We start from the raw sequence: 57,671 nt of genomic DNA on the forward strand, positions 1-57,671 counted from the left end.
CGGGGTTGAACAGTGAAACCCCCGCGCGTGCCGGGGGGGGGGGGCCACCCGGGAGGCCCCCGGGGGGGGGGCCCCCCCCCCCCCCCCGCCGCGCCGATCCATCGCGCGATTGAAGCGGGCGACGCCGAAACCGGCATCACGCTCATGCAGATGGACGCCGGCCTCGACACCGGCGCGATGATCCGCGAGGCGCGCACGCCCATCGCTTCCGACGACACCACCGCCACGCTGCACGACCGTCTCGCGGCAATGGGCGCGGAGTTGATCGTCGGCGCATTGCGCGATCTCGAACGCGACGGTTCGCTCCCGTCGACACCGCAGCCCGAGGAAGGCACGACCTACGCCGAGAAGATTGCCAAGCACGAAGCGGCGCTCGACTGGCGGCGGCCGGCGGAGGAACTCGCGCGGCAAGTGCGGGCGTTCGATCCGTTCCCCGGCGCTGTCGGAACCGTCGATGACGCGGCGATCAAGATCTGGGCGGCGCAGCCCGCGAGTGGCGTCGCGGGGGAACCTGGCGTGATCGCGGACGTGTCGGCGGACGGCATCGTGGTGACGTGCGGCAGCGGCGCGCTCAAGCTCACGCAACTGCAAAAGCCCGGCGGCAAGCGTCTGCCGGTGCGCGAATTCCTCGCGGGCGCGTCGTTGTCGAAAGGTCAGCGCTTCGCCGTTCAGGGTGACGAGCGCGGCCTAGAATAAAAAGCATCGCCCATAAAGCCGTCTGGAGGCTTCACATGCTCGGCATCACCGGATTCGCGTTCTTCCTCGTCGCCGTCTTTCTGCTCAACGTCACGCCGGGGCCGGATACCGCGTACATCGTCGGGCGCAGCGTCGCGCAGGGGCGGGGCGCGGGCATCGTCTCGGCGCTCGGCATTTCGGCGGGCTGCGTGGTGCATACGCTCGCGTGCGCGTTCGGCCTGACCGCGATTCTCGCGGCATCCGCCACGGCGTTCACCGTGGTCAAGATCGCGGGCGCGATTTATCTGATCTATCTCGGCGTGCGGCTCATCTTCACGAAAGACGCGCCGCCGAGCGACGCCCAGGCCAGCGCCAGATCTGCGCCGAAGTCGCTTCGGCAGCTTTTCACGCAGGGTTTCGTCACGAACGTGCTGAACCCGAAAGTGGTGCTGTTCTTTGTCTCGTTCTTCCCGCAATTCGTCGCAGCCGACAGCCAGCACAAAATACTCGCGTTTCTCACGCTCGGCCTCGTTTTCATCGCGATGAGCACGGTCTGGAACAGCTTCGTCGCGTGGATCGCGGGCAGCGTCACCGAGCGCTTTTCCGGCAAACCGGGCGTCAAGCGGTGGCTGGATCGCGGTGTCGGCGGCGCGTTCGTCGGGCTCGGCATCAAACTGGCGACTTCGCACGGATAGTTGAATTATTCGCGGATGCCCTTATCTAACATTCTGCTTACAATGGCCGTCCTGACCACGTAGGGCAGGATTACCGCGCAGGTTGCGCAACGTATTAGGGAGAGGAGCTCCGCATATGTTCAACTGGGTCAAAACCGCGATGCTGATGGCAGCGATCACGGCCCTCTTCGTCGTGATCGGCGGCATGATCGGCGGGTCGAAGGGCATGATGCTCGCGCTGATCGTCGCGCTCGGCATGAATTTCTTCTCGTACTGGTTCTCGGACAAGATGGTTCTGCGCATGTACAACGCGCAGGAAGTCGACGAAACCACCGCGCCGCAGTTCTATCGCATGGTGCGCGAACTCGCCACGCGCGCTCAATTGCCGATGCCGCGCGTCTATCTCATCAACGAAGACGCGCCGAACGCGTTCGCCACGGGCCGCAATCCGGAGCACGCGGCGGTCGCGGCGACCACGGGCATTCTGCGCGTGCTGTCCGAGCGCGAAATGCGCGGCGTGATGGCGCACGAACTGGCGCACGTGAAGCATCGCGACATTCTCATTTCGACCATTTCCGCGACGATGGCCGGCGCGATCTCCGCGCTCGCGAACTTTGCGATGTTCTTCGGCGGACGCGATGAAGAAGGCCGCCCGGCGAATCCGATCGCGAGCATCGCGGTGGCGATTCTCGCGCCGATCGCGGGCGCGATGATCCAGATGGCGATCTCCCGCGCGCGCGAATTCGAAGCCGATCGCGGCGGCGCGCAGATTTCGGGCGACCCGCAAGCGCTCGCGAGCGCGCTGGAGAAGATCCACGCGTACGCATCGGGCGTGCCGTTCCCGGCGGCGGAAGCGCATCCGGCGACCGCGCAGATGATGATCATGAATCCGCTGTCGGGCGGGAGCATCGCGAACTGGTTCTCGACGCACCCGGCGACGGAAGAGCGCGTCGCGCGTTTGATGGAGATGGCGCGCACCGGGCGGATGTAAGCGCTCCGCGTTCCGCGAGAAGCCGCCCCGAGCAATCGGGGCGGCTTTTTTCGTTTGCACCCGATGAAGTCGCGGCGCGCGCCGCCTCAAGGCAGGCGCCGTTTCGTCGCACGTTACAATCCTCGTTTGTGCAAGCCAAACGCTTGCCGCCGACCGATCCCATCCAAATGAACGACAAGCCTTCACGCCGGCACGCGGCCGCGCATCAGCCGTCGCGCGCGCCGTCCCGCATGAGCGCGCTCCATCTCGCGCCGGATTCGCTCGCGTTCGCGCTCGATGGCGCCGCGCAAGCCGTCGGCGGCGTGCGCGCGGGCTCGGCGTTGCCCGCCGCGATCCAGACGGTCGTGGCCTCGGGCAAGCACGCGTTGGCGCGCGGCGCGATTCAGGACATCGCGTATCGCGCGATGCGCCGGCTCGGCATCGCCGATGCGCTCTTGCACAAGCTCGTGCGAAAGGCGCCGCCGCCGCACGTGGCGAACGTGCTCGCGTGCGCGTTCGCGCTCCTCACCGACGACGAAGCGCACGCCGCCTATGCGCCGTTCACCGTCGTCGATCAGGCCGTGAACGCGATCGCCGCGAGGCGCGAATTCGGCTTCGCGAAGGGACTCGTGAACGCGGTGCTGCGCAATTTCCTGCGCGAACGCGACGCGCTCGTCGCGGAAGCCGCGGCAAGTCCCGTCGCGCGATGGAACTATCCGCAATGGTGGATCGACGCGGTCCAGCGCGCGCAGCCGCAAGCCTGGGAGCGCATTCTGGACGCGGGCAACGCGCAAGGCCCGCTCACGCTGCGTGTGAACGCGCGCCATACGAACGTCGCGGCTTACGTGAATCGCCTGAAGGCCGAACATATCGAAGCCGATGCCGCCGGCCTGCACGCAGTGCGTCTCAAAACGCCGATGCCCGTCGACCGCATTCCCGGCTTCGCGGAAGGCGAAGTCTCGGTGCAGGACGCGGGCGCGCAACTCGCGGCGCAATGGCTCGACGCGCGCGACGGCATGCGCGTGCTCGACGCGTGCGCCGCGCCCGGCGGCAAGACGGGGCACATTCTCGAACTCGCGGACGTGCATCTCGTCGCGCTCGAAAGCGATGCCGACCGCGCGGGCCGCATCGGGCAGAATCTGGAGCGCCTGAAACTTGCAGCGGACGTGCGCGTCGGCGATGCCGGCGATCCGTCGCTCTGGTTCGACGGCGCGCCCTTCGACCGCATTCTCGCGGACGTGCCGTGCTCGGCGTCGGGCATCGTGCGGCGTCATCCGGACATTCGCTGGCTGCGCCGGTCATCGGATATCGCGGCGCTCGTCGTCGAACAAAGACGCATTCTCGCGGCGCTGTGGCCGCTCGTCGCGAAGGGCGGCGAATTGCTCTACGTGACGTGCTCGATCTTTCCGGAGGAGGGCGAAGAGCAGGCCCGCTGGTTTGGAGCGGCGCATGAAGATGCGGTACGATTGGACGCGCCGGGGCAACTGCTGCCGACGGCGCCGCGCGCGAGCGCGGGTGCGGTGCAAGAGTCACCGGACGGTACAAATATCGAAGGCCACGGTCCGGGCAGTGCTGAGGGGGCGAGCCCGGCATCGAACCGGAACGCGGACTACATCGCGGACCACGACGGATTCTTCTACGCGCGCTTTCAGAAACGGTGACGATAAAACGCATTCTTCCGCTTCGGCTCGCGGCCGTCATCTGGACTGCGCTGGCGCTCTGGCTGAGTTTCGCCGCAGCACAACCCGCGCTCGCCGAGACGATCTCCGTGCAGCGCGCGTCGTTGCAGGCGGACAATAACGGCTGGAGTCTCGATGCGCACTTCGACTTCGATCTGAACAGCAGTCTCGAAGAAGCCGTGAACCGCAGCGTGCCGCTCTACTTCACCATCGACTTTGCGCTGTCGCGGCCGCGCTGGTATTGGTTCGACGAAGAGCCGGTCAACGTGTCGCAAAGCATCCGCCTTTCGTATCAGCCGCTCACGAACGAATACCGCGTATCGACGGGCGGCTTGCAGTTGCGCTTTGCATCGCTGAACGAAGCACTTTCCGTCATCAAGCACGTGGCATCGTGGCATGTCATCGACCGGAATCAGGTGCATGGCGGAGAAACGTACAACGCATCGGTGCGCATGCAGCTCGATATCGCGCTGATGCCCAAGCCGTTCCAGATCGACGCGGTCAACAACCGCGACTGGAACCTTTCATCGGACTGGAAGCGGTTCACTTTTACGGCGGCGGAACGTGCGAAATAGATTTCGACGCGGCCGCACGGACATGAAGAGTTTTGTCGTTCGGCTGCTGGTTACGACGGTTGCCATCACGGCGGCGGTGCTGCTCGTGATGCTCGCGCTCGCGAGCGCGAATACCGAGTTCTTCGACCGCTACTACGGCTGGCTGTATGCCGCGAACGTGGCGGTGGCGATCGTCTTCATGCTGATCGTGATCAGCCTCACGCTCATCATCGTGTCGCGCGTGAGGCAGGGGCGCTTCGGCACGCGGCTATTGGCCAAGCTCGCGCTCATCTTCGCGCTCGTCGGCGTGCTGCCGGGCGCGATCATCTACGTGGTGTCGTATCAGTTCGTGTCGCGCAGCATCGAATCCTGGTTCGATGTGAACGTCGAGACCGCGCTCACGTCGGGCCTGACGCTCGGGCGCGGCATGCTCGAAACGTCGCTGGCCGACTTCAAGAATCGCGGCCGTCAAATGAGCGACCAGCTCGCGAGCGCCGATCCGTCGAGCCTCACGTTGACGCTCCTGCGTCTGCGGGATCAATACGGCGTGCAGGATGCCGTCGTGTTCGAGCGTCCGCGCGATCAGTACAACCGCGAGGACCTGAACGCGGGCGGCGGCTCGCTGCGCGTGCCGGGCTTGCGGACCGTCGCGCAGGCATCGGGCAACATCTACGCGCTGCTGCCCACCAACGAGCCTTCGAGCGCGATGCTGAAGGCTGCGCAGGATCGTCCGTTCGGCGCGATAGAAGGCGAGATAGACGGCGATCCGGCATCGAAAGGGCCGAAGGGCGCGCTGCGGCTTCGCGTCATCACGAAAATTCCCGACCCGACCACGACCACCGAATTCCAGCACGTCGACCGCTTCTTGCAGATCGAACAGCCCGTGAGCCAGGAACTCGCGCGCAACGCGGACGCCGTGCAGCGCGCGTATCGCGAGTACCAGGAAAAGCGGCTCGGGCGCACGGGCTTGCGCAAGATGTACATCGGCACGCTGACGCTCGCGCTCTTTCTCGCGACGTTCATCGCGATGATGCTCGCGCTCGCGCTCGGCAATCAGCTTGCGCGGCCGCTCTTTCTGCTCGCGCAGGGCACGAAGGAAGTGGCCGAAGGCGACTACACGCCCAAGCGCGAGATCAATTCGCGCGACGAACTCGGCTTTCTCACGCAGTCTTTCAACGCGATGACGCGCCAGCTATCGGAGGCGCGCGCGGCGGTGGAGAACAACCGCATCGCGCTGGAGCATTCGAAGGCGTATCTCGAAAGCATCCTCGCGAATCTGACGGCGGGCGTGTTCGTGTTCGATCGCCAATTCCGGCTGACGACGGCGAATCGCGGCGCGGCGCGCATCTTCCGCCAGCCGTTCGACGCGCTCGTCAATCAGCCGCTGGACAGCATCGACGTGCTCGCGGAGTTCGGCGCGATGGTCAAGAAAGCGTTCGCCGAGCGTGACGCGGCGGCGGTCGGCAGCGGCCATCCGGCGGGCGATCGCGGGCACTGGCAGCAACAGGTCGCGGTCACGGTGCCGGGCGAAAACGACCCGCTGACCTTGCTCGTGCGCGGCACGCAATTGCTGACCGGCGTCGAAAGCGATACTGAAGACACCGAAACGACCGGCTATGTCGTCGTGTTCGACGATATCTCCGACGTGATCTCCGCGCAGCGTTCGGTCGCGTGGGGCGAGGTGGCGCGGCGTCTCGCGCACGAGATCAAGAATCCGCTCACGCCCATTCAGCTTTCCGCCGAGCGCCTGCAAATGAAGCTCGCGGACAAGCTCGCGCCGCAGGACGCCGACGTGCTCAAGCGCGCATCGACGACCATCGTGAATCAGGTGCAGGCAATGAAGCGCATGGTCGACGATTTCCGCGAATACGCGCGCACGCCGCCCGCGGTGCTCGCGAATCTTCAGTTGAACGATCTCGTCGGCGAAGTGCTGACGCTGTACGGCATCGAAGAGGGCAAAAGTCCGATCAAGGTGGATCTCGCGAAGCTGCCCGTCATTCGCGGCGACGCGACGCAGATCCGCCAAGTCATCCACAACCTGCTGCAAAACGCGCAGGATGCCGTCGCCGAAGTGGCCGAGCCGCGCGTCCTGCTCGAAACGAGGACAGTAGAATATGGCGAGCCGGATGCGTCGGGGCACGCGCGCGTCGCGGTGCGGCTCACGGTTTCCGATAACGGCGCGGGCTTTCCGGCGCGCATTCTGTCGCGCGCCTTCGAGCCTTACGTGACCACGAAGGCGAAAGGCACGGGTCTGGGACTTGCAACGGTGAAGAAGATCGTCGACGAGCACGGTGCGCGCATCGACATTCGCAACCGTTCCAGAACGGCGGACGTCGTGGAAGGCGCGCAAATCTCGATTCTGTTTCTTCAACTCGCGGAAGACGCCGCCGATGGCGCGACGCCGTCAGCCGCGCCGGCCGCGAAACACGGAACGACAAAAGCAACAGTGCAGACAAGGGCAGCTTAAATGGCAACCATCCTGGTGGTAGACGATGAAATGGGGATCCGGGAACTGCTCTCCGAGATCCTGAGCGACGAGGGACACGTGGTGGACGTGGCGGAGAACGCGCAGCACGCGCGCGATTACCGCTTGCAGCAGACGCCCGATCTCGTCCTGCTCGACATCTGGATGCCGGACACCGATGGCGTCACGCTTCTGAAGGAGTGGGCCGCGCAGGGCAAGCTCACGATGCCGGTGATCATGATGTCGGGTCACGCGACCATCGACACGGCGGTCGAGGCGACGAAGATCGGCGCACTCAACTTCCTCGAAAAGCCGATCGCGCTGCAGAAGCTGCTGAAGGCGGTCGAGCAGGGGCTCGCGCACGGCACGGCGGCGCCCGCTGTCGTCGCGGCGACGAAGCCTTCGGGGAACGCGGGCGCATCGGGCGTGCCGGTCGCGGCTGCGCTGCCGACGGCTTCCGCGCTCAACGCATCGTCCGGCGATGCGGGCGCGGGCGGCGCGGCGGCGGGCCAGGCGGCGCAGACGGCATCGATTTCGTTCGACATTCCGCTGCGCGATGCCCGCGATGCGTTCGAGCGCGCGTACTTCGAATATCACCTCGCGCGCGAGAACGGCAGCATGACGCGCGTCGCGGAGAAGACGGGGCTGGAGCGCACGCATTTGTATCGCAAGCTCAAGCAGCTGGGCGTCGATCTCGGAAAGAACAAGAACGAGGTTTGAGCCGCGACCGCAGTGCATCGGCGACGAAAGCGATAAAAATCCGCAAAAAGGCTTGAGCGCCGCACATGGCTCTGCTATAGTTTCACCTCTTCGTTGGCCCGGTAGCTCAGTTGGTAGAGCAGCGGATTGAAAATCCGCGTGTCGATGGTTCGATTCCGTCCCAGGCCACCAGAATGCAGAAAGCCCGAGAGTTCATCGCTCTCGGGCTTTTTCATTTCGGGCGCTGCAAATGCGTTGCGCCGGGAGCGTGGCGTACACCGTCTGCTGACCGGGCATTCAACGCCCGCCGGCAGCTCGGCGAACAACGCCCCGACATGCTAAAATTCGCGCCGAATTAAGGACTTGCCTCGTCCTCGGACCGCAAGTCCTTTTCTTTTCGATGCTCCGAATCGCGCCCGAACGTCGCTCGAACCGATCGGCGAACGGTCCGCCGGTCCGCTATCGGAGACATACGGGGCGCGCGCGTCCGAGGAAAGTCCGCCGGCCTATACTGGATCGCACATCGCCGCGCCGGTCGTTCCGACCGTTCGCGCGGCGCGCGACCCTCTCATATACGGAGTTTTCACGGTGACTCGGATAGACGCGAAGGACAGCGCCCTCGTGCTGTTTTCCGGCGGCCAGGACTCGGCCACGTGCCTCGCATGGGCGCTCGAACGCTACAAGACGGTCGAGACGCTGGGCTTCGACTACGGCCAGCGACATCGCGTCGAACTGGAATGCCGCAGCGGTTTCCGCTCGGAAGTCGCGAGCAAGTTTCCGCAGTGGGCAGGCCGCCTCGGCGACGATCACATGATCGACCTGTCCGTGCTCGGCGCGATCAGCGATACCGCGATGACCCGCGAGATCGAAATCGAGGCGACGGCGAACGGCTTGCCGAACACGTTCGTGCCGGGCCGCAATCTGCTGTTCATGACGATCGCGGCGGCGGTCGCATATCGGCGCGGGCTGAAGGTGCTCGTCGGCGGCATGTGCGAAACGGATTTCTCCGGGTATCCCGATTGCCGCGACGACACCATGAAGGCGCTGCAAGTCGCGCTGAATCTCGGCATGGAAACGCGCTATGCGCTCGAAACGCCGCTCATGTGGCTCGACAAGGCCGACACGTGGCGTCTCGCGGAAACGCTGGGCGGCGAGACGCTCGTCGAACTGATTCGCGTCGAAACGCATACGTGCTATGTCGGCGAGCGTTCCGAACTGCACGAATGGGGCTACGGCTGCGGCCAGTGCCCGGCATGCAAACTGCGCAAGCGTGGATACGAGGCGTATCGCGCGGGCGAGCAAGTCACCACCGAACCGGTCTGAACCGGCATCAACACAAAGTCACAGAGCAGTCATGACGTACGCGGTAAAGGAAATCTTCTACACGTTGCAGGGCGAGGGCGCGAACGCCGGGCGCCCGGCCGTGTTCTGCCGCTTCGCCGGCTGCAACCTCTGGTCGGGACGCGAGGAAGACCGCGCGGACGCGGTGTGCCGCTTCTGCGACACGGATTTCGTCGGCACTGACGGCGAGAACGGCGGCAAGTACAGAACGCCTGCGGAACTCGTTGCGAAGATCGCATCGCTGTGGCCGGAAGGCGCGGCGCACAAGTTCGTCGTCTGCACGGGCGGCGAGCCGATGCTCCAGATCGATCAGCCTTTCGTCGACGCGCTGCATGAAGCGGGCTTCGAAATGGCGATCGAAACGAACGGTTCGATGCCGGTGCTCGATAGCATCGACTGGATCTGCGTGAGCCCGAAGGCGGACGCGCCGCTCGTGGTCACGAAGGGCAACGAACTGAAAGTGGTCGTGCCGCAGGACAACCAGCGCCTCGCCGAGTACGAAAAGCTCGACTTCGAGTATTTTCTCGTGCAGCCGATGGACGGCCCGTCGCGCGACATCAACACGAAGCTCGCGATCGACTGGTGCAAGCGGCATCCGAAGTGGCGCCTGTCGATGCAGACGCACAAATATCTGAATATCCCCTGAAAGACGATCGAGCCGACGTGCAGACGATTACCCGAAAACTCGAATTCGATGCGGGCCACCGCATCCCCGATCACCGCAGCCAGTGCCGTAACCTGCATGGGCATCGTTACGTGCTCGAGATCACGCTGCAAGGCGACCTCGTCGATACCGAAGGCGCGCCGGATCGCGGCATGGTCATGGACTTCGCCGACGTGAAGTCGCTGGCGATGGAGCATCTCGTCAATAAGTGGGATCACGCGTTCATCGTCTATGAAGGCGATGCCAAAGTGCGCGAATTCCTCGCGTCGCTCGCGGATCACAAGACCGTGGTCTTCGACCGCATTCCGACCGTCGAAAACATGGCGGCGGTCGCGTTCCGCATTCTCGCCGACGTCTACGACGCGCATTACGGCGTGAATCTCAAGCTCAAGCGCCTGCGTCTCTACGAAACGCCGAACTGCTGGGCCGACGTCGAGCGCGAGTAAGCACGCGAACACGGTATGATCGCCCGGTGAGTCGCCGATCCGGGCGGCCGCATCCTCTTGCATGAGACCAACTTCGGTCGACAAGAAACGGAGCGCGAGCATGCCGTCATCCTTCCCGTCGTTCCTCGCATCGCGCGCACGCTCTTTTCGGGGAGCCGCGCGATGAGCACCTTCACCAATACCCTCAAGCAGCGCTTTCGCGAACCCGGTCCGCTCTTCGGACTGTGGCTTTCGCTATGCAGCGCCGATGCCGCCGAAGCGCTCGCGCACGCGGGCTTCGACTGGCTGTGCATCGACATGGAGCACTCGCCGAACGATAGCCGCGATGTCGTCGAGCAGCTTCGCGCGATCGCGGCGGCGCATCTGCCGACCGAGCCGATCGTGCGCGTGCCGTTCGCCGAAGGCTGGCTCGTCAAGCGCGCGCTCGATGCAGGCGCGCGCACGCTGATGTTTCCGAACGTGCAATCGGCGGAAGACGCCGCGCGCGTCGTGCGGCTCACGCAGTATCCGACCGAGGCGCAACTCGACGGCCTGCGCGGCGTCGCGGGCGCGGTGCGCGCGGCGGCATACGGCATGCGGCGCGACTACGTGTCGGGCGCGAATGCGCAAGTCGCGACGATCGTGCAGATCGAATCGGTCGCCGCGCTCGAAGCCGTCGATGAAATCGCCGCGACGCCCGGCGTCGATTGCCTGTTCATCGGCCCGGCGGACTTGGCCGCGAGTCTCGGCCATCTCGGCGACGCGAAGCATCCCGACGTCAACGCGGCCATACAGAAAATCGCGGATGCGGCCGAACGCGCGGGCATCGCGAGCGGCATTTTCGCGCTCGATGTCGCCGGCGCGCGGCAATACGCGCAGGCGGGCATCAAGCTCGTGTCGATCGCGGCAGATGTGATGTGGCTGCTGAAGTCGACGCGGCAGGCGTTGCAGGAGGCGAGAGCATGAAAAGCGCATGGCGTGGCGGCGCGGTGGCGGTATCGGCCGCGCTGTGTTTCCTGGGCGGCGGCGCGCACGCAGAGGGCGCGCTCAAGGCCACGGATCTGGCGACGCAAAACGCCGTCGCCGATTACAACGCGGGCAACTTCGTCGCGGCGCGCTCGGAGTTTCGTCGCGCGGCGGAAAAGGGCAGCCGGCTCGCCGAGTTCAATTACGCGATGATGCTGCTCAACGGCGAAGGCGGCGCCTCGGACGTCGACGAAGGCAAGAAGTGGCTGCGCCGCGCCGCCGACGCGAACATGACGCACGCGCAGTACGTCTACGGCAAGATGTACGACGACGGCCAGTTCGTGGAGAAAGATCCGGCGGAAGCGCATCGCTGGTTCCTGCGCGCGGCCAGTCAAGGGCACGTGCAGGCGGAACTGGCGCTCGCGAATCAGTTTCTCGATGGCCGAGGCACCGCGCGCGACAACACGCAGGCGTTCGCCTGGTACAAGAAAGCCGCGCAGGGCGGCGACATGACCGCGCAATACGTCGCGGGATCGTTTTACGAGCGCGGCGGCGATGGCGTCGAACGCAATCTCAACGTGGCGCGCGCGTATTACGCAGCCGCCGCCGCTCAGGGCGATCCGGCCGCGAAGCTGAAATACCAGCAATTGAGCGCGGAACTGGAGCGGCAAAAGCCTCAGTAAGCGGCATCGAAATAAAAAAACCGCGGTCGAGGCCGCGGTTCTTTCTTGGTGGCTGCGAGAAACGTCAACTCTGCATCAGACGCTTCTGCCGCGCGACGCTCATGATGAGGCCGACCGCGACGCCGAGCGTCGTGAGCGCGGTTCCGCCATAGCTCATGAACGGTAGCGGCACGCCGACGACCGGCAAAATCCCGCTCACCATGCCGATGTTCACGAACGCGTAGGTGAAGAACGCGAGCGTGAGCGATCCGGCCAGCAATCGCCCGAAGAAGGTTGCGCCGTTCGCCGCGATATACAGCCCGCGCGCGATCAGCGCCATGTAGAGGAAGAGCAGCACGAGCCCGCCCGCGAGCCCGAATTCCTCGGAGAACACGGCGAAGATGAAGTCCGTGTGCTTCTCCGGGATGAATTCGAGGTGCGCCTGGGTGCCCTTGAGCCAGCCCTTCCCGAGCGTGCCGCCGGAGCCGATCGCGATCACCGCCTGAATGGTGTGGAAGCCTTTGCCGAGGGGATCGGACGTCGGGTCGAGCAGCGTGCAGATGCGATGCTTTTGATAATCGTGCATCAGCGGCCAGTTCACTTCCGGCTGGCAGATGCGGTCCTGGAACACGGCGACGCTCGCCACCACGATCACCGCCGCCGCGAGCACCGGCACGATCAGCTTGAAACTCAGGCCCGCGAAATAAATGACGAACACGCCCGCCGCGAACACGAGCACCGCCGTGCCCAAGTCCGGCTGCTTCGCGATCAAGGCGACGGGCAGCATCAGAATCACAAAGCCGACGACGTAATCCCACCAGCGAATGTTGCCCTCGCGCCGCTGGTAGTACCACGCGAGCATCAGCGGCATGGCGATCTTCATGATCTCCGAAGGCTGAATCACCACGCCGACGTTCAGCCAGCGTTTCGCGCCCTTGCGCGTCAGCCCGAACGCGGCGACCGCCACGAGCAGCGCGACGCCCACGGTGTAGAGCGGCACGGCGAAGCGCATCAGCGTCTGCGGCGGAATGTTCGCGAGCACCCACATCAGGCCGAACGTCAGCATGATGTTGCGCAACTGGTCCTCCACGCGGCCCGGCATGTCGAGACTCGCGCTATACAGCGTGACGATACCCACGCACAGCAGCAGAAAAACGATCAGCGCGAGCGGGCGATCGAAGCCCGCGAACATGCGCTTCGCGCGCTCGATCCAGGCGTGCTTGTCGAATTGCATATGCAGTTGCATGCCGATTTCCTTATTCGTCGATGCCGCCGGTCGGCACGAAAGTGCGCACGCCGTCGTTGCCGGGGCCGCGCGCCATCGTGGGCGAAGGCTCGGCCGGCGCGTTCTTCTGTCCGCGCTTGCGGGCGGGCGCGGGCGTCGCCGACGAAGCAGGCAGCGCAGCCGACGGCGCCGACGCCGCTTTCGCCTTCGCTCCCGCCGATCCCGCCGATCCCGCCGCCGATGCCGGAACGGGCGGCGCGGAAGCCGCCTTCGCGACCGCCGGATTCGACGCCGCCGAAGGCGAGAACGCCGCCGACTGATTCGCAACCGATGCCGGCAGCGCTGCCGCCGCCGGCGATTGCGTGCCGCCGATCACGGGCAGCCCGGCATCTTCGGTGGCGGACGCGGCGGCGGCGACGGCGGCCGCTTCGGCGCCCGGCTTCATGCGATCCACGAGGTAGTAATCGAGCACTTTGCGCGCGATCGGACCGGCCGATTCCGCGCCCCAGCCGCCGTTTTCGACGATCAGCGCAAGCGCGATCTTCGGCTGCTCGGCCGGCGCGAACGCGATGAACAGCGCATGGTCGCGCAGATGCTCGGCGGTCGCGTGACCGCGATAATTCGCGCCCTGCAGCGAATAAACCTGCGCCGTCCCGGTCTTGCCCGCCGCCTGATATTGCGCGCCGGCAAACACCTTGGCCGCCGTGCCGTTGGTGATCACGCCTTCCATCGCGCGCTTGATGAAATCGACGTCCTGCTGGCGCACGGGAATCTTGTCGCTCGGATCGCGCACCACGGTGCGTTCGGCCTTGGTGATCGGATTTTCGATATCGCGCACGAGGTGCGGCTTCATCACGACGCCGTTATTCGCGAGCGTCGCCGTGGCGTGCGCGAGTTGCAGAATGGTGAACGAGTTGTAGCCCTGACCGATGCCCAGACTGATGGTTTCGCCTTCGTACCAGCGCTGTTGTTCAGGCTTGCGATACGCCTTGCGCTTCCATTCCGTCGACGGAAGAATGCCGCGCGCCTCGCCCGCGATATCGATGCCCGTGATCTGCCCGAAGCCCCACGGCTTCATGAAGCCGGCCATCGCGTTGACGCCGAGATCGTGCGCGAGCATGTAGAAATACGTGTCGTTCGACACGACGATCGCGCGATTCATGTCCACCCAGCCCTGACCGGAACGCACGTCGTTGCGGAACGTGTGGCCGCCGAACGTGTACGAACCGGGATCCTGAAAACCCCAGCCCGGCGTGCGCTTGTGCAGCGTGAGCGCGGCGAGCGCCATGAACGGCTTGTAGGTCGAGCCCGGCGGATACGTGCCGTGCAACGGACGATTCAAGAGCGGATGATCCGGCGAATTGTTGAGCGCGTCCCACGTCTGCTGGTCGATGCCGTCGACGAAGGAATTCGGATCGAAGCTCGGCGCGGACACGAACGCGAGGACATCGCCCGTGGAAGGTTCGATGGCGACGAGCGCGCCGCGCTTGCCCGCGAACGCCTGCTCGGCCACCTGCTGCAAACCGATATCCAGCGAGAGCACGAGATTGTTGCCGGGCGTCGCCTGCGTGCGCGACATCGTGCGAACGGGCCGCCCGCCCGCCGTGACTTCGACTTCCTCGAAACCGGTCAGACCGTGCAGCTCCGTCTCATAACTCTGCTCGACGCCGATCTTGCCGACGTAATCCGTGCCCTTGTAGTTGTTTGCGTCGAGACGCGGATCGTAGTGATCGGAATTCGCGTCGTTGGCGTCGCTTGCATCGTCGATGCGTTCCTGATCCCGCTGCGAAATGCGCCCGATGTAGCCGATCACGTGCGCGGCCGTCGTGCCGAGCGGATATTGGCGGAACAGACGCGCGCGCACTTCGACGCCGGGAAAGCGGAAGCGCTGCGCGGTGAACTTGGCGACTTCTTCGTCGGTGAGGCGCGTGCGGATCGGCAAGCTCTCGAAATTCTTCGAATCTTCGAGCAGCTTCTTGAAACGCCGGCGATCGCGGGCATCGACGGGAATGACCTGCGAAATGTTGTCGATGACTTCGTCGAGCGTGCCGTTGATCTTCGACGGCGTGATTTCGAGCGTGTACGCGGAATAGTTCTTCGCGAGCACGACGCCGTTGCGGTCGGTGATGATGCCGCGGTTCGGGACGATCGGCGCAACGGAGATGCGGTTTTCGTTCGCTTGCAGCGAGTATTTGCTGAAGTGCCAGACCTGCAGATACAGAAAGCGCAGGCCGATCAGCCCGAAGCAGACGAACACGAACAGTCCCGCCGCCGCGACGCGCAAGCGGAACTTCGACAACTGTTGCTCGGTGTTCTTGATTTCGGTCATGCAGGTTTCGCGAGTTTTCGCGATCTATCGCGATTCAAGTGTAGTCCGCGCGCGGGCGCTCATACGCCCTTCGTTGCGCGCGGCGGCGCTCAGATGGGGCGCGTGTCGTCGGGATCGGCTGCGCGCCGTTGCGGCATGAGCAGCAGGAAACTCGCGACGGGCCAAAGCAGCGCTTCGACGAATCCGTTCACGAGATAGCTCCAGCCGGGAAACGCGGCGCCCGTCATCAGGCGGATCACGAACGGCACGAGATGCGCGCCGATCAAAAGCGGTGCGACGACGAACATCTGCACGGGCAGCGACATCCACAGCACCCGCCGATGAATCGTGATCGCGCCATAGGACAGCAGCGTGTACGCGAGCGCGTGTTCGCCGAGCAGGTTCGCGCTGTGGACGTCCATCAGGAGCCCGAGCAGAAACGCGATGCCCATGCCGACCTTGCGCGGCTGCTGCACGTTCCAGAACAACAGCACCAGCGCGACGAAATCCGGCACGCCGACGAGCCGGCCCCAAGGCACCAGATTCAGCAGAAACGCCGCCGCGAGGCTGAACGTGATGAAGTACGGATTGACTGGCTGAAGAATGTACTGCGGGCGGTTCATCGCGCGGCTCCCGATGATGCGGGCTTCGGCACGTGCGCTTTGCGGGTGTGTTTAGCCGCCGCCGCGCTGGATGCCGCCTTCGGCGCGGCAGGCTTCGCCGCGGGCGATGCTGCCGCCGCGCTCGCCGGAGCCGGAGCCGATGCAGCCGCCGGCGCCGATGCACCGCTCGCGCCAGCCGCAGCAGCAGCGGCCGCCTTGGGCGCCGACTTCTTCTTGCCCTTGTTTTCCTTCGCTTCCTTGGCCGCAGCGGCCGCTTCGACTTCGATCGGGTTCGGCGGCACGTTCACGTTGTAATGCAGCACGAGGAGTTGACGCGCGCCGCGCACCGCCGCGATCGGCACGCACACGACGCGCGCGAAAGCCGTGTCCGCCTGCTTGTCGACGCGCAGCACCTTCGCGACCGCGAGCCCCGGCGGATACACGCCGTCGAGCCCGCTCGTGACCAACTGATCGCCCACTTGCACGTCCGCGCTGATCGGCACGAAACGAAGATCGAGCGTGTCGCCCTTCGGCGTGCCGTAGATGACGCTGCGCAGCCCCGTTCGCGCGATCTGCACGGGAATGGCCTGATCCTTGTCGCTCAGAAGCGTGACTTCGGATTGCATCGGGAACACGCGCGTCACCTGGCCGATCACGCCTTCTTCGTCGACGACCGGCGCGCCGTCCTGGATGCCTTGCTGCGAACCCTTGCCGATCACGACCTTCTGCGTGAACGGGTCACGCGTGTCGTACTGGATTTCGGCGGGCGTGGTCTGCGTCGTCGCGCGCGACTGCAGATTCAAGAGCGCCCGCAGATGCGCGTTTTCGATAGCCAGCTGCGCGGCATCGCCCGCCTTCAGGGACAGTTCGAGATTCTTGTCCGCGAGCTTGCGGTTTTCGCTGCGCAGGCTCGCGCTGGTCACGGCCAGATCCGCCGCGCCCATGAAGATGTCGCGCGGCACGAGCGCCGCGCGCTGCAACGGATAAAGCCCCGCGCCTAAGATTCCGCGCACGATTTCGAGCGTATTGAAGCGAGCATCCGAGACGAGCAGTGCAATGGCGAGCACCACGAAAAAGATCAGGCGCGCAAGCGCGGAAGGGCCTTGCTTGAAAAGTGGCGGCGGACTGTATTCCATGGTCGGCGCCGAGGGCGTGAGCGGGGTGGATCGATGCTGCAGGCTTTGTCGCTTTTGGCGGAACCTGCCCTACGCTATTTCGACAACGGCCCGGGCTGGTGCCGGGCCGTGCGCGCGTCGCGTTACGCGGATGCTTTTAGTGTTGCGCGGCGTCATGTCGATTCAAGGACGCCGTATGCAAGGATCACTCGTACGAGAAGATGCTGCCGAGCTTGTCCATGCGCTCGAGCGCCATGCCCGAGCCACGCACCACGCAGGTCAGCGGATCTTCGGCGACGAGCACCGGCAGGCCGGTCTCTTCCGCGAGCAGGCGGTCAAGGTCGCGCAGGAGCGCGCCGCCGCCGGTCAGCATCATGCCGCGTTCCGCGATGTCCGCGCCGAGTTCCGGCGGCGTCTGTTCCAGCGCGATCTTCACCGACGACACGATCTGGTTCAGCGGATCGGTCAGCGCTTCGAGGATTTCGTTGCTGGAGATGGTGAAGCTGCGCGGAATGCCTTCGGACAGATTGCGGCCCTTGACTTCCATTTCCTTCACTTCGGAGCCCGGGAACGCGGAACCGATTTCTTTCTTGATGGCTTCGGCCGTCTGCTCGCCGATCAGCATGCCGTAATTGCGGCGGATGTAGTTGACGATGGCTTCGTCGAACTTGTCGCCGCCGACGCGCACCGAGCCCTTGTACACGATGCCGCCGAGCGAGATGACGCCGACTTCCGTCGTGCCGCCGCCGATGTCGACGACCATGGAGCCCGTGGCTTCCGAAACCGGCAGACCCGCGCCGATTGCGGCGGCCATGGGTTCTTCGATCAGGTACACCTGCGATGCGCCCGCGCCGTGCGCCGCTTCCTTGATGGCGCGGCGCTCGACCTGCGTGGAGCCGCACGGCACGCAAATAATGATGCGCGGCGACGGCGAGAACATGCGGGATTCGTGGGCAGTCTTGATGAACTGCTTGATCATCTGCTCGGTGACGGTGAAGTCGGCGATGACGCCGTCTTTCATCGGGCGGATGGCTTCGATGTTGCCCGGCACCTTGCCGAGCATCTGCTTTGCTTCCTTGCCGACAGCCTGAATGGTCTTCTTGCCGTTCGGGCCGCCTTCCTGGCGGATGGAGACGACTGACGGCTCGTCGAGGACGATGCCCTTGCCGCGCATGTAGATCAGCGTGTTGGCGGTTCCGAGGTCAATCGCCAGGTCGTTGGAAAAATAGCTGCGCAAAAAGCCGAACATTCAAAAATCCTGTCTCGCTGGGTAGCCGTGCCTCGCTAAGAGCGCCGGGGACGGCAGCGGAAAAAATAACGGTTTGCCGGGACGGCGATAAGCCCGCCGTGAGTGCAAATCCGAGCAGAAATCTACCGCGGAATTGAACGTGCCACGCAAACGTTTCTCGCAAAGCATCGAAGCAAGGAGAAAGCCGCTGACAGGTCGATCCGGATGTGAGTCGAACGTGTAATGATACCTTATAATTTGGGGGTTTCTATAGGAAAAGGACGGCACTTTTTGCCATCCCCTGCCCCGCTTCGACGGCTTTCCGCCAGGATCGTAACTGTCTGTTGCAGCGAACCTTTTTGGCGTGCGAGTTGTTCATGTTTTTCTCCGGTGATCCCATGTCTCTGACCCTGACCGACGTTAAACGCATCGCGCATCTGGCGCGGCTCGAATTGCCCGACGACGAGGCCGAACCGACGCTCGCGCGGCTCAACGATTTCTTCGGTCTCGTCGAACAGATGCAGGCTGTCGATACTGCCGGCATCGAGCCGCTCGCGCATCCCATCGACGCGATCGAGGAAGTCGCGCTGCGACTGCGCGACGACGCAGTCTCAGAGCCGGTCGAGCGCGAAGAGTTCCAGCGTTCGGCGCCCGCCGTGCAGGATGGGCTCTATCTGGTGCCGAAGGTGATCGAATAGGATCGCCCGGACGCGCGTCGAAACAACGATATTGCGCGCGGCTCGAAGCCGCCGCGCTCATCAGGGAACTGCAATGCATCAGAAAAGTTTGACCGAACTGCGCGCCGCGCTCGACTCTAAGGAAATCTCCGCCGTCGAGCTGGCCCAGTCGTATCTGCAACGCATCGAGGCCGCGAAGGACCTCAATGCCTTCATCGGCGTCGATCGCGAGCTTACGCTCGAGCAGGCGCGCGCCGCCGACGCGGCGATCGCCCAAGGAAGCGCGGGCGCGCTGACCGGCCTGCCGATCGCGCACAAGGACGTGTTCGTCACGCGCGGATGGACGTCGACGGCCGGCTCCCACATGCTGGAAAACTACGCGAGCCCGTTCGATGCGACCGTCGTCGATCGTCTGAAGCGCGCCGGCATGGTCACGCTCGGCAAGACGAACATGGACGAATTCGCGATGGGCTCGTCCAACGAGAATTCGTACTTCGGCGCGGTGAAGAATCCGTGGGACACGAAGGCCGTGCCGGGCGGCTCGTCGGGCGGCTCGGCGGCGGCGGTGGCCGCGCGTCTCGCGCCCGCCGCGACCGGCACGGACACGGGCGGCTCCATCCGCCAGCCTGCTTCGTTCACCGGCATCACGGGCATCAAGCCCACGTATGGCCGCGTGTCGCGCTACGGGATGATCGCGTTCGCGTCGTCGCTGGATCAGGGCGGCCCGATGGCGCAAAGCGCCGCCGACTGCGCGCTCCTGCTCAACGCAATGGGCGGCTTCGACGAGCGCGATTCCACGAGCCTGCAACGCGAAAACGAAGACTACACGCGCTATCTCGGCCAGACGTGGAACGGCGGCGATGCCGCCAAGCCGCTCGCGGGCTTGCGCATCGGCATGCCGAAGGAATACTTCGGCGCGGGCCTGGCCGACGACGTGCGCGCTTCCATCGAAGCGGCGCTGAAGGCTTATGAAGCGCTCGGCGCGACGCTCGTGGAAGTGTCGCTGCCGAAGACCGAGCTTTCGATTCCCGTGTACTACATCATCGCGCCGGCGGAGGCATCGTCGAATCTGTCGCGCTTCGATGGCGTGCGTTACGGGCATCGCGCGGCGCAGTACAAGGACTTGCTCGACATGTACAAGAAGTCGCGTGCGGAAGGCTTCGGGCCGGAAGTGAAGCGGCGGATTCTCGTCGGCACGTATGTGCTCTCGCACGGCTATTACGACGCGTACTACCTGCAGGCGCAGAAGATTCGCCGCATCATCGCGCGCGACTTCCAGGAAGCGTTCAAGCAGTGCGACGTCATCATGGGACCGGTCGCGCCGTCGGTGGCGTGGAATCTCGGCGAAAAGACCGACGATCCCGTGCAGATGTATCTCGCTGACATCTACACGTTGTCGGTCAGTCTCGCGGGCCTGCCCGGCATGAGCGTGCCGTGCGGCTTCGGCGCGGGCGCGAACGCGAATCGCCCGGTCGGTTTGCAGATCATCGGAAACTATTTCAACGAAGCCCGGATGCTCCAGGTCGCCGACGCGTTACAGCGCGCGACCGACTGGCACCGCAAGGCACCATCGGCATCGGGAGTGTGAACATGCAGTGGGAAGTCGTCATCGGTCTGGAAACGCACGCGCAGTTATCCACCGTCTCCAAGATTTTCTCGGGCGCGCCGACGCAATTCGGCGCGGCGCCGAACACGCAGGCCTGTCCCGTCGATCTCGCGCTGCCCGGCGTGCTGCCGGTGATGAACCGCGGCGCCGTCGAGCGCGCGATCCGCTTCGGGCTGGCCATCGGCGCGCACATCGCCCCGCGCAGCATCTTCGCGCGCAAGAACTACTTCTATCCTGATCTGCCGAAGGGCTATCAGATCAGCCAGTACGAGATTCCGGTCGTGCAGGGCGGTCAAATCACGATCCAGGTTCCGGCCAACGAAAAGGCCGGCAAGGAAGCGTACGAGAAGACCGTCAACCTCACGCGCGCGCATCTGGAAGAAGACGCCGGCAAGTCGCTGCACGAAGACTTCGCGGGCATGACGGGCATCGACCTGAACCGCGCGGGCACGCCGCTGCTCGAAATCGTCACCGAGCCGGAAATGCGCAGCGCGGCGGAAGCGGTCGCGTACGCGAAGGCGCTGCATGGCCTCGTCGTGTGGCTCGGCATCTGCGACGGCAACATGCAGGAAGGCTCGTTCCGTTGCGATGCGAACGTGTCGGTGCGCCCGGTCGGTCAGAAGGAATTCGGCACGCGCGCCGAGATCAAGAACCTGAACTCGTTCCGTTTCCTCGAAGAAGCCATTCAGTATGAAGTGCGCCGTCAAATCGAGCTGATCGAAGACGGCGGCACGGTGGTGCAGGAAACGCGTCTGTACGATCCGGACAAGCGCGAAACGCGGTCCATGCGCAGCAAGGAAGACGCGCACGATTACCGCTATTTCCCCGATCCGGACCTGATGCCGCTCGTGATCGATTCGTCGTGGGTCGACCGCGTGAAGGGCGACATGCCCGAGCTTCCCGCCGGCATGCAGAAGCGTATCGTCGAAACTTACGGCCTCACGCCGTACGACGCGGGCGTGCTGACTTCGTCGAAGGCGATGGCCGCGTATTTCGAGGCGGTGGTCGCGAAGGCGGGCGCGGCTCAGGCGAAGATCGCGGCGAACTGGCTCATGGGCGATGTCTCCGCGCAACTGAACCGCGAATCGCTGGAGATCGGCGAGTCGCCGGTGTCCGCGGCGCAGCTCGCGCTGATCCTGCAACGCATCGCGGACGGCACCATCTCGAACAAGATCGCGAAGGACATTTTCCAGTCGATCTGGGAAGAGAAGGCGACGGACGAGGGCGCGGCGGACCGCATCATCGAGGCGAAGGGCCTGAAGCAGATTTCGGATACGGGCGCGCTCGAAGCGATCATCGACGAAGTGCTCGCCGCGAATCAGAAGTCCGTGGACGAATTCCGCGCAGGCAAGGAGAAGGCGTTCAACGCGCTGATCGGCCAGGCGATGAAGGCGACCAAGGGCAAGGCGAATCCGCAGCAGGTCAATGAACTGCTCAAGAAGAAGCTCGGTTGAGGGCGCGTCGGGGAACGTCATCGCCGCACGCGGACATGACCTCACCCTGAGCGCCTGAACCAAAACGGGCTGTTGCCGGCAAAGCCCGGCAGCAGCCCTTTTTTCATTCGAACGGCGAAAAAGACATGGCAAAGAACCCCGATCTGGACGACTTTCGCGTACCTTTTTTCAACGACGGCAAGAAGCTCAAGTCATTCGACCTAAGCTCGGTCGATCCCGCCGCGAAGCCATTCTCGACCGGCTCGAAAGACACCGACCGCGCGCGCCTCACCGAAATCGGCGCGCAGCTCGACGACTTGCAGGAGCGCCTGCACGCGCAGCGGCATCGGCGGGTGCTGCTCGTGCTGCAAGGCATGGACACGAGCGGCAAGGACGGCACCGTGCGCGCCGTGTTTCACGATGTCGATCCGCTCGGCTTGCGCATCGTGCCGTTTCGCGCGCCGTCCGAGCGCGAGGCCGCGCACGACTTTCTCTGGCGCGTCCACGCGCAAGCGCCGATGGCCGGCGAGTTCGCCATCTTCAATCGCAGCCACTACGAAGACGTGCTCGTGCCGCGCGTGATGAAGCAGATCGACGACGACGAATGCGAGCGCCGGTATCGGCATATTCGCGAATTCGAGTCGCTGCTGGCCGATACCGGCACGACCATCGTCAAGTGCTTCCTGCACATTTCGAAGGACGCGCAGCGCGAGCGCCTTCAGGCGCGCATCGACGACCCCACGAAGCACTGGAAATTCGATGTCTCCGATCTCGACGCCCGCAAGCTGTGGGACGACTATCAGCGGGCGTATGCCGCGGCGCTCGGATCGACGTCGACGGAATACGCGCCGTGGTACATCATTCCCGGCGATTCGAAGACGCATCGCAACGTGATGGTCGCCGAACTGCTCTTGCGCACGTTGCAGGGCATGAAGCTCGAATTTCCGCCCGCGAAGGAATCGCTGAAGGGCATCAAGGTCGAGTAAAACTCAAACAAAAGGAAGCATATGTTTCGCGTCATCACCGCCAACCTGAACGGCATTCGTTCGGCCGCCAAGAAAGGCTTCTTCGACTGGTTCGGCGAGCAGCAATCGGACGTCGTCTGCGTGCAGGAAATCAAATGCTCGCAGGACGACCTCACGCCCGAATTTCTCGCGCCGCACGGCTTTAAAGGCTACTTCCAGCACGCGGTCAAGAAGGGCTACAGCGGCGCGGGCGTCTACACGCGGCACGAACCGGACGATGTCATCATCGGCTTCGGCAGCGAAGAGTTCGATCCCGAAGGCCGCTACGTGGAAGCGCGTTTCGGCAAGCTCTCGGTGGTGTCGGTGTACGTGCCGTCGGGATCGAGCGGCGATGAGCGTCAGCAGGCGAAGTATCGCTTCATGGACGAGTTCATGCCGCATCTCACGCAGCTCGCGGCAGAGCGCGAAGTGATCGTGTGCGGCGACGTGAACATCGTCCACAAGGAAATCGACATCAAGAACTGGAAGAGCAACCAGAAGAATTCGGGCTGCCTGCCCGAAGAGCGCGCGTGGCTCACGAAACTGTTCGATGACGTCGGCTACGTCGATGTCTTCCGCACGCTCGACACGCGCGCCGAGCAGTACACGTGGTGGAGCAATCGCGGGCAGGCGTATGCGAAGAACGTCGGGTGGCGAATCGATTATCAGATCGCGACGCAGGAAGTCGCCGCGACCGCGAAGCAGACTTCGATTTTCCGCGACATCAAGTTCAGCGACCACGCGCCGCTGACGATCGATTACGACTGGAAACTCGGCAAGAAGTAACGCAAGCGGGCCGCGTGCGACTCAGCGGCCCGTCTTCTTGTACCGCCCCATGCCCGCGTAATTCGGCAACTGATCGATGCTCTTGCCGACCGCCTTCGCATAGAGCGGCATCATGTCCGGCATGCGCTTCTCCAGATCCTGCCGGCGATCCGTGCCGTACGGATGCATCCACACGAAGCCGTTGTCCGCGCGGCGCGTGGCCGTATCGATCTTGTTCCACAGCGTGACGGCGGCGCGCGGATCGTAACCCGCGCGCGATGCGATCTCGCTGCCGATCACGTCGGCTTCGGTTTCGTCGGCGGCGGAGTAGCGCATGGCGAGCAGTTGATCGCCGATACCGAGCGGCGTCGAGCCGACATCCGCGAAACCGAAAAGCTGCGGCATGGTGCCGGCGGTGAGTTGCGCGGCCTGCTGGCGTCCGAGCCGCTCGCGCGCATGTTCGCGCAGCGCGTGCGCGATCTCGTGGCCGATCATCATGCCGATTTCGTTGTCGTTGAGCTTCAGCTTCTCGATCAGCCCGCTATACACGACGATCTTTCCGCCCGGCAGACAGTACATGCGAATCTCGTTCGACCTGACGACATTCGTCTCCCATTTCCACGCCTTCGAGCGATCGTTCCACTTGAGCGCGAAGGGAATCTCGTGATTCACGATCGTGCGCACGCGCTTGACGAGCGCGTTGTCGTTGTCGAGCAGGCGCTTGTTGCGCTCGGCTTCGTGGATGATCTGCGCGTATTCGTCGGCCGCCTGCTGTTCGAGCGTCGCGGGCGGAATGAGATTGCGAAAGAGCGCCGTGTTGCCGAAGCGGACCTGGCTGTTCGGCGCGGTGTACGGCGGCGGGGCGCGGTCGTCGTCCTGCGCACGCGCGGCATGCGGCATGAACGACGCGAGCGACGCCAGCGCCAGCACGCCGGCCAGCGCGCGATTGGGAAACATCCGCACCGTCATTGTTTCGATCTCCAGGGCGCGATCAACGGCAACAGTAACATGCCCGGAATCGAGAGCGCGACGCAGACGAGGAAGTACTCGAACCAGCCCGTCTGCGCGACGATGAACCCGCTCGCCGACGCCGCCACCGTGCGCGGCACCGCCGCGAGGCTCGTGAAGAGCGCGAACTGCGTCGCGGTGTAGCGCGGGTCGGTCGTGCTCGCGATGTACGCGGTGAACGTGGCGAGCGTGAGACCCGTGGCGAACGTCTCGAAGCCGTACAGCACGCCGAGCGCGAGCGGCGACGGCCCGATCTTCGCGAGCCACGCGAAGCCGATGGTCGCGACGATCTGCAGCGCGCCGAACACCCACAGCCCGCGTGCAATGCCGATCTTCACCAGAAACACGCCGCCGATGATGCCGCCCGCGATGCTCGTCCAGAACGCGACCGTCTTCGCGATCACGCCGATCTGCGTCATCGTGAAGCCGATATCGAGGAAGAACTTGGTGGCGAGCGCGGTGGCCATCGTGTCGCCGAGCTTGTAGAGGAAGATGAAGCCGAGCACGAGCAGCGCCGCGCGCCAGCCGTCGCGCGTGACGAATTCGTGAAACGGTTCGATGACCGCGTCGCGCAGATTCTTCGGCGGCGTGCCGTGAATCGCCGGTTCCTTGACGACGAGCGTCGTGATGATGCCCGGCAGCATGAAGAGCGCGGTCACGATGAACACCGTCTTCCACGGCAAAAAGCCCGCGAGAATCAGCGCGAGCGAGCCGGGCACGAGACCCGCGACCTTGTACGCGTTGACGTGCACGGCGTTGCCGAGCCCTTGCTCCGTATCGGCGAGCAATTCACGCCGATACGCGTCGATCACGATGTCCTGGCTCGCGCTGAAAATGGCGAGCAGCAGCGCGATGCCCGCGACGGTCCAGATATCCTGCGCCGGCGAAAAGAAGCCGAACGCGCCGATGGCGAGCGCCACGAGCACTTGCGTGAGCAGCATCCAGCCGCGCCGCCGGCCCGGCCGCCAGAACGGCAGATGCGGCACGTAGCGGTCCATCAGCGGCGCCCACACGAACTTCCACGTATAGGGAAGCCCGAGCAGCGCGAAGAGCCCGATTTGCTTGACGTTGATGTGCTCGGTCGTGAGCCACGCCTGAATCAGGCTGACGAGCGTGAAAAGCGGCAGACCGGAAGTGAAGCCGAGGAAAACGCAAATCAGAATGCGCGCGTTCAGGAACGCGCGCCAGCCGGGATGATCTTCGTGAGCAGCAAGAGCGGGCGCCTCGTGTGGCGTGTCGGGCATGTCGATGATGGAAAAGCGTTGTCGATGCGATGAAGCCGGGACGGATCACCGGCGCTTCACGCGATAGACCGCAAGACTACCACGCCAGTTCGCGCCCCAACGGATGGCCTGCCCACCGTGCAGCACCACGCGATCCAGAATCTCGATGCCCACTTCCGGCGCGAGCGCCTCGAAGTCCTTGATGGTCAGAACGCGCACGTTCGGCGTGTTGTGCCATTGATAAGGCAGCGATTTCGACACCGGCATGCGCCCCTGAATGACCGCCAGCCGATGCGGCCAATACCCGAAGTTCGGAAACGACACGATGCATTCGCGTCCCACCCGCACCGTCTCGCGCAGAATCGCGGCGGTCTGATGGATGGTCTGCAGCGTCTGCGAAAGGATCGCGAAATCGAAGCTGTCGTCTTCGAAGAGGCGCAGGCCGTCTTCGAGATTCTGCTGGATCACGTTCACGCCTTTCTGCGCGCACGCGAGCACGCCGGCGTCGTTGATTTCGATGCCGTAGCCGTTCACTTCCAGTTCCTCGCCGAGCAGCGAGAGCAGCGAACCGTCGCCGCAGCCGAGATCGAGCACGGTCGAGCGCGGCTCCACCCAGCGCGCGATGGCGCGGAAATCCGAACGCAGCGCGAGAGAATCGAGAGTGTTCTGGTTCATGCGCCGATCTCCGTGGCAATGCGTTCGTAATAAGCGCGCATCAGGTTGTGATAGCGCGCGTCGTCGAGCAGGAAGGCGTCGTGGCCGTGCGGCGCGTCGATTTCGGCGTAGCTCACGGTGCGCTTGTTGTCGAGCAGCGCCTTCACGATTTCACGCGATCGCGCCGGCGCGAAACGCCAGTCGGTCGTGAAGCTCGCGACCAGATACTTCGCCTTCGTGCTGGCGAGCGTCTTCGTCAGATCGCCGTCGAAGGCTTTGGCGGGATCGAAGTAATCGAGCGCGCGCGTGATGAGCAGGTACGTGTTCGCATCGAAGTATTCGGCGAACTTGGCGGCTTGATAGCGCAGATACGACTCCACTTCGAATTCCACGTCGAAGTTGAAGTTGTACGCGTCGAGCGCGCCTTCGGCACGGCGCAGCGCGCGGCCGAACTTGACGGCCATGTCGTCGTCGGAAAGATACGTGATGTGGCCGATCATCCGCGCGACGCGCAAGCCCCGGCGCGGCTTCACGCCGTGCGCGTAGTAATCGCCGCCGTGGAAATCGGGATCGGAGAGAATTGCCGAGCGCGCCGTTTCGTTGAACGCGATGTTCTGCGCGGACAGCTTCGGCGTCGATGCAATCACGATGCAATGCCCGAGCCGCTCCGGATACATGATGCTCCACGCGAGCGCCTGCATGCCGCCGAGGCTGCCGCCCATCACCGCGGCGAACCGTTCGATGCCGAAGCGGTCCGCCACGCGCGCCTGCGCGTGCACCCAGTCTTCGACCGTCACCACGGGAAAGCTCGCGCCGTAGGGCTTGCCGGTTGCGCGATCGATGCTCATCGGCCCGGTCGAGCCGAAGCACGAACCGAAGTTGTTCACGCCGATCACGAAGAAGCGATTGGTATCGAGCGGCTTGCCCGGGCCGACCATGTTGTCCCACCAGCCGACGTTCTTCGAATCGTCCGCATAGACGCCCGCGACGTGATGCGACGCGTTCAGCGCGTGGCACACGAGCACCGCGTTCGAGCGCGCGGCGTTCAGCTCGCCGTATGTTTCGACGACGAGTTCGTAATCGCCGAGCGAACTGCCGCTCTGCAAGACGAGCGGCGCCTGGAAGTGCAAGGTTTGGGGACTGACGATGCCGATCGATTCCATTCATTCCGCCTTTGACGAAAGCGGCTAAACGGTGTCGGCTGGGCGCGGAGCATGGGCGCGGCTGACGACCTCTTTAGCCGCATTTATAGTGAACCGCGGGGCATGGCCCTGGGTTCGCGCGCCCGCAATCGAGTCAGCAAATCGGCGCGTGTTTGAATTCAGTTGAGCGATGAAGTATAGCGGAAAACGTCATAAGGCCGTCAATCGCGGCGATGCCCGATGTTGACAACGATGCGGCCCCGTTCGGACCGCGAAGCGATCTTTCGCGCGTTCGCGTTCAGGATCGCGCGGCGACTCGCCCGAGCGCGCGGCCGCGCATGCCGAGCGAGAGCGCACGCAGCGACTTCACCGTGCGATCCACGTAATGCGGCCTGCCCGCGCCCGCCATGCGCACCGACACCGCGCCGGTCGACGTGCGCGCCACCGGCAGATGCCCGACGATCCACACGGTGCGAATGCCGAGCCGCCGATAGCGCTTCAGATGCCCGCGCGTGTCTTCCACGAGAATCGCGTCTTCGAGGCGCACGTGCGCGCGGCGCATGGCGCGGCGAAGCATCGGCGCATCGGGTTTGGCGCGCCAGCGGTCGCCTTCGCGCATGTCCTCGATGGCGATCACGCGCTCGAAGAGCCGCTCGATGCCCAGTTCCGCCAGCACCGCGCGCGCATACACGGACGGCCCGTTGGTCAGCACGATCTTGCGCCCCGGCAGCGCGCGCAGCATGCGTCCGATGCCGCGTTCGGCGCGCAGCATCGACGGAAGATCGGAGAACGTATGGACGACGTGAAGGAAGTCGGCGGCATCGACGCCATGATGCTTCACGAGCCCGAGCAGCGCCGCGCCGTAACGCAGCGTATAGCCGACGCGCAGCCGGTTCGCCTCGTCGATGTCCACGCCGAGCCGGTCGATGATGTACTGCGTCATCGCGCGATTGATGGCCGGAAAAACCTGATGCGACGCGTGATGCAGCGTGTTGTCGAGGTCGAAGAGCCAGACGGGGCCGCGCGCTTTGGCGAGGCGTCGGCGGGACGGGCGATGCGCGGTCATATGAGAAAACGCCCGCGTTCGGGCGGGCGTTGGAGAAGCGGGAGAACGCTCAATGCGAGCGGATCATCGTGCCGAACGGCTGCTCGGTCAGGATTTCGAGCAGCACCGAATGCTCGATGCGCCCGTCAATGATATGCACCGAGCGCACGCCGCTCTTCGCCGCATCCAGCGCCGACGAAATCTTCGGGAGCATGCCGCCGGAGATGGTGCCGTCGGCGAAGAGCGCGTCGATTTCGCGCGCGGAAAGGTCCGTCAGCAGGTTGCCTTCCTTGTCCATCACGCCGGGGATGTTCGTCATCATGACGAGCTTTTCCGCGTTCAGCACCACGGCCAGCTTGCCCGCGACCAAATCCGCGTTGATGTTGTACGACAGGCCGTCTTCGCCGAAGCCGATAGGCGAGATGACGGGAATGAACGCGTCGTCCTGCAGCGCCTTCACGACGGCCGGATTGATGGATTCCACTTCGCCCACTTGCCCGATGTCGATGAATTCGCCGGGGTTGTCGCGGTCCGGCATCATGAGCTTGCGCGCGTGGATGAGGCCGCCGTCCTTGCCGGTCAGCCCGACCGCGTGACCGCCGAAATGATTGATGAGCGTGACGATGTCCTGCTGCACTTCGCCGCCGAGCACCCATTCGACGACTTCCATCGTCTCTTCGTCGGTGACGCGCATGCCCTGGATGAAGGTGCCCTGCTTGCCGATCTTCTTCAGCGCCTGATCGATCTGCGGGCCGCCGCCGTGGACGATCACCGGATTGATGCCGACCAGTTTCAGCAGGATCACGTCGCGCGCGAAGCCTTGCTTCAGGCGCTCCTCGGTCATTGCGTTGCCGCCGTATTTGATCACGACCGTCTTGCCGTGATACTGACGAATATAAGGCAGCGCCTCGGCCAAAATTTCAGCCTTCAGGGTAGGCGCGATCTGCGTGAGGTCGGGAAGGTCGGACATGGCGGCAGTCGAGGCAAAGAGCGTTTAAACACGCCGAATTGTACAGGACTGACGCAACGCAACAGATTCGTTTTCCCGCGACGCCGACACGTTTTCCGGCGGTGCCGCCGGCGTGCGATCATCGCTGATATCTGCCTGTTGTCACGAATACGTCACGACGATGAACATGGACTCCGCACGCGAACCGCTGCGCGCAGACGGCGCACTCGTCTGCGTGCGCTGCGGCGCGCGTTTTCGATGCGGCTCGCTCGCCGGCGATAACGCGTGCTGGTGTGCGGCGCTGCCCGCGCTGCCGCTCGATCGCTTGCGGCCCGGCGAATCCTGCCTGTGCCGCGCATGCCTCGCGGCGGAGATCGAGATGACGCGCGACTCAGATTGCGATTAGCAGAGCGTGTGCCGCGCAAGGTGCGACAAATCGCGCCATCGGCGGTTTTGCGGTGCGCGCAAGCGGGATAATGCCGCATGGAACACCAACGCCGGCACGCGCCCGAGCGGCCCGGCACGCAATCGACGGAACATGCATCGCATAACCAACACCGGACGCGTCAACCTGGGCCATCTCTTCTGGCTTCGCTCGCTCGCGATCATCGGCCAGTTGTCGACCATCGCGGTCGTGCAGATTTTTTATGGCGCGAAGCTCCCGTTGCCGGCCATGCTGCTCGTCATCGCGCTCGAAATGGTCTTCAACGGGCTGACGTGGCTGCGCGTCGCGCGGGCGCGGCCCGAGACGAATCTCGAACTGTTCGGCCAGATGTGCGTGGATCTCGGCGCGCTCTCCGCGTTGCTCTTTCTGTCCGGCGGCGCGACGAATCCGTTCGTGACGCTGTATCTGCCGTCGCTCGCGATCGCGGCCGCGATTCTGCCGTGGACGATGATGACCTGCCTCGCGCTCTTCGCCGTCGCCTGTTACGCGCTCCTCAGCTACAACTACGTGCCGCTCAATATCGAGAATCCGGCCAATCTCTTCGACTATTTCCGCACCGGCCTGTGGGTCAACTTCATGGTGAGCGTGGGGCTGATCGGCTGGTTCGTGGCGCGCATGTCGCGGGCGCTGCGCGTGCGCGACGCCGCGCTCGCCGATGCCCAGCAGCGCCATCTGCGCGACGAACGCGCCGTCGCGCTCGGCGTGCAGGCCGCGACCGTCGCGCATGAGATGGGCACGCCGCTTTCGACCATCGCGATGCTGTCCGAAGAACTCCGCGATGCCGCCGCGCACGACCGCAACCTCGCGCCGTATTCCGCCGACTTCGAACTGCTCGAACAGCAGATGGCGCTGTGCACGTCGGCGCTCGCGCGTCTGCGCAGCCGGGCGAGCGGGCCGTCGACCCGGCAGGCGCTCGACGAGTGGCTGGCGAGCTTCATCGAGCAATGGCGGCTGCGTCATCCGCAGGTGAAGTTCAGGCAGGTGGCCGACACGCCGGCGAGCGCGTCGATCGACGATGCCGTGGCCGTCGGCCAGATTCTCACCATTCTGCTCGACAACGCCGCGCGCGCGAGCAGCGAGTTCGTGTCGCTGGAAGCTGCGGCGGAGAAGATCGACGGCGCGCGATATGTGCGCTTCGAAGTCCACGATCGCGGGCCGGGCATTCCGCCCGCGCTGCGCGCGTCGCTGGGCGCGGGTCCGGTCGACAGCACGCAGGGCGGCCACGGCGTCGGGCTGTATCTGGCGTTCGCGGCGGCGGCGCGCCTCGGCGGGTCCATCGAACTGTTCGCGGGCGAGCCGCGCGGCACGCGGGCCGTACTGCGGGTGCCGGATCGCGGGGCGGTCGGGGCGTCGGTTCAGCCGGCGCGCACGGAATCGAGCGGCGCGGCGTGAAATCGAATGCGGCAACCGAGTATGGCATGACACCGGACACGCGCCACGGCGCCGACTCCGGCAAAAAAGGAGAAACGAAAATGAGCGACACCAACTTTCTGATCATCGACGACGACGAAGTTTTCGCCGGCATTCTCGCGCGCGGGCTGGTGCGGCGCGGCTACACCCCGCATCAGGCGCACAACGCCGACGAAGCGATCAAGCTCGCCAATCAGCACAAGTTCGGCCAGATCACGGTCGACCTGCATCTCGGCAACGATTCCGGCCTGCGCCTCGTCGCGCCGCTGCGCGATCTGCAGCCGGACGCGCGCATTCTCGTGCTGACGGGTTACGCGAGCATCGCGACGGCGGTGCAGGCGGTGAAGGACGGCGCGGACAATTACCTCGCGAAGCCCGCGAATGTCGAATCGATTCTTCTCGCGCTGCACGAAGAAGCGAGCGAACAGACCGCCGAGGAAGCCATCGAGAACCCGACGCTGCTCTCAGTCGCGCGGCTCGAGTGGGAGCACATTCAGCGGGCGCTCGCGGAGAATCACGGCAATATTTCGGCGACGGCGCGCGCGCTCAATATGCATCGGCGTACGTTGCAGCGGAAGCTGGCGAAGAAGCCCGTGCGGCAATAAGTGATTCGCGCGAGAAAGAGAAGAGCGTCTTGCGCGATAACGGCGACGACCGCGCGGACGCAAAACAGAGCGCACAAAAAAAGAACCGCCCAAGCCGGGGAACGAGGGCGGTAATCGGAGAGTTGCAACGACTACGTGCATATACATGGAGGCATGCACCCGGAAAGCATACGTTGCCTGGTTGCGCCCTAATATACGATTAATCCTAAAGCTAGGATGTCTCCTAGGTCATTGCGCTTAGTCAAGTAAAAGACGCGCCCATCCGTTTCATCGCCGCCGATATATTCGGTATCAACGCTCAAGTAACACGGTTCGAGCGCCGTAATGCCTCCCTGTGCGCGAACGATGTTTCGCGCGGCGCCGCTTGCGGAGCGTTCAGCAAATCGCTGCCGCCCGCATTCTGGTTACGAAATGGGAGACATTGATGAAATGGTTTGATCGCCTGTCCGTGCTCAACAAGCTGCTGCTGTCCTTCGCGGTCGTGATCGTTTTCACGGCGTGCGTGGGCGGCACCGGCATCGTTGGGCTGGCGAAGATGAACGCTCTGATCGAGGAAATCGGCGATCGGCATATGGACGGCCTGTACTGGGTCGAGGAAGTCAACAAGCACAAGCTCAACACCGATCTCGCCGCCGCGAACCTCACGTTCGCCGACGATGCCGGCAAGCAGAAGCTCAAGCAAGGCATGGCTGAATCGCTCGCCGCGATGCATCGCGCGTTCGAGCACATGCGTCCGACGATCATTTCCGCCGACGGCCTCGCGCTCTACGAAGCCGCGAGCCGGTCGGTCGGCGCGTGGGAAGACATCGTGCAGATGCAGATGGGCACGAAGCCGATGCCCGTCGATGTCGATCAAATGGGGCTGATCGCGCGCGCGATCGACGCGAGCGAGAAGGCGCGCGATTCCCTCGAGCGTCTCGCGGACTTCAAGCGCAAGCGTGCAACCGATTCCCGCGACAACGCGGCGTCCGAATACGAATCGATGCGCGTCGTGATGCTCGCGCTCGTGCTCGGCGCGGTCGCGGCGGGCGCGTTGCTCGCGGTGCTGATCGGCAGGCGGCTCGCCGCGCAGCTCGGCGGCGAACCGGCGTATGCGGCGCAGATTGCGAATCGCATCGCGGAAGGCGACCTCAGCGCGCGCGTCACGACGCGTCCCGGCGACGACACCAGCATGCTGCATAGCTTAGGCAACATGAGCGACAAGCTCGCGGCGATCGTCGGCGGAATTCGTCACGCGAGCGAGTCGATTCTGTGCGCGTCGCGCGAAATCGCGCAGGGCAACACCGATCTCTCGCAGCGCACGGAGCAGCAGGCGGCGTCGCTGGAAGAAACGGCGTCGAGCATGGAGCAACTGACCGCGACCGTGCGCCAGAACGCGAGCAACGCCGACGAAGCGAGCGGTCTTGCGCGCGGCGCGTCGGATGTGTCGGTGCGGGGCAGCGCGCTCGTCGGCGAGGTCGTCGACAACATGCGCGAGCTGGCCGCTGGCTCGAAGCGCATGACGGACATCATCGCGGTGATCGAAGGCATCGCGTTCCAGACGAACATTCTCGCGCTGAACGCGGCCGTGGAAGCGGCGCGCGCGGGCGAGGAAGGACGCGGATTCGCGGTCGTCGCGGGCGAAGTGCGGTCGCTCGCGCAGCGCAGCGCGACATCGGCGAAGGAAATCAAGGAGCTGATCGAAGCGTCGACGGCGCGCGTGGACCGAGGCGCGGCGATTGCGGAGAACGCGGGCGCGACGATGTCCGAGGTCACGGAGGCCGTGCAGCGCGTCACCGACATCATGGGGCAGATTTCGGCGGCATCGCATGAACAGAGCGCGGGCATCGAGCAAGTGAACCGCGCGGTGGCGCAGATGGATCAGGTGACGCAGCAAAACGCGGCGCTCGTCGAGCAGGCAGCGGCGGCGGCGGGCGCGATGGCCGATCAGGCCGAGCAGTTGAAGGGCGCGGTGGCGGTGTTTCAGGTGGCGGGGCGCGGCTGAGGCGGCGAGCGATCGGCGCGGGGATTCGCGCACGCGCGTTCGCCGCGCGATGACGACACTCCGCGCCGTTCCCGCTACCACGCCGAATAAACCCGCAAAATCCCCCAACACCCCGCAAGCGACACGTAATTTCGCTTCGCTTGCCACGCTCAACCCCACTCCGTACACTCGCGCCTGTTCAAAGATCGCCAAGAAGGAGCGTCACGCATGTCCGATTCCTATTTCCCGCGCTGGCCCGTCCAGCCGGATGCGCAAGGCGGCCGTGTCGTCGCGCCCGACGAGCGGCTGCCCTGGCCGCAGATGATCGCGATGGGCGTGCAGCACGTCGTCGCGATGTTCGGCTCGACCGTGCTCGCGCCGCTGCTCATGGGCTTCGATCCGAACCTGTGCATCTTCATGTCGGGCATCGGCACGCTGTTGTTCTTCGTGCTGGTCGGCGGGCGCGTGCCGAGTTACCTCGGTTCGAGCTTCGCGTTCATCGGCCTCGTGATCGCGGTCACGGGCTATGGCGGTCACGGTCCGAACATGAACATTGCCGTCGCGCTCGGCGGGATCATCGCGTGCGGCGTGGCTTACGCGATCATCGGGCTGATCGTCGCGGCGGTCGGCACGAAATGGATCGAAACGCTGATGCCGCCGGTCGTCACCGGATCGATTGTCTGCGTGATCGGGCTGAATCTCGCGCCGATCGCCGTGAAAGGCGTGAGCGGCAGCAACTTCGATTCGTGGCTGGCGCTCGTCACCGTGCTGTGCGTGGGCGGCGTCGCGGTGTTCGCGCGCGGCATGGCGCAGCGGCTGCTCATTCTGATCGGCCTCGCGATCGCGTACATCATCTACGCCGTGCTGACGAACGGCATGGGCATGGGCAAGCCGATCGACTTCTCGGTCGTCTCGAACGCGGCGTGGTTCGGCATGCCGCACTTCACCGCGCCGGTCTTCAATGCGCAGGCGATGACGCTGCTCGCGCCCATCGCGATCATTCTCGTCGCGGAGAATCTCGGCCACATCAAGGCGGTCGGCGCGATGACCGGACGCAGCCTCGACAAGTACATCGGCCGCGCGTTCATCGGCGACGGCCTCGCGACCATCGTGTCCGGCTTCGCCGGCGGCACGGGCGTGACGACGTACGCGGAAAACATCGGCGTGATGGCGGTCACGAAGATCTATTCGACGCTCGTCTTCGTGATCGCGGCGCTCTTCGCGATCGTGCTCGGCTTCTCGCCGAAGTTCGGCGCGGTGATCCAGACGATTCCCGGCCCGGTGCTGGGCGGCGTGTCGATCGTCGTGTTCGGGCTGATCGCGGTGACGGGCGCGCGCATCTGGGTCGTCAACAAGGTGGACTTCTCGGACAACCGCAATCTGATCGTCGCGGCGGTGACGCTCGTGCTCGGCGCGGGCGATTTCACGCTCAAGCTCGGCGGCTTCGCGCTCGGCGGAATCGGAACCGCCACGTTCGGCGCGATCATTTTCTACGCGCTGTTGCGGCGGCGCGGATCGGGCGTGGTCTGAGGCGTTTCCAGCAGGCTGTATCGCGCGCGTCGCACGGCGCGCGCGAAGTTTTTCCTTTCCTCGCCGACGTTCGCCGGCAAACTTCCCAAGTCTGACATCAGCAACGCGCCGTGCAGTCGCATGCGACTGTATTAAGCGTTTACCCTTCGCTTCATTTCGGATAAATCGGGTACGACGCTTTAATTGTTGCCCGGTATAGTCGTTTCGCTGGCGTCTAGCCGCATTTCCAATCGAATGCCTTACAAAAGGCTTCGTTTTATATTGTTAGGCATCCGAATCAAAGGCCGGTGAAAAGACGCGCGGTGCGAATGCACGCCGTTTCGTCCGCGTCGGCCGATGAATCTGGTTGCCCTGCGAGGCAGCACGCGAAAGGAGTTCGAATTGTCGACAAGTAATCGATCGAGCAAGCAAGCGGATGTGACGCGCAACCAGCCGCGCAGACCCGAGACGGCGCCGGGCATCCCGTTTTTCGCGACGACGGCCTTCGCGGTCGCTGCGCTGATCGTCGCGAACAACGGCTACGCCCAGTCGGTCACCGTGGGAACCGGGGCGCACGCCAATAGCCTCAACGGTGGCTATATCAGCGGCGTTGCCATCGGCATCGGCGCGAATGCCGATTCGAGTGCGCCAGCCACTTCCGGCTCGTCTCCCGTTGCCATCGGCATCAACTCCGATGCCAGCGGGACCGGTTCGCAGGTCGCCATCGGCGATCTGGCGGTGGCCACCGGCACGAATTCCATTGCGATCGGCGGCCATCCGTATTCGACGGGCACGTCCGCGACCGGTGATTATTCCGTGGCGCTCGGTGCGTCGTCGAACGCCAGCGGGTACGGTTCGCTCGCATTCGGCGGCGATGCGACCTCGGGCGCGACTGCATCGGCGCAATACGCGATCGCGTTCGGCGCGCAGGCGACGGCATCGCAGACCAACGCGACGGCCATCGGCACCGGGGCGCAGGCGAACGGTGCGAACGCATCGGCTATCGGCACGGGCGCGCAGGCGAACAGCGCGAGTGCGACGGCCATCGGCACCGGAGCGGTCGCGAACAACGCGAACGATATCGCGCTCGGCACCGGAAGCGTGACGTCGGCGGCGGTCGGCACGTCGTCGGCGAATCTGCTCGGCCAGACTTACGACTTCGCCGGAGCCACGCCGACGAGCACGGTCAGCATCGGCGATGCCGGCGCGGAGCGCACGCTGACCAATCTCGCGGCAGGCCGGATCAGCGCGACGAGCACTGATGCGGTCAACGGTTCGCAACTGAACGCGACCAATCTGGCGCTCGCGGCCGAAGACACCAAGGTGGACAGCTTCGGCGGAAGCACGGCGGCGGCGCTGGGCGGCGGCGCGGCCTACGATGCATCGACCGGCGCGATCAGCGCGCCGAGCTACAGCGTGTACGGGCAGACGCAGAACAACGTCGGCGGGGCGCTCGCCGCGTTGCAGAACGATGCACCGATTCAGTATTCATCGGCCGCTGCGCCGACGGTCGGCCTGGGCGCATCGGGCGCAGTATCGAACGATGTGACACTCGTCGGTCCGAACGCCGGTTCGCCGGTCACGCTGCACAACGTGGCGGCAGGCGTCGCGGCGACGGATGCGGTCAACGTCTCGCAACTCGATACGCTCGGCGGCAGCACAGCGTCGGCGTTGGGCGGCGGCGCGGCCTACGATGCATCGACGAACACGATCAGCGCGCCGAGTTACACCGTGTACGGTCAAACGCAGAACAACGTGGGCGGAGCGATCGCCGCGCTGCAGAACAACGCGCCGATTCAATATTCGACAGCCGCCGCGCCGACAGTCGGATTAGGCGCATCGGGCGCAGTATCGAACGATGTAACGCTCGTCGGTCCGAACGCCGGTTCGCCGGTCGCGCTGCATAACGTGGCGGCGGGCGTCGCGGCGACCGATGCGGTCAACGTCTCCCAACTCGATACGCTCGGCGGCAGCACAGCGTCGGCGTTGGGCGGCGGCGCGGCCTACGATCCATCGACGAGCACAATCAGCGCGCCGAGTTACAGCGTGTATGGACAGACGCAGAACAGCGTTGGCGGAGCGATCGCCGCGTTGCAGAACAATGCGCCGATTCAATACTCGACAGCCGCCGCGCCGACGATCGGACTGGGTGCATCGGGCACGCCGGTGTCGAACGACGTAACGCTCGTCGGTCCGAACACCGGATCGCCGGTCGCGCTGCACAACGTCGCGGCGGGCGTATCCGCGACCGATGCCGTCAACGTCTCGCAACTCGACTACGCGATGAACACGGCCGCGAACATGTGGGTCACCGCGAATCCGGCGACGTACGTGAAGCCGACGGCCAGCGGCACCGACGCGTTGTCGGCGGGCAGCGGCAGCGTCGCATCGGGGATGCAAAGCACGGCGCTCGGAACGGGCGCGACGGCGAGCGCGAGCAATTCGGTCGCGCTCGGCGCGGGTTCGGTGGCCGACGAAGCGAACACGGTATCGGTAGGTTCGACAGACGACACGCGCCGCGTCACCAACGTCGCGCCGGGCATCAATGGCACGGATGCCGTGAACGTGAATCAACTGAACGCGGGACTCGGCCATCTGCAAACGCAGATCGACGACAACCTTAAAAAATCGTACGCAGGCACGGCCGCCGCGATCGCGATCGCCGGTCTGCGTTACGACGACCGCGCCGGAAAGATCTCGGCGGCGGCTGCGGCCGGCTACTACCACAATCAGGCGGGTCTTGCGATCGGCATCGGCGGTACATCCCAGAACGAACTGTGGCGATGGAACGGCGGCCTCACGGTGACCACCACGTCATCGTCGGAAGTCGGCGGCGTGATCGGCGTGTCGCGCACGCTCAATTGAAGGGAAGTCGACCGTGCCAGCATGATCTGATGTGACGCTTTCGAGTGTCGCCAGATGCAAACCATCACGGATGCAGACACGTTATTTGATTAGGAATTCGAATTTAACGATGTCTGCATGGTCGCGATTTGATTTTGGCGTGCCAGTCGCGCGCGGGGAATCTGAAATGAAGAGAAGACCAGTACAGAACAAGATCGTCAAGGCGGAATGCGTGCCGCCGATATCGTCCTGCCCGCGCGTCGAGGGCGTCATGTCGATGCGGATTTTGAGCGTGATGGCTTTCTCGGCAGCGGGCTTGATGCTGTCGAGCGAAGGCCACGCGACGGCTGTCGGCCCCGGCGCGGATGCAACGGCCGGTGGCGTTGCTATCGGCCAGGTCGCGCAGGCGCTGTCTCCGGGCGCGTCTCCGGTCGCCATCGGCCCGATGGCTCAGGCCAACGGAAGCGCTTCGCAAGTGGCCATCGGCGACCAGGCCGTGGCAAGCGGGACCAACGCGATTGCTATCGGCGGTCATCCGTATTCCGCGGGCACGTCCGCGACCGGCGACTATTCCGTGGCGCTCGGTGCGTCGTCGAACGCCAGCGGATACGGTTCGCTTGCATTCGGCGGCGATGCGACCTCGGGCGCGACTGCATCGGCGCAATACGCGATCGCGTTCGGCGCGCAGGCGACGGCATCGCAGGTGAATGCGACGGCCATCGGCACCGGGGCGCAGGCGAACGGCGCGAACGCATCGGCCATTGGAACGGGCGCGCAGGCGAACAGTGCAAGCGCGACGGCCATCGGCACCGGGGCGGTCGCCAGTAACGCGAACGACATCGCGCTCGGCACGGGAAGCGTGACGTCGGCGGCGGTCGGCACGTCGTCGGCGAATCTGCTCGGCCAGAACTACGACTTCGCCGGAGCGACGCCGACGAGCACGGTCAGCATCGGCGACGCCGGCGCGGAACGCACGCTCACCAATCTCGCGGCAGGCCGGATCAGCGCGACGAGCACTGATGCGGTCAACGGTTCGCAACTGAACGCGACCAATCTCGCGCTCGCGGCCGAAGACGCCAAGGTCGACGCGTTCGGCGGAAGCACGGCGGCGGCGCTGGGCGGCGGCGCGGCCTACGATCCGTCGACCGGCGCGATCAGCGCGCCGAGCTACAGCGTGTACGGGCAGACGCAGAACAACGTCGGCGGGGCGATCGCGGCGTTGCAGAACAATGCGCCGATTCAGTATTCATCGGCCGCTGCGCCGACCGTGGGCTTGGGCGCATCGGGCGTGCCGGTATCGAACGATGTGACGCTCGTCGGTCCGAACGCCGGTTCGCCGGTCACGCTGCACAACGTGGCGGCAGGCGTCGCGGCGACCGATGCCGTCAACGTCTCGCAACTCGATACGCTCGGCGGCAGCACAGCGTCGGCGCTAGGCGGCGGCGCGGCTTACGATGCATCGACGAACACGATCAGCGCGCCGAGTTACACCGTGTACGGTCAGACGCAGAACAACGTGGGCGGCGCGATCGCCGCTTTGCAGAGCAATGCGCCGATTCAATATTCATCGGCCGCTGCGCCAACGGTGGGCTTGGGCGCATCGGGCGCAGTATCGAACGATGTAACGCTCGTCGGTCCGAACGCCGGTTCGCCGGTCGCGCTGCATAACGTGGCGGCGGGCGTCGCGGCGACCGATGCGGCGAACGTCTCGCAACTCAGCGCGCTCGGTAGCAGCACAGCAACCGCGCTGGGCGGCGGCGCGGCCTACGATGCATCGACGAATACGGTTAGCGCGCCGAGCTATACCGTCTACGGTCAGACGCAGAACAATGTTGGCGGAGCGATCGCCACGTTGCAGAACAACGCGCCGATTCAATATTCGACAGCCGCCGCGCCGACGATCGGCCTCGGTGCATCGAGCGCAGTGTCGAACGACGTAACGCTCGTCGGTCCGAATGCCGGATCGCCGGTCGCGCTGCACAACGTCGCGGCGGGCGTATCCGCGACCGATGCCGTCAACGTCTCGCAACTCGACTACGCGATGAACACGGCCGCGAACATGTGGGTCACCGCGAATCCGGCGGCGTACGTGAAGCCGACGGCCAGCGGCACCGACACGTTGTCGGCGGGCAGCGGCAGCGTCGCGTCGGGGACGCAAAGCACGGCGCTCGGAACGGGCGCGACGGCGAGCGCGAACAACTCCGTCGCGCTCGGCGCGGGTTCGGTGGCCGACGAAGCGAACACGGTATCGGTTGGATCGGCGGACAACACGCGCCGCGTCACCAACGTCGCACCGGGCATCAATGGCACGGATGCGGTGAACGTGAATCAACTGAACGCAGGGCTTGGCCATCTGCAAACACAGATCGACGACAACCTTAAAAAATCGTACGCAGGCACGGCCGCCGCAATCGCGATCGCCGGTCTGCGCTACGACGACCGCGCCGGAAAGATCTCGGCGGCGGCTGCGGCCGGATGCTTCCACAGCAAAGTGGGCATCGCGATCGGCCTCGGCGGAACATCGGACAACGGCCTGTGGCGCGTGAGCGGTGGCGTCACGATGACGGCTACATCGTCGCCCGATGTCGGCGCGGCGATCGGCGTCACGCGGCTCTTCTGATCGAAGCCGGAAAGAGCGGACGGAGCGCCCGCCGCTCTTTCCCGGCGAATCACGTCGTCATTCCCCGCTTGCGATTCACAATCGCCGTCTCCGACAGATCGATCTCGCGCATCAGCTTGTTCAACGTCTCGTCGTTGATGGCCTGATCGCTCCGCAATCGCAGCAGTTCCGCGCGCTCGGCCCGCAGCGCGGCCATCTTGAGCCGCGTTTCCACGATCTCGCTCTTCTTCGCGGCCACGCGCGGCGCTTCGTCGTCGCCGAGCGATTCCAGCCGCCGCCGGTACATGCTCATCACGCGCGCGGTCGAATCGGCGCAACGCGCGGACGCCGCTTCGTCCATTTGCTCGATGAGCACGTCGTGCGTATCGTCGATCGCGCGAATCGCCGCCTGCGCCGCGCGGCGGCGCGCCAGGCGTTCCTCCGCGGCGTGCGGATTGCGCTCGCGTTTCGCGCCGCGCAGCATCACCGGCAATCCGACGACGGCCACCAGCAGCGACACCAGAATCACCGCCGACGCGATGAAAATCGCCAGATCGCGACCGGCGAGCGGCGCGCCGTTGTCGAGCGTGACCGGCAGCGACAGCACGCCCGCGAGCGTGACCGCGCCGCGCACGCCGCCGATGGTCGTCATCGCGAGCGTGCGAAAGCCGGGCGCCGCGCTCTCGATCCCCGACTTCGCCGCGCTGCGGCTCGCGAACCATCGCAGGCAATAGACCCACACGAAGCGCAGCGCATACAGCGCGATCACCGTCGCGAATACATAGCCGATCAGCATGCCGACGCGCGCGTTGCCGTCGCGATGCGCTTCGACCAGCGCCCGCCCGATGATGTGCGGCAACTGCAGCCCGAGCAGCAGGAACACCATGCCGTTGAAGACGAACTCGATCATCGTCCACGTGCTCGTCATGCGCACGCGCACCGAACTCGGAATGCTGTCGCGCAGGCTCTGGATGTTCATCATCATTCCCGCCGACACCGCCGCCAGAATGCCCGAGCAGCCCGCGCGCTCGGCGATCACATACGCGGCGAACGGAATCAGCACGGTGAGGATGACGCCGGCGGCGGGATCGTCGTCGTCGGAAACCTTGAAGAGGCGCGCCGGAATCTCCGTGACGGCATAGCTGATCGCCGCGCCGATCACGAGCCCGCCCGCCGCGATGATGACGAAGCTGATCGCCGCCGCCTGCAGCGAAAACACGCCCGTGAGCGCCGCCGCGATCGCGAACTTCAGCGCGACGAGACCGGACGCGTCGTTCATCAACGCTTCGCCTTCGAGAATGTGCATGAGGTTCGCCGGAATGCGATTGCGCCCGGCGATGCCCGTCAGCGCGACGGCATCGGTGGGCGAGAGCACGGCCGCGAGCGCGAACGCGACGGGCAGCGGCATCTCCGGAATCAGCCAGTGCAGGAAGTAGCCGAGCGCGCCCACGGTGATGAACACGAGCCCGAGCGCGAGCATGAGAATGGCGCGGCGCTGCATGTACAGCTCGCGCTTCGGAATGCGCCAGCCGTCCGCGAACAGCAGCGGCGGAATGAAGAGCAGCATGAAGAGTTCGGGATCGAACGTGACGTGCAGCCCGAAGCCCGGCCACGCGAGCATCGCGCCGATGGCGATCTGGATCAGCGGAAGCGGCAGCTTGACCGGCAACAGCGAGAGGCCGACGCCCGACAGCGCCACGATCATCAGCAGAATGAGAACGGTAAAGACAATTTCCATGCGTGCAATGAGAAACACGGAACGCGCGCGCGTCCGTTTCGCTTTTCTATACGGGATGTGGCGAAAGTTTAGCCGCTCATTTCGCCGATGACATTCCCGGCGGCGCACCGATGCGGTGCGCGTGCATCCGCAAATCGCTTGCCCGCGGTGCATGCGGCGCGCAAAACGCCTACGAATGCGATGCCGTCGCGAGCATGGACATTGCTTTATCCATCGTCACGGGACACGAGACTCCCGGCTTCATCACCGAGGGCTGTTCATGAAGACGACATCGAGCGGGACCGGCGCGGGGCCGGTGCAACGGATCGCCATCGGGCGCGCGCAGGCGAGGGTAACGACATGGTGATCGCCAACCCCGAGAAAACGACGATTTCCGCGCGCAGCTTCGAACTGGGCGTGATGTCGGGCCTCGACCGTTATTCCGTCGAACACGGCGAGTGGACGCTGTCGAGCGTGTTTCAGCCGGTGTTCAGCCTTTCGCACATGCGCGCGGTCGGCTACGAAGGATTGCTGCGCGCGCACGATGCGCTGGATCGTCCCGTGCCGCCCGTCGATGTGTTCGGGCAGGCGGCGCGCGTCGGCGAGGCTTTGCAGATCGACCGGCTCGCGCAGGCGCTGCATCTCGAGAACTTCAAGATGCTCGGCGCCGAGACCGAATGGCTCTTTCTGAACGTGCATCCCGGCGCGCTCACGGAGCCGTATCACGCGGCCGCGCTGCTCGCGAATCTCAAGCGCCTGCATATCGAGCCGCGACGCGTCGTGCTCGAAGTGCTGGAGCAGAGTGCCGAGGACATCGAGCGGCTCGCGCAGGCGGTGCAGCAGTTTCGCGATCACGGCTTTCTCATCGCGCTCGACGATTTCGGCGCGGGGCATACGAACATCGAACGAATCTGGCAACTCGATCCGGATATCGTGAAGCTCGATCGCGTGATGCTCTCGCACGCGGGCCACAACGTTCACGCGCCGCTGTCCGAACGCACGATCAAGCAGCGGCGCAACATGGAGGCGGTGCTGTCGGGCATCGTTTCGCTGCTGCACGAGGCGGGCAAGCTCGTGTTGATAGAAGGCGTCGAGACGGAGCACGAAGCGCAGCTTGCGCTCGCGAGCGGCGCCGACTTCGTGCAGGGCTTTTTCTTCGCGCGGCCGCATCCCGGTCTGGCCGATGGCGCGCACGCGCAGACCATCATCAGCGATCTGACCGAGCGCTACCGCCTGCAAACCGAAGCGCGCGAGCGGCGCGTCGCGACGCGGCTTCAGCCCTACGTGCGCGCGTTCGAACGCGCGGCGGAGCGGCTCGCGGCGGGCGAACCGCTCGACGAAGTCTGCTGGAATTTCCTCGCGCTCGATAACGCCGCGCGCTGCTTTCTGCTCGATCAGAACGGCCGGCAGTCGGGCCGCAACGTGGTGTTGCGCGCGGATCGCGCCGCGCACGAAGCGCGCTTTTTGCCGCTCGTCGATGCGCAGGGCGCGAACTGGCTGCGTCGTCCGTACTTTCGCGCGGCGCTCGGCGACCCCGAGCGCGTGCATGTGACGAAGCCGTATCTGTCGATCAACGAGGCGATGCCGTGCGTCACGCTGTCCGTGGAGACGCGCTCGCAAGGCAAGCGCTGCGTGCTGTGCGGCGACATCGACTGGCTTGCCGACGACGACGAAGTCTGATCATTTCGCGACCACGACCGGAATGCCCTTGAGCGACGACGCGCCTTTCATCGTATCGATGGCGGCGCGCACCGCGTCGCCCGTCGCCGCTTCGATGCGAAGCCGCGCGGCGATGTCGCGTTCGCTGCGCTTGACCATCGCGACGTTCGCGAGCTTCACGTGACCGTAGCCGCGCACTTTCTCGAACAGCGCGGCCAGTGATTGCACGTCCTTGGCGTTCGCGGTGTCGAGCGTGGCGAGCGCGCGTTGCATCGTGATTTCATAGTCGCGCGCGAGTTGCCGTTCCATGCGGCGTTCGAGCGTCTTGCCGAACGGATCGAGCGCCGTGCCGCGCAGCGCGCGCACTTTCGTCAGCGCGCCGAACACGGGCCACATCCACTGGCCGAAGGTCTTCTTCTTCGGCACGCCGCCGTGCGAGAGAACCGGCGGCGCGAGATTGAACTTCACGGTGTAATCGCCGCCGGGCGCGCCTTCGAATTGCGCGGCGAGCGCGGCGCGAAACGCCGGGTCCGCGTGCAGGCGCGCGACTTCGTATTCGTCCTTCACCGCGAGCAGCTTGTAGAACGTGATCGCGATGGCGCGCTTCACGTCTTCATTCGCCGATGCCTTCTCAAGCAGCGAACGATACCGCTCCACGTACTTCGCGCCGCCATAAGCGAGCAGCCGTTCCTCGCGATCGCGGATGAGATCGGCGAGCGGCATCTCGGCCATCGCGACGCGCTTCGGCTGCGCGGATGCCGCGAGCGCATCGAGCGCGCTCATGTCCGCCGCCGCGAGACGGCCGATGGCGAACGCCAGCTTGTTCGCCGATACCGCGACGTTGTTCAATTCGAGCGCCCGCATCAGCGCGCCGAACGACACCGGCACGAGGCCGAGCTGCCACGCAAAGCCGAGCATCAGAATGTTCGCGCCGATGGTATCGCCGAGAAAGCGCGCCGCGAGCGATTGCGCGTCGCACGTGCGCAGCGCATCGGCGGCGTTCGGGCCGGCGGCGTGGCGCATCTTGTCGACGAGGGCATCGGCATGAAGATTCGCGTCGGGGTTCTGCACGAAGGTCGCGTTCGGAATCGCGTGCGTGTTCACGACGATCTTCGTGCGATCGTGCCGCACCGTCTGCAACGCTTCCGGACTCGCGCCGACGACCATGTCGCACGCGAGCAGCAGATCGGCCTGCTGCGTGTCGATGCGCACCTGGTTCAGCAGCGCGTCCGTCGCGGCGAAGCGCACGAATGACAGCACCGATCCGCCTTTTTGCGCGAAGCCCATGAAATCGAGCACGGACGCGCTCTTGCCTTCCAGATGCGCCGCCATGCTGATGAGCGCGCCGACCGTCACCACGCCCGTGCCGCCGACGCCCGTCACCAGAATGTCGTACGGCGCGTGGTCGAGATGCGCGTGCGGCAGCGGCAACGCATCGACGCGGCGCGCGAGTTCCGCGGGATCGAACGCATGGCCTTCTGCCTTTTTCAGCTTCGCGCCTTCGAGCGTGACGAAGCTCGGGCAGAAGCCGTTCACGCACGAATAGTCCTTGTTGCACGACGACTGATCGATGCGGCGCTTTCTGCCGAGTTCGGTTTCGACCGGTTCAACCGAAAGACAATTCGATTGCACGCCGCAATCGCCGCAGCCTTCGCAGACGGCTTCGTTGATGAACAGGCGCTTGTCCGGATCGGGAAACTCGCCCTTCTTGCGGCGGCGGCGCTTTTCGGCGGCGCACGTCTGGTCGTAGATCAGCACGGTCACGCCCGGCGTGTCGCGCAGGCGGCGCTGCACGGCGTCGAGTTCGCTGCGGTGATGGAACGTCGTGCCGTTCGGGAATTGATCGTGATGGCCGTCGTATTTTTCGGGTTCGTCGCTGACCACGACGAGCAGCGCGATCCCTTCCGCTTCCACTTGCCGCGCGATCTGCGGCACGGAGATGCTGCCGTCGACCGGCTGGCCGCCCGTCATCGCGACGGCATCGTTATAAAGAATCTTGTACGTGATGTTCGCTTTCGCGGCCACGGCCTGACGGATCGCGAGAATGCCCGAGTGGAAATACGTGCCGTCGCCGAGATTCTGGAAGACGTGCGGCGTTTTCGTGAACATCGCGTGCGACGCCCAGTCCACGCCTTCGCCGCCCATTTGAATGAGGCCGGTCGTGTCGCGCTCCATCCACGACGCCATGAAGTGACAGCCGATGCCCGCCTGCGCCACCGATCCTTCCGGCACTTTCGTCGATGTGTTGTGCGGGCAGCCCGAGCAGAAATACGGCGTGCGCTTCACGGCATCGGCGATATTCGAGAGGATTTGCGGCGCGACGAGATCCACCACTTTCTCGCGCCGGTCGAGCGCCGGCTTGTGGCGCGCGAGCCATTGCGCGAACACGGGCAGCACGCGCGACGGCCGCAACTCGCCGAGCGCGGACAGGAGCGGCGCGCCGTCTTGCGTCGTTTTGCCGATGACGACGGGCCGCGCGCCGTCCACGCGGTTATAGAGATGATCCTTGATCTGCTGCTCGATGACCGGCCCTTTCTCCTCGATCACGAGCACTTCGCTCAAACCTTCGACGAACGTATCGAGCCGCGTGGTTTCGAGCGGAAACGACAACCCGACCTTGTAGATGCGCACGCCGGCGGCATCGAGATCGTCGACGGTGAGTTCGAGGCGGCGCAGCGCTTCCATCAGATCGAGATGCGCCTTGCCGCACGTCACGATGCCCACGTTCGCTCGCGGACTCGGCGCAATCCACTTGTCGATGCTGTTCGCGCGCGCGAAGTGGCGCACCGCGTCGAGCTTGGCGTGCAGGCGCGCTTCGATCGTCAGGCTCGGCAGATCGGGCCAGCGATTGTGCAGGCCGCCCGCAGGCGCGACGAAATCGTCCGGCGCTTTCCATGTTGTCTGCAAGGCATCGAGATCGACGGTCGAGCCGGATTCCACCGTCTCCGAAATCGCCTTGAAGCCGACCCACGCGCCCGAGAAGCGCGAGAGCGCCCAGCCGTACAGCCCGAATTCGAGCATGTCCGCGACGTTCGACGGATTCACCACCGGCATGTGCCACGCGATCATCGCCTGATCGCTCTGATGCGGCATCGACGACGACACGCAGCCGTGGTCATCGCCCGCGACGACGAGCACGCCGCCGTGCGGCGACGAGCCGTACGCGTTGCCGTGCTTGAGCGCATCGCCCGCGCGATCGACGCCCGGCCCCTTGCCGTACCACATCGCGAAGACGCCATCGACGGTGCGCTCCGGATCGCTCTCCACGCGCTGCGTGCCGAGCACGGCCGTGCCGCCGAGTTCCTCGTTGATCGCGGGCAGAAAGCGCACGTCATGCGACGCGAGCAGTTTCTTCGCTTTCCACAATTGCTGATCGACCATGCCGAGCGGTGATCCGCGATAACCGCTGACGAACCCGGCCGTGTTGAGATGCGCGGCGCGGTCGAGCGCACGCTGCATGAGCACGAGGCGCACGAGCGCCTGCGTGCCGGTCAGGAAGATGCGCCCGCGCGTGGCGCTCAGGTTGTCGCTCAGTTGATAGTCGGAAAGGGCGGTGCCAAGCGTTGAAGCGGGGACGCATGCGTTCATGGGCGTGTCTCGTTTTTAGTCTGTGAGGCAATACGCCATTCTTCGCCGACGATATCGGAATGTTTTTGCGCACTCGCTCCCATTCCGCCTGCATGGAGAAGCCACGCGATCTTTTTTGAGATAAGCGGGAGAAATCTCCTCGATTCCGCGCCGCTCCACGTAAACCCGGAGCCGATCCGCGCGCGTGGGCGCACGGTTTGGGACTAACCTGATCGACCGGAACGACGAGAAAAAGAGGATGTCGATGAAGCTTTTCTACTGGCCGAAGACGCGCGCCTTTCGCGCGCTGTGGATGCTCGAGGAAATGCGCTTGCCGTATGACCTCGCGCTCGTGAACATTCGCGCGGGCGCGCAGAACGACAGCGCGTTCTCCCGCGTCAATCCGATGTCGAAGCTCCCCGCGCTCGAAGACGGCCTCGTGCGCGTGGCCGAATCCGGCGCGGTGCTGCTGTATCTCGCGGACCGCTATCCGCAGGCGCGGCTCGGCGTACCGCTTGCCGATCCGGCGCGCGGACGTTTCCTGCAATGGATGTTCTTCACCGGTTCATGCCTGGAACCCGCGATGGCCGAGCGCATGACCGGCGCGCAGGGCAACACGGTGAGCTTCGGATGGGGCGATCTCGGGCGCGTCGAGCACGCGATAGAAAGTGCGCTCGAAGAAGGCCAGTGGCTGCTCGGCGAGCAGTTCACGGCGGCGGATCTGCTTCTGGCGAGCACGCTGCAGATCGGCTTTCTCGCGCGGTTGATCGAGCCGCAAGGCGTGCTCTTCGATTACGTCGAGCGGGCGGTCGCGCGCGACGGCTACGAACGCGCCGCGGCGATCGATCATCGGGAAGCCGAACGGCTCGGCCTCAAGGCGCACGCAAAGCCGGCTACCGATTAAGGGAACGCGCGCGGCTTCGGAATGCCCGCGCCGGCTTCGATGTCCGCGACCGCCCGCCCGCGCGCAAGATCGACGGCTTCGGCGGCGCTGGTCAGGCCATCGTCGCCGCCGACGGTTGTCCACGCTTTCACGGCGTGGTCCAGATGGCGAATCTCGTACTCGGCGTCCCAGCGCGCGCCCTGAAGCTCGATGGGTCTCACGTGGATCGAATAGACGCCGTAAAGGAAGACCTGTTCCGCCATGATGCCCTCCGATGCGTTCGGCCTGCGTTCTTCCGTTCTTCCGTCCTGCCGCTTACAGCTCGATTTCCCCGAGGATGCGATGCGCGAGCGCCCGCGCTTCGTTCAGCGCTTCGTGCTCGTTCTCCGACGACGCCTCGACTTCGTAGAGCGTCGCGTCGGTCGCTTCGCCGTCGTCGCGGGCAAGCGAAACGAGGCCCTGGAACTTGCCGTCATCGATGGCGCGCACGCCGATCGTCGCCGTGTAGATGCCTTTCGTGTACGTCGTGTCTTCCATGATCGATTCGCCTCGAGCCAGGAACGTAAGCACAAAATTCATGCTAGCACGCAGATATGCGAAGCGTATGACGGCCGCTCGGCAGCTTCATCGGGCCAGCAGTTCCTCGACTTCCGCGAGCGTAGGCGAATGCGCGCCCGAATGCCGGCACGCCGCCGCGCCCGCCGCGAGCGCGAATGTCAGATGATCGGGCCACTCGCCGTGGCGCGACATGAGGCTGTAAAGCAGACCGCCGATGGACGCATCGCCCGCGCCGACCGTATCCGCCACTTCCACCGACGGCGGTCGCGCGCTGTAGCTTTGATCGCCCGCGAAGAGCGTGGCTTCGGACGAGCCGCGCGTGACGAGCACGGTGGCTTGCGGATTCATCGCACGGATGCGCGCGAGCGCCTCCTGTTCGGGCATGCCGCGAAACAGCATGTGCAGGTCTTCGTCGGAGACCTTGATGAGATCCGCGAGACCGGCCATTTCGCGCAGGATCGGCTCGTAGCCGTGCTCCATCAGATTGCGGTAATTCGGATCGAAGCTGATCTTCACGCCGTGCTCGCGCAGTCGCGCGGCGAGCGCCGCGAGCGTGCGGCCGAGCGGCTGGCGCACGAGACTGATGCAGCCGAAATGCGCCCACTTCACGCGCTCCATCCAGCCTTGCGGCAGCTTCGCCGGATCGAACGCCAGGTCCGCGCCGTTTTCGCCCATGAAGTAATACGTCGGCGGCTGCGTCTTATGCACGATGGCGAGCAGCGGCGGACGTTCGACGCGCTGCATGAAGCGCATGTCGAGACCGGCGGCGGCGCTCGCTTCCCAGAGATCGTCGGAGAAATTGTCCGTGCCGAGCGATCCGGCGCACGCGGTCGGCACGCCGAGCCGGGCGACCGCGCGCGCGACGTTCCAGCCCGCGCCGCCCGGACGCGACAGCCAGCTCGACTCGCCGGTGCGGATCATGTCCGTGAGAATGTCGCCGGCGGAAACGAATTGCGGGAAAGTGGTTTGATCGGTCGCCATCTTGTTCACCGTGCGTTGTGCGAGGAGCCGAGCGCGTTCAGCACTTCGTAGCACGCGCCCATCGTGTGGTAGTCGGTCTTGCCTGCGGGACTTTTTTCGTCGCTGTACTTGCGGTTGTCGCACGTGAGAATGCGATACCACGCGCCGTGCTCGTGATCGACGAAATGCGCCCAGCTATAGCGCCAAAGTTCGTCGTAGCAGTCCCAGAAACGTTCGCTGCCCGTGCGTGCGCCGAGCAGCGCGGCTGCGGCGAAGCTCTCGGCCTGAACCCAGAAGTATTTGTCGTGATCGCAGATGCTGTCGTCGGGGCCGAAGCCGTAGTAGAGGCCGCCGTGACGGTTGTCCCACGCGCGGCAGAAGCCCGCGTCGAACAGTTCGACGGCGCGGGAGCCAAGCCACGGCAACGCGCGATGCCGTTCGAGAATCAGCAGCAGCTTCGCCCATTCCGTCTGATGTCCCGGCTGAAAGCCCCACGGCCGAAAGATGTTCGAACTGTCGGATTCGTTGTAGTGCCAGTCGACGGACCAGTCGCGATTGAAGTGTTCCCACACGAGCCCGTTCGACAGCCGCGCCTGACGCAGCGTGATGTTGCCCGCGATTTTTTCCGCGCGATCCAGATACAGCACGTGGCTGGTCGCCTCGTAGGCGGCGAGCAGCGCTTCGGTCGCGTGCATGTTCGCGTTCTGCCCGCGATAGTCCGAAAGCTGCCAGTCGGGCGTGGCTTCGTCGGCGTAAAGACCGGCGTTCGCGTCCCAGAAGCGGCGCTCCATCAGCGCGAAGGTTTCGTCGATCATCGGCCGCGCTTCGTCGATGCCCGCCATGGCCGCATGCGCGCACGCGAGCAGCACGAAGGCGAGGCCGTAGCAATGGCGCGTGCCGTCGAGCGTGCGCTTTTCGCCGTCGCGCCACTCGATCTCCCAGTCGTAGCCTTCGTGTTCGGCGTCCCAATGGGCGTCGCGCAGGAATTGGAAGGCGTGACGCGCGTCGTCCTGATACCGCGCGTCGCCGAAATGGCGATACGCCATCGCGTAATTGAAGACGAAGCGCGTGCTGCTGACGAGATGGCGCGTGGTGCGGTCGTAGACGGCGCCGTCGTCCTTGAAGAAATGGAAGAAGCCGCCGGAGGGATCGCGGGCGGTCGGCGCGTAGAACGCGAGCGTGTCGCGCACGTGCGCGAGCAGGAACTCGCGGCTGCGGAAGTCGATGGCCTGTTCGCTCGCGGCGCTGGCGACGGCTGCGGCGGCGGGGGAGGCGGTCAGGTTCATGGCGTGCGGATGTCCTCTTTCGTGCCCGAGCTCGCGCGAGCGATGAAGTCGACGCTCATCAGCGAATCGGCCTGGGCCGGCGGGTTCGGGTGATCTTCGAGCAGCAGTTCGACGCCGCGCCGCCCGAGCGCTTCCTTGTCGACGGTCACGGTCGAAAGCGGCGGCGCGCTGTGCGCGGCGGCGGGGATGTCGTCGAAACCGACGAACGCGATGTCCTCCGGCACGCGCAAACCGTGCGCGAGACAGACGCGCATGGCGGCGAGGGCCGCTGCATCGTTATAGGCGAAAACGGCGTCGGGCAGCGGATTCGATTGCGCGCGCGCCTCGGCGATCAGGCGTTCCATGGCGTCGGCGGCGGCGAGGTCGGCGGGCAGACCGGCTGGCGCGGTGACTTCGAGCGTGGGATCGAAGAGCAGGCCGGCGTCGAAATACGCCTTGCGATACCCGAGCGCGCGCTGCGCGATGCTGTGATGCGCGAGCGACCCGCCGATGAACGCGATGCGCCGCCGCCCCGTGGCGAACAAATGCCGCATGGCCAGCGACGCGCCTTTCACGTTGTCGATGTTGACGGAGCGAAAGCCGGGCGCGCGAAGGTCGATCAGCACCATGGGCCGCGAAAGCGACTGCAGGTGCGCGAGCAGTTCCGGCTCGACGAAGCCGGCCACCGCGATGGCGTCGGGCGCGTGCAGCCGCATCTGCTGCGCGAGATCCTGCGTCGGACCGGCGGTGAGCACGGACGGCACGAGCCGGCGTTCGCGGCACGCCTCTTCGAAGCCGTGCAGCACTTGCGAAAAGAACGGGCTGACCGCGAAGTTGTTGTGCTGGCGATGCAGCAGGAACGTGACGCGGCGAATTCGGGTGCGCAATTGCGCGGAGTCGTAGCCGAGCCGCTGCGCCACCTCGACGACGCGCTCGCGCGTGGCTTCCGACAAGCCGGGCTGGTTCTTGAGCGCGCGCGAAACCGTCCCGATCGAGACGCTTGCCGCGCGTGCGACATCGCGGATGGTAGTGGCCATCTGGGTGTTCTCTGTCCTGAAGCCGGAGCGCGCTGTTTATCGCGCGCGTGGGGTTCGCTTGATTCGCGGGATTGTATAGTAAAAGAACGCGAAATCGCGCTGACAACGGACTAGAGAAAACCAGTAAGTGTTTGTGTTTTGACAGGTTTTGACGTGCGTTTGTTGTTTAGTAAAACACGAGAAACAACACGGCTTTTCGGCCCGGCCGTCAACTGGGAAACGCCGTGCTTCATATCAACACGACTTCGTAGCTTCGCGTCAGCCGCGCCAGCACATGCTCTGCTAGCACCGGCGCTTGGCCCGTCGCCTTGTCCGATTCGAGCTGACTCCTGAACGCCTGCACCGCGCGCAGCTTCCGGGCGTGCGTCGCGTCGTCGAGCAGAATGCGGCGGGCGCGGCTCCACGGCACGCGCGCATCGTCCGGCGACGCCCAGTGCCACGTGCACAGCGGCACTTCGACGAAGGGCAGCCCGAGCGCATCCGCTGCGAGACACGCCGCGCGCCCGACCGCTTCGTGATCCGGATGGCCGTCGTAGCGCCACGGAGCGAAGACGATGTCGTCGGGCTGCAGGCATTTGGAAAGACCGCCCAGCAAGCCCGGCTCGATGCGCTCCGCTGCGCCGTCCTGCAAGCCGAGCCGCGCCACCTGAACCTGCCGCAGATTGAGCCGCTGCAATGCCTCGCGCGTTTCGAGCGGCCGTGCGGCAGCCAGGCGTTCCGGCGACCATTCGGTCGAGTGCGGATGGCTGGCGGCGCCGTCCGTCACCGCGACGATCAGCACGTTGCGGCTCAATTCAGACAGGCGCGCGAGCAGCCCGCCCGTGCCGAGCACTTCGTAATCCGGATGCGGTGCGATGACGACAGCGCGTCCACCGAACGGCACGAGTTCCGCAGGTCCGACTTCGGGCAGCGCGCCGAGGCCCGCCCAGCCTTGCCACGTGGCTTCCGGCGTGCCGCTGCCGGACATCGCGCGATCTTGCACGCCGGTTTCGACGCGTTCGTCCTGACGCCTGGTGCCGCGAGTCCTCATGCTTGCCATGGCGAACTCCCGGCTCCGTTGGGGCGCGTGGCGCGCACGACGCGATGAAAGGAGTCATCGCCGGGAACGTGCCGACAACGGCGATCGCAAGCTAAAACGCGGTGCGCGGATGATGTCGCGCGAGGTTGAGTGAACGAGGCAATCGGCATGATGCGGAGCATTCTCGGAAGAAGAGTTTTTGTATGAGCTGCGTTGGCTCGTGTCATGAACCGAAGTGTGGCAAGGGTCATTCCCGAGCGCCATTCATCCGAATGGCATAGGAAAAAGCGTCGGACGGAAGTCACGCGAAGCCCGCGCGATGCTGCGAACGAGCAGGGAAATTGGCCTATGCCATTCGGCCGAATCGACGGCTCATTGCCGATGCGCTCAAATGACAAAAAGGCCGCACGAGGCGGCCTTCAGATGAAGCGGAGGAAAGAACGATGCTGCCGGTTTCAGCGGCGCGCAGGAGCGCCGACACCCTTGCTGTCACGTACCGGCTCGGCCATGGTCTTGCGCGAACCCCAGCGCTGAGCAAGCACCGCGCAGACCATCAACTGGATCTGGTGAAACAACATGAGCGGCAGGACCACCGCGCCCACCGAGTGCGCCGCGAAGATGACCTTCGCCATGGGAATGCCCGAGGCGAGGCTTTTCTTCGAGCCGCAAAAGATGATCGTGATCTGGTCGGCGCGGCTGAAGCCGAGCCGCTTCGCCGCAAACGCGGTAATCAGCAGCGCCACCGCGAGAAGCACGACGTTCACCGCAACGAGGCCGCCGAGCGCGGACAGCGGGATCGAATGCCAGATGCCTTCGTTGACGGCTTCGCTGAATGCCACGTAGACGACGAGCAGAATCGATCCCTGATCGACGAACTTGAGCACGGCCTTGTGTCGGTCCACCCATTTGCCGATGGCCGGACGCAGCAACTGGCCCGCGACGAACGGCACCAGCAGTTGCAGCACGATGTTGCCGACGGTATGCCACGGCGAACCGCTGGCGCCGCCTTGGTCGCTCACCAGCAGGCTGACGAGCGCGGGCGTGATGAATATGCCGAGCAGGCTGGAAGCCGACGCGCTGCACACGGCGGCCGGCACATTGCCCTTGGCCATCGAGGTGAAGGCAATCGACGACTGAACCGTCGACGGCAGCGTGCACAGAAAGAGAATGCCGGTATACAACGCGGGCGTGACGAGCGGACTCAGCACAGGCTTGAGCGCCAGGCCGAGCACGGGAAACATCACGAAGGTGCTCATCAGCACGAGCAGGTGAAGCCGCCAGTGCGTCGCGCCGGCGAGAATCGCTTCGCGCGAGAGCTTGGCGCCATGCAGGAAGAACAGCAGCCCAATGGCGACATTGGTGATCCAGTTGAATGCCACGGCCGCGCTGCCATGACAGGGCAGCAAGCTCGCGATGATGACGGTGCCGACGAGCGCCAGCGTGAAGTTGTCAGGAAGAAATTTTGGCCGTGCCATCAGAAAGATCTCGCACTCGGGCGGTTGCCGGGCGGCGCGTCAGGGGACCCGCTGCCGCATCAGGGAAAACCATGATTTTCGCTCGCGTTCGATTAAATTGGCAAATTCATTTCTTCGATCGATTGATTCCATTTCCGCATGAAATGAGCGGACCACGGAAGTCAGCGCAGTTCGCAGCAAATTTCGACAGCAACTTTCGGACCCCACCGCGGCGCTGAGAAGCAATGCATTTCCTCTTATGATTTGCTGGCAATTCAGTACCGCGAAGTAAAAAAACTCTGACGTAACATGGTGTTACAACCATGAGCGCGGCCTAACACTTTTTGGCTCGACGGTTCATGCGCGGCGAAATAAATTGTGGATACTCCGGTCGGCGGACCGCGCATCGTCCGATGCTGCGTCTGCCCGGCTCCAACGACGGCCGGTGTCCCGTGTCATCGGTCCCAGCTGTTCGGCGTCCGTTGCGCGGCGGAAACTCGTGTTGGATGCAGGCAGTTTCGACATGGCGCTCACTGGCATTCGCAAAACCACTCGGCTTCTCGCTTGTACCGCGCTCGCTGCGCTGGCGGCGGCGGGATCGCTCGCGCTCGCGGGTCCGCGAGCCGAATGGCTGTCGCCGGCGGTGTACGCGGATTCGCCGGACAATCGCCAGTCGCTGCACTACACGCCGGTCGCCGCGAAAGATGGGCTCACGCCTATCAGCGCCGAAGTGCGCCCCGGTCCGCAGGCCGAGCAGGCCGCGCCGTTCCGTGGCGCGGGATCGATCCGCGCCGACATCACGCGCTACAACCAGGAGCGCAGTCTGCCGCGTCCGCAAGGCCGCCCGTCGGATGACGGTCGCGCGCCCGCCAATTCGAACTTCCGCAACTGAACGCGTCGGCGGTCGTTAAAGCGAACATAGACCGTAGCCGCCAGAAAGCAGTTATCCAAAAATAAATGGCGCGTCCAGCGCACATGTCACGGTGACGTAATCTCGCCACAGTAACGCAACACAATTCCCTCCAGACATTCCCCTCTTTTTTGCGCGCAAGGACAATGCGGCCTTCGGCTGATTGCGTGTATCCAGCAGTTTCCAAACTCCTTTCATCGCGTCCAGAGGCCCGCCGGCTCGAATGTTCCGGTGCGGTCCGTCGCGTCGCTTCGGCGCGTGAACGGCAAAGAGACCGAAGGCGTCATCGGCGCTCATGCCCCGGAGTACTGGAACCGCTATACCCGCGATAACCAGAAACATTTTTGACCGGATAAATGGTCCGTAAAGATGGTGCCGCCTCACAAGCGCAACGCCCTCGCCCAGAAGCCCATTACGCCGGTCAGACGAGGCGAAGCAATGTCCCTCGCCCGCCACGCTTTCAATTTTTGACAAAGACAGGAGAGTTCATGAAGCCAACCGTCAACCGTGCGACGCAGAAATCGGTAAAAGCAGCGGTCAAGGCGACCGCCGTCGCAGCGATGATCGGCTTTTTCGCGGCAGGCGCCGCGCACGCGCAGTCGAGCGTTTCGCTGTACGGCCAAGTCGACGAATGGGTCGGCGCAACCAAGTTTCCGGGCGGCGAACGCGCGTGGAACGTGAGCGGCGGCGGCATGTCGACGTCGTACTGGGGCATGAAGGGCTCGGAAGATCTGGGCGGCGGCTACAAGGCGATCTTCACGCTCGAAAGCTTTTTCCGCGCGCAAAACGGCCAGTACGGCCGCTTCCAGGGCGACACCTTTTTCGCCCGTAACTCGTACGTCGGCATTCAAGGCCCGATCGGTACGCTTACCGCCGGCCGCCTGACCACGCAACTCTTCGTCTCGACGATTCTGTTCAACCCGTTCGTCGATTCGTACGTCTTCTCGCCGATGGTCTACCACGTGTTCCTCGGCCAGGGCACGTTCCCGACCTACACGACCGACCAGGGCGTGACGGGCGATTCCGGCTGGAACAACGCGGTGCAGTACACGACGCCGGACTTCAACGGCCTGTCGGGCAGCGCGATGTACGCGTTCGGCAACAATGCGGGCGATGGCCGCTCGAAGAAGTACAGCGCGCAGTTCCTGTATTTCCACGGCCCGTTCGCGGCGACCGGCGTCTACCAGTACGTCAACTTCAACGGGACGCCGGGCGACCTGCCGACGTCGAACGCGTTCGTCACGCCGGGCTTCAAGAGCCAGAGCGTCGGGCAACTGGGCGCATCGTTCGACATGAAGTACGTGAAGTTCTTCGCGCAGTACATGTACACGAAGAACGACATCGACAACGGCTCGTTCCACGTCAACACGGAGCAGGGCGGCGTGACGGTGCCGGTCGGCCCCGGCACGGTGATGGCCTCGTACGCGTACTCGCGCAGCAACGGCGGTCTGGACCAGACGCACAAGAGCTGGGCGGTCGGTTACGACTATCCGCTTTCGAAGCGCACCGAC

47 protein-coding genes, 1 tRNA gene and 1 pseudogene (1 of these 49 running past the window's edge) are annotated in these 57,671 nt (G+C 64.8%); 29 read left to right on the plus strand and 20 right to left on the minus strand.

Features of this window, described 5'->3' with window-relative positions:
• Nucleotides 1–87: 87 nt before the first annotated feature.
• From NCR39_RS00025 to NCR39_RS00085, 13 genes and pseudogenes are all read left to right on the plus strand, one after another.
• A pseudogene (locus NCR39_RS00025) lies at nucleotides 88–696 on the plus strand (methionyl-tRNA formyltransferase); the annotation flags it as partial.
• A gap of 35 nt (nucleotides 697–731) precedes the next feature.
• On the plus strand, nucleotides 732–1,370 hold the full coding sequence (locus NCR39_RS00030) for a LysE family translocator (RefSeq protein WP_250449973.1): 639 nt from the start codon (nucleotides 732–734) through the stop codon (nucleotides 1,368–1,370).
• 115 nt (nucleotides 1,371–1,485) lie between these two features.
• Nucleotides 1,486–2,340, plus strand: a complete 855-nt coding sequence (gene htpX, locus NCR39_RS00035; protein WP_040053209.1) for a zinc metalloprotease HtpX — start codon at nucleotides 1,486–1,488, stop codon at nucleotides 2,338–2,340.
• Nucleotides 2,341–2,507: 167 nt separating this feature from the next.
• Complete coding sequence (rsmB, locus tag NCR39_RS00040; RefSeq protein ID WP_250449975.1) at nucleotides 2,508–3,980, plus strand: 16S rRNA (cytosine(967)-C(5))-methyltransferase RsmB; 1,473 nt, start codon at nucleotides 2,508–2,510, stop codon at nucleotides 3,978–3,980.
• Complete coding sequence (locus tag NCR39_RS00045; RefSeq protein WP_040053208.1) at nucleotides 3,977–4,573, plus strand: DUF4390 domain-containing protein; 597 nt, start codon at nucleotides 3,977–3,979, stop codon at nucleotides 4,571–4,573. The genes rsmB and NCR39_RS00045 overlap by 4 nt, the downstream gene beginning before the upstream one ends.
• A gap of 22 nt (nucleotides 4,574–4,595) precedes the next feature.
• A complete protein-coding gene (locus NCR39_RS00050) occupies nucleotides 4,596–7,019 on the plus strand; it encodes a sensor histidine kinase (protein WP_284507061.1) in 2,424 nt (807 codons plus the stop codon).
• Entirely contained in the window at nucleotides 7,020–7,736 is a 717-nt protein-coding gene (gene esaR, locus NCR39_RS00055; protein WP_250449980.1) for a response regulator transcription factor EsaR, read from the plus strand.
• Between the two features lie 95 nt (nucleotides 7,737–7,831).
• Nucleotides 7,832–7,907: transfer RNA gene (locus NCR39_RS00060), tRNA-Phe, on the plus strand.
• Nucleotides 7,908–8,303: 396 nt separating this feature from the next.
• The gene (gene queC / locus NCR39_RS00065) at nucleotides 8,304–9,038 is read left to right on the plus strand and encodes a 7-cyano-7-deazaguanine synthase QueC (RefSeq protein WP_250449982.1); all 735 of its coding nucleotides are present in this window, start codon (nucleotides 8,304–8,306) and stop codon (nucleotides 9,036–9,038) included.
• 31 nt (nucleotides 9,039–9,069) lie between these two features.
• Nucleotides 9,070–9,702 carry a 7-carboxy-7-deazaguanine synthase gene (gene queE, locus NCR39_RS00070; RefSeq protein ID WP_250449984.1) on the plus strand — a complete coding sequence of 211 codons (633 nt, stop codon included), beginning with the start codon at nucleotides 9,070–9,072 and terminating at the stop codon, nucleotides 9,700–9,702.
• A gap of 17 nt (nucleotides 9,703–9,719) precedes the next feature.
• Nucleotides 9,720–10,166, plus strand: a complete 447-nt coding sequence (gene queD, locus NCR39_RS00075) for a 6-carboxytetrahydropterin synthase QueD (RefSeq protein ID WP_040053203.1) — start codon at nucleotides 9,720–9,722, stop codon at nucleotides 10,164–10,166.
• 162 nt (nucleotides 10,167–10,328) lie between these two features.
• Nucleotides 10,329–11,111, plus strand: a complete 783-nt coding sequence (locus NCR39_RS00080; protein WP_250449986.1) for an HpcH/HpaI aldolase family protein — start codon at nucleotides 10,329–10,331, stop codon at nucleotides 11,109–11,111.
• Nucleotides 11,108–11,794 (plus strand): tetratricopeptide repeat protein, encoded by a 687-nt coding sequence (locus tag NCR39_RS00085; protein ID WP_250449988.1) that lies wholly within the window; start codon nucleotides 11,108–11,110, stop codon nucleotides 11,792–11,794. Before NCR39_RS00080 ends, NCR39_RS00085 begins: the two co-directional genes overlap by 4 nt.
• Nucleotides 11,795–11,858: 64 nt before the next feature.
• On the opposite strand, the gene rodA is transcribed toward NCR39_RS00085, so the two are convergent.
• The 5 genes from rodA to NCR39_RS00110 form a co-directional block, all read right to left on the minus strand.
• Nucleotides 11,859–13,007 carry a rod shape-determining protein RodA gene (gene rodA, locus NCR39_RS00090; RefSeq protein ID WP_040053284.1) on the minus strand — a complete coding sequence of 383 codons (1,149 nt, stop codon included), beginning with the start codon at nucleotides 13,005–13,007 and terminating at the stop codon, nucleotides 11,859–11,861.
• A gap of 22 nt (nucleotides 13,008–13,029) precedes the next feature.
• Complete coding sequence (gene mrdA / locus NCR39_RS00095; RefSeq protein WP_250449990.1) at nucleotides 13,030–15,327, minus strand: penicillin-binding protein 2; 2,298 nt, start codon at nucleotides 15,325–15,327, stop codon at nucleotides 13,030–13,032.
• Between the two features lie 89 nt (nucleotides 15,328–15,416).
• Nucleotides 15,417–15,929, minus strand: a complete 513-nt coding sequence (mreD, locus tag NCR39_RS00100; protein ID WP_250449992.1) for a rod shape-determining protein MreD — start codon at nucleotides 15,927–15,929, stop codon at nucleotides 15,417–15,419.
• Nucleotides 15,926–17,044: a rod shape-determining protein MreC gene (gene mreC / locus NCR39_RS00105; RefSeq protein ID WP_250449994.1), complete on the minus strand. Its 1,119-nt coding sequence runs from the start codon at nucleotides 17,042–17,044 to the stop codon at nucleotides 15,926–15,928. Before mreC ends, mreD begins: the two co-directional genes overlap by 4 nt.
• Before the next feature lie 184 nt (nucleotides 17,045–17,228).
• Nucleotides 17,229–18,272 carry a rod shape-determining protein gene (locus NCR39_RS00110; RefSeq protein ID WP_004189550.1) on the minus strand — a complete coding sequence of 348 codons (1,044 nt, stop codon included), beginning with the start codon at nucleotides 18,270–18,272 and terminating at the stop codon, nucleotides 17,229–17,231.
• Between the two features lie 377 nt (nucleotides 18,273–18,649).
• Between NCR39_RS00110 and gatC the strand changes: the two genes are divergently transcribed.
• The 5 genes from gatC (at nucleotide 18,650) to NCR39_RS00135 (ending at nucleotide 23,757) form a co-directional block, all read left to right on the plus strand.
• Nucleotides 18,650–18,949 carry an Asp-tRNA(Asn)/Glu-tRNA(Gln) amidotransferase subunit GatC gene (gatC, locus tag NCR39_RS00115; RefSeq protein ID WP_040053197.1) on the plus strand — a complete coding sequence of 100 codons (300 nt, stop codon included), beginning with the start codon at nucleotides 18,650–18,652 and terminating at the stop codon, nucleotides 18,947–18,949.
• Nucleotides 18,950–19,022: 73 nt separating this feature from the next.
• Nucleotides 19,023–20,516 (plus strand): Asp-tRNA(Asn)/Glu-tRNA(Gln) amidotransferase subunit GatA, encoded by a 1,494-nt coding sequence (gatA, locus tag NCR39_RS00120; RefSeq protein WP_250449996.1) that lies wholly within the window; start codon nucleotides 19,023–19,025, stop codon nucleotides 20,514–20,516.
• 2 nt (nucleotides 20,517–20,518) lie between these two features.
• On the plus strand, nucleotides 20,519–21,988 hold the full coding sequence (gatB, locus tag NCR39_RS00125) for an Asp-tRNA(Asn)/Glu-tRNA(Gln) amidotransferase subunit GatB (RefSeq protein ID WP_250449998.1): 1,470 nt from the start codon (nucleotides 20,519–20,521) through the stop codon (nucleotides 21,986–21,988).
• 125 nt (nucleotides 21,989–22,113) lie between these two features.
• Entirely contained in the window at nucleotides 22,114–22,953 is an 840-nt protein-coding gene (locus NCR39_RS00130; RefSeq protein WP_250450000.1) for a PPK2 family polyphosphate kinase, read from the plus strand.
• Between the two features lie 21 nt (nucleotides 22,954–22,974).
• Entirely contained in the window at nucleotides 22,975–23,757 is a 783-nt protein-coding gene (locus tag NCR39_RS00135) for an exodeoxyribonuclease III (RefSeq protein ID WP_040053193.1), read from the plus strand.
• A gap of 21 nt (nucleotides 23,758–23,778) precedes the next feature.
• Here the strand turns inward: NCR39_RS00135 and NCR39_RS00140 are convergent, their stop codons facing one another.
• The 6 genes from NCR39_RS00140 to argB form a co-directional block, all read right to left on the minus strand.
• On the minus strand, nucleotides 23,779–24,705 hold the full coding sequence (locus NCR39_RS00140; protein WP_250450002.1) for a M48 family metallopeptidase: 927 nt from the start codon (nucleotides 24,703–24,705) through the stop codon (nucleotides 23,779–23,781).
• The gene (locus NCR39_RS00145) at nucleotides 24,702–25,988 is read right to left on the minus strand and encodes an AmpG family muropeptide MFS transporter (protein ID WP_250450004.1); all 1,287 of its coding nucleotides are present in this window, start codon (nucleotides 25,986–25,988) and stop codon (nucleotides 24,702–24,704) included. Before NCR39_RS00145 ends, NCR39_RS00140 begins: the two co-directional genes overlap by 4 nt.
• A 45-nt stretch (nucleotides 25,989–26,033) precedes the next feature.
• Nucleotides 26,034–26,642: a methionine biosynthesis protein MetW gene (gene metW / locus NCR39_RS00150; RefSeq protein ID WP_250450006.1), complete on the minus strand. Its 609-nt coding sequence runs from the start codon at nucleotides 26,640–26,642 to the stop codon at nucleotides 26,034–26,036.
• Nucleotides 26,639–27,784 (minus strand): homoserine O-succinyltransferase MetX, encoded by a 1,146-nt coding sequence (gene metX / locus NCR39_RS00155; protein WP_250450007.1) that lies wholly within the window; start codon nucleotides 27,782–27,784, stop codon nucleotides 26,639–26,641. Before metX ends, metW begins: the two co-directional genes overlap by 4 nt.
• Nucleotides 27,785–28,061: 277 nt before the next feature.
• Nucleotides 28,062–28,829 carry a pyrimidine 5'-nucleotidase gene (locus NCR39_RS00160; RefSeq protein WP_250450008.1) on the minus strand — a complete coding sequence of 256 codons (768 nt, stop codon included), beginning with the start codon at nucleotides 28,827–28,829 and terminating at the stop codon, nucleotides 28,062–28,064.
• A 49-nt stretch (nucleotides 28,830–28,878) separates the two neighbouring features.
• Entirely contained in the window at nucleotides 28,879–29,778 is a 900-nt protein-coding gene (gene argB / locus NCR39_RS00165; protein WP_040053187.1) for an acetylglutamate kinase, read from the minus strand.
• Nucleotides 29,779–29,944: 166 nt separating this feature from the next.
• Between argB and NCR39_RS00170 the strand changes: the two genes are divergently transcribed.
• The 7 genes from NCR39_RS00170 to NCR39_RS00200 all read left to right on the plus strand — a co-directional run bounded on the left by NCR39_RS00170 (nucleotide 29,945) and on the right by NCR39_RS00200 (nucleotide 41,153).
• The gene (locus tag NCR39_RS00170; RefSeq protein WP_250450009.1) at nucleotides 29,945–30,163 is read left to right on the plus strand and encodes a cysteine-rich CWC family protein; all 219 of its coding nucleotides are present in this window, start codon (nucleotides 29,945–29,947) and stop codon (nucleotides 30,161–30,163) included.
• Between the two features lie 132 nt (nucleotides 30,164–30,295).
• Complete coding sequence (locus NCR39_RS00175; RefSeq protein ID WP_250450010.1) at nucleotides 30,296–31,594, plus strand: ATP-binding protein; 1,299 nt, start codon at nucleotides 30,296–30,298, stop codon at nucleotides 31,592–31,594.
• Between the two features lie 80 nt (nucleotides 31,595–31,674).
• Nucleotides 31,675–32,217, plus strand: a complete 543-nt coding sequence (locus tag NCR39_RS00180) for a response regulator transcription factor (protein ID WP_040053283.1) — start codon at nucleotides 31,675–31,677, stop codon at nucleotides 32,215–32,217.
• 424 nt (nucleotides 32,218–32,641) lie between these two features.
• Nucleotides 32,642–34,201, plus strand: coding sequence for a methyl-accepting chemotaxis protein (locus tag NCR39_RS00185; protein ID WP_250450011.1), 1,560 nt, complete (start codon nucleotides 32,642–32,644; stop codon nucleotides 34,199–34,201).
• Between the two features lie 207 nt (nucleotides 34,202–34,408).
• Nucleotides 34,409–35,710 carry a solute carrier family 23 protein gene (locus NCR39_RS00190; RefSeq protein ID WP_250450012.1) on the plus strand — a complete coding sequence of 434 codons (1,302 nt, stop codon included), beginning with the start codon at nucleotides 34,409–34,411 and terminating at the stop codon, nucleotides 35,708–35,710.
• A 381-nt stretch (nucleotides 35,711–36,091) separates the two neighbouring features.
• A complete protein-coding gene (locus NCR39_RS00195) occupies nucleotides 36,092–38,554 on the plus strand; it encodes a YadA family autotransporter adhesin (RefSeq protein ID WP_250450013.1) in 2,463 nt (820 codons plus the stop codon).
• A gap of 166 nt (nucleotides 38,555–38,720) precedes the next feature.
• The gene (locus tag NCR39_RS00200) at nucleotides 38,721–41,153 is read left to right on the plus strand and encodes a YadA family autotransporter adhesin (protein ID WP_250450014.1); all 2,433 of its coding nucleotides are present in this window, start codon (nucleotides 38,721–38,723) and stop codon (nucleotides 41,151–41,153) included.
• 49 nt (nucleotides 41,154–41,202) lie between these two features.
• On the opposite strand, the gene NCR39_RS00205 is transcribed toward NCR39_RS00200, so the two are convergent.
• Complete coding sequence (locus tag NCR39_RS00205) at nucleotides 41,203–42,870, minus strand: Na+/H+ antiporter (protein ID WP_250450015.1); 1,668 nt, start codon at nucleotides 42,868–42,870, stop codon at nucleotides 41,203–41,205.
• A gap of 339 nt (nucleotides 42,871–43,209) precedes the next feature.
• Between NCR39_RS00205 and NCR39_RS00210 the strand changes: the two genes are divergently transcribed.
• Nucleotides 43,210–44,529 (plus strand): EAL domain-containing protein, encoded by a 1,320-nt coding sequence (locus tag NCR39_RS00210; protein ID WP_250450016.1) that lies wholly within the window; start codon nucleotides 43,210–43,212, stop codon nucleotides 44,527–44,529.
• Here NCR39_RS00210 and NCR39_RS00215 read toward each other — a convergent pair whose 3' ends face one another.
• The gene (locus NCR39_RS00215; protein WP_250450017.1) at nucleotides 44,530–48,096 is read right to left on the minus strand and encodes an indolepyruvate ferredoxin oxidoreductase family protein; all 3,567 of its coding nucleotides are present in this window, start codon (nucleotides 48,094–48,096) and stop codon (nucleotides 44,530–44,532) included.
• Nucleotides 48,097–48,340: 244 nt separating this feature from the next.
• On the opposite strand from NCR39_RS00215, the gene NCR39_RS00220 reads away from it, so the two are divergent.
• A complete protein-coding gene (locus tag NCR39_RS00220; RefSeq protein WP_250450018.1) occupies nucleotides 48,341–48,979 on the plus strand; it encodes a glutathione S-transferase family protein in 639 nt (212 codons plus the stop codon).
• On the opposite strand, the gene NCR39_RS00225 is transcribed toward NCR39_RS00220, so the two are convergent.
• The 7 genes from NCR39_RS00225 to NCR39_RS00255 all read right to left on the minus strand — a co-directional run bounded on the left by NCR39_RS00225 (nucleotide 48,976) and on the right by NCR39_RS00255 (nucleotide 55,271).
• Nucleotides 48,976–49,221: a hypothetical protein gene (locus NCR39_RS00225; RefSeq protein WP_040053180.1), complete on the minus strand. Its 246-nt coding sequence runs from the start codon at nucleotides 49,219–49,221 to the stop codon at nucleotides 48,976–48,978. The genes NCR39_RS00220 and NCR39_RS00225 overlap by 4 nt on opposite strands.
• A gap of 52 nt (nucleotides 49,222–49,273) precedes the next feature.
• Nucleotides 49,274–49,495 (minus strand): hypothetical protein, encoded by a 222-nt coding sequence (locus tag NCR39_RS00230; RefSeq protein ID WP_250450019.1) that lies wholly within the window; start codon nucleotides 49,493–49,495, stop codon nucleotides 49,274–49,276.
• A gap of 87 nt (nucleotides 49,496–49,582) precedes the next feature.
• Nucleotides 49,583–50,497 (minus strand): carbohydrate kinase family protein, encoded by a 915-nt coding sequence (locus NCR39_RS00235; protein WP_250450020.1) that lies wholly within the window; start codon nucleotides 50,495–50,497, stop codon nucleotides 49,583–49,585.
• 5 nt (nucleotides 50,498–50,502) lie between these two features.
• Entirely contained in the window at nucleotides 50,503–51,762 is a 1,260-nt protein-coding gene (locus tag NCR39_RS00240) for an AGE family epimerase/isomerase (protein ID WP_250450021.1), read from the minus strand.
• The gene (locus NCR39_RS00245) at nucleotides 51,759–52,778 is read right to left on the minus strand and encodes a LacI family DNA-binding transcriptional regulator (protein ID WP_250450022.1); all 1,020 of its coding nucleotides are present in this window, start codon (nucleotides 52,776–52,778) and stop codon (nucleotides 51,759–51,761) included. Before NCR39_RS00245 ends, NCR39_RS00240 begins: the two co-directional genes overlap by 4 nt.
• Before the next feature lie 229 nt (nucleotides 52,779–53,007).
• A complete protein-coding gene (locus NCR39_RS00250; protein ID WP_250450023.1) occupies nucleotides 53,008–53,817 on the minus strand; it encodes a PIG-L deacetylase family protein in 810 nt (269 codons plus the stop codon).
• A gap of 434 nt (nucleotides 53,818–54,251) precedes the next feature.
• The gene (locus tag NCR39_RS00255; protein WP_250450024.1) at nucleotides 54,252–55,271 is read right to left on the minus strand and encodes a bile acid:sodium symporter family protein; all 1,020 of its coding nucleotides are present in this window, start codon (nucleotides 55,269–55,271) and stop codon (nucleotides 54,252–54,254) included.
• Nucleotides 55,272–55,773: 502 nt separating this feature from the next.
• Here NCR39_RS00255 and NCR39_RS00260 point away from each other — a divergent pair.
• Both NCR39_RS00260 and NCR39_RS00265 read left to right on the plus strand, forming a co-directional pair.
• The gene (locus tag NCR39_RS00260; protein ID WP_250450025.1) at nucleotides 55,774–56,142 is read left to right on the plus strand and encodes a hypothetical protein; all 369 of its coding nucleotides are present in this window, start codon (nucleotides 55,774–55,776) and stop codon (nucleotides 56,140–56,142) included.
• Nucleotides 56,143–56,648: 506 nt separating this feature from the next.
• Nucleotides 56,649–57,671: the 5' portion of a porin gene (locus NCR39_RS00265; protein WP_250450026.1), read on the plus strand. 84 nt of this gene lie beyond the right edge of the window; only the first 1,023 of its 1,107 coding nucleotides appear in the window; it begins with the start codon at nucleotides 56,649–56,651; the stop codon falls past the right edge of the window.

The sequence above is a fragment of the Caballeronia sp. ATUFL_M2_KS44 genome (assembly GCF_023630965.1).
Classification (GTDB): domain Bacteria; phylum Pseudomonadota; class Gammaproteobacteria; order Burkholderiales; family Burkholderiaceae; genus Caballeronia; species Caballeronia concitans.

Bases quoted from the DNA above. Each gene is read 5' to 3' on its own strand.
- NCR39_RS00200 (WP_250450014.1), top strand. From the start codon at position 38,721: ATGAAGAGAAGACCAGTACAGAACAAGATCGTCAAGGCGGAATGCGTG.
- NCR39_RS00085 (WP_250449988.1), top strand. From the start codon at position 11,108: ATGAAAAGCGCATGGCGTGGCGGCGCGGTGGCGGTATCGGCCGCGCTG.
- NCR39_RS00225 (WP_040053180.1), bottom strand. From the start codon at position 49,221: ATGGCGGAACAGGTCTTCCTTTACGGCGTCTATTCGATCCACGTGAGA.
- htpX (WP_040053209.1), top strand. From the start codon at position 1,486: ATGTTCAACTGGGTCAAAACCGCGATGCTGATGGCAGCGATCACGGCC.
- NCR39_RS00030 (WP_250449973.1), top strand. From the start codon at position 732: ATGCTCGGCATCACCGGATTCGCGTTCTTCCTCGTCGCCGTCTTTCTG.
- mreD (WP_250449992.1), bottom strand. From the start codon at position 15,929: ATGAACCGCCCGCAGTACATTCTTCAGCCAGTCAATCCGTACTTCATC.
- NCR39_RS00230 (WP_250450019.1), bottom strand. From the start codon at position 49,495: ATGGAAGACACGACGTACACGAAAGGCATCTACACGGCGACGATCGGC.
- NCR39_RS00130 (WP_250450000.1), top strand. From the start codon at position 22,114: ATGGCAAAGAACCCCGATCTGGACGACTTTCGCGTACCTTTTTTCAAC.
- rodA (WP_040053284.1), bottom strand. From the start codon at position 13,007: ATGCAATTCGACAAGCACGCCTGGATCGAGCGCGCGAAGCGCATGTTC.
- NCR39_RS00185 (WP_250450011.1), top strand. From the start codon at position 32,642: ATGAAATGGTTTGATCGCCTGTCCGTGCTCAACAAGCTGCTGCTGTCC.
- NCR39_RS00140 (WP_250450002.1), bottom strand. From the start codon at position 24,705: ATGACGGTGCGGATGTTTCCCAATCGCGCGCTGGCCGGCGTGCTGGCG.
- metW (WP_250450006.1), bottom strand. From the start codon at position 26,642: ATGAACCAGAACACTCTCGATTCTCTCGCGCTGCGTTCGGATTTCCGC.
- NCR39_RS00210 (WP_250450016.1), top strand. From the start codon at position 43,210: ATGGTGATCGCCAACCCCGAGAAAACGACGATTTCCGCGCGCAGCTTC.
- NCR39_RS00235 (WP_250450020.1), bottom strand. From the start codon at position 50,497: ATGGCGACCGATCAAACCACTTTCCCGCAATTCGTTTCCGCCGGCGAC.
- NCR39_RS00135 (WP_040053193.1), top strand. From the start codon at position 22,975: ATGTTTCGCGTCATCACCGCCAACCTGAACGGCATTCGTTCGGCCGCC.
- NCR39_RS00170 (WP_250450009.1), top strand. From the start codon at position 29,945: ATGGACTCCGCACGCGAACCGCTGCGCGCAGACGGCGCACTCGTCTGC.
- mreC (WP_250449994.1), bottom strand. From the start codon at position 17,044: ATGGAATACAGTCCGCCGCCACTTTTCAAGCAAGGCCCTTCCGCGCTT.
- NCR39_RS00160 (WP_250450008.1), bottom strand. From the start codon at position 28,829: ATGACCGCGCATCGCCCGTCCCGCCGACGCCTCGCCAAAGCGCGCGGC.
- gatA (WP_250449996.1), top strand. From the start codon at position 19,023: ATGCATCAGAAAAGTTTGACCGAACTGCGCGCCGCGCTCGACTCTAAG.
- NCR39_RS00050 (WP_284507061.1), top strand. From the start codon at position 4,596: ATGAAGAGTTTTGTCGTTCGGCTGCTGGTTACGACGGTTGCCATCACG.
- NCR39_RS00180 (WP_040053283.1), top strand. From the start codon at position 31,675: ATGAGCGACACCAACTTTCTGATCATCGACGACGACGAAGTTTTCGCC.
- queE (WP_250449984.1), top strand. From the start codon at position 9,070: ATGACGTACGCGGTAAAGGAAATCTTCTACACGTTGCAGGGCGAGGGC.
- NCR39_RS00220 (WP_250450018.1), top strand. From the start codon at position 48,341: ATGAAGCTTTTCTACTGGCCGAAGACGCGCGCCTTTCGCGCGCTGTGG.
- NCR39_RS00215 (WP_250450017.1), bottom strand. From the start codon at position 48,096: ATGAACGCATGCGTCCCCGCTTCAACGCTTGGCACCGCCCTTTCCGAC.
- NCR39_RS00240 (WP_250450021.1), bottom strand. From the start codon at position 51,762: ATGAACCTGACCGCCTCCCCCGCCGCCGCAGCCGTCGCCAGCGCCGCG.
- NCR39_RS00260 (WP_250450025.1), top strand. From the start codon at position 55,774: ATGGCGCTCACTGGCATTCGCAAAACCACTCGGCTTCTCGCTTGTACC.
- NCR39_RS00255 (WP_250450024.1), bottom strand. From the start codon at position 55,271: ATGGCACGGCCAAAATTTCTTCCTGACAACTTCACGCTGGCGCTCGTC.
- NCR39_RS00250 (WP_250450023.1), bottom strand. From the start codon at position 53,817: ATGGCAAGCATGAGGACTCGCGGCACCAGGCGTCAGGACGAACGCGTC.
- gatC (WP_040053197.1), top strand. From the start codon at position 18,650: ATGTCTCTGACCCTGACCGACGTTAAACGCATCGCGCATCTGGCGCGG.
- NCR39_RS00205 (WP_250450015.1), bottom strand. From the start codon at position 42,870: ATGGAAATTGTCTTTACCGTTCTCATTCTGCTGATGATCGTGGCGCTG.
- NCR39_RS00080 (WP_250449986.1), top strand. From the start codon at position 10,329: ATGAGCACCTTCACCAATACCCTCAAGCAGCGCTTTCGCGAACCCGGT.
- NCR39_RS00190 (WP_250450012.1), top strand. From the start codon at position 34,409: ATGTCCGATTCCTATTTCCCGCGCTGGCCCGTCCAGCCGGATGCGCAA.
- mrdA (WP_250449990.1), bottom strand. From the start codon at position 15,327: ATGACCGAAATCAAGAACACCGAGCAACAGTTGTCGAAGTTCCGCTTG.
- NCR39_RS00175 (WP_250450010.1), top strand. From the start codon at position 30,296: ATGCATCGCATAACCAACACCGGACGCGTCAACCTGGGCCATCTCTTC.
- NCR39_RS00110 (WP_004189550.1), bottom strand. From the start codon at position 18,272: ATGTTCGGCTTTTTGCGCAGCTATTTTTCCAACGACCTGGCGATTGAC.
- argB (WP_040053187.1), bottom strand. From the start codon at position 29,778: ATGTCCGACCTTCCCGACCTCACGCAGATCGCGCCTACCCTGAAGGCT.
- esaR (WP_250449980.1), top strand. From the start codon at position 7,020: ATGGCAACCATCCTGGTGGTAGACGATGAAATGGGGATCCGGGAACTG.
- metX (WP_250450007.1), bottom strand. From the start codon at position 27,784: ATGGAATCGATCGGCATCGTCAGTCCCCAAACCTTGCACTTCCAGGCG.
- NCR39_RS00245 (WP_250450022.1), bottom strand. From the start codon at position 52,778: ATGGCCACTACCATCCGCGATGTCGCACGCGCGGCAAGCGTCTCGATC.
- NCR39_RS00145 (WP_250450004.1), bottom strand. From the start codon at position 25,988: ATGCCCGACACGCCACACGAGGCGCCCGCTCTTGCTGCTCACGAAGAT.
- gatB (WP_250449998.1), top strand. From the start codon at position 20,519: ATGCAGTGGGAAGTCGTCATCGGTCTGGAAACGCACGCGCAGTTATCC.
- rsmB (WP_250449975.1), top strand. From the start codon at position 2,508: ATGAACGACAAGCCTTCACGCCGGCACGCGGCCGCGCATCAGCCGTCG.